Origin of the sequence: Paenibacillus sp. Dod16 (assembly GCF_049893405.1) — a bacterium.
GTDB lineage: Bacteria > Bacillota > Bacilli > Paenibacillales > Paenibacillaceae > Paenibacillus_AQ.
This window is the reverse complement of the sequence record NZ_JBNDYG010000007.1, coordinates 1-57,671: the sequence shown is the minus strand read 5'-3', so window position 1 is coordinate 57,671 and position 57,671 is coordinate 1. Positions and strand designations below refer to the sequence as shown.

At 50.2% G+C, this 57,671-nt stretch carries 37 protein-coding genes (1 of these 37 running past the window's edge); 31 read left to right on the top strand and 6 right to left on the bottom strand.

Annotated features, from left to right (window positions below):
• From ACPV3A_RS07980 to ACPV3A_RS07960, 5 genes are all read left to right on the top strand, one after another.
• Positions 1-111 carry the 3' end of an ABC transporter permease gene (locus ACPV3A_RS07980; RefSeq protein ID WP_426198772.1) on the top strand. Its footprint begins 840 nt before the window's first position, so 111 of the gene's 951 nt are visible here — the last part of the coding sequence; its start codon lies off the left edge, out of view; the stop codon is at positions 109-111.
• A gap of 15 nt (positions 112-126) precedes the next feature.
• Complete coding sequence (locus tag ACPV3A_RS07975) at positions 127-999, top strand: carbohydrate ABC transporter permease (protein WP_339222107.1); 873 nt, start codon at positions 127-129, stop codon at positions 997-999.
• A gap of 140 nt (positions 1,000-1,139) precedes the next feature.
• Positions 1,140-2,720: an extracellular solute-binding protein gene (locus ACPV3A_RS07970; protein ID WP_426198769.1), complete on the top strand. Its 1,581-nt coding sequence runs from the start codon at positions 1,140-1,142 to the stop codon at positions 2,718-2,720.
• A gap of 211 nt (positions 2,721-2,931) precedes the next feature.
• Complete coding sequence (locus tag ACPV3A_RS07965) at positions 2,932-3,957, top strand: response regulator transcription factor (RefSeq protein WP_426198767.1); 1,026 nt, start codon at positions 2,932-2,934, stop codon at positions 3,955-3,957.
• Positions 3,954-5,795, top strand: coding sequence for a cache domain-containing sensor histidine kinase (locus ACPV3A_RS07960; protein WP_426198765.1), 1,842 nt, complete (start codon positions 3,954-3,956; stop codon positions 5,793-5,795). The genes ACPV3A_RS07965 and ACPV3A_RS07960 overlap by 4 nt, the downstream gene beginning before the upstream one ends.
• Positions 5,796-5,900: 105 nt before the next feature.
• On the opposite strand, the gene ACPV3A_RS07955 is transcribed toward ACPV3A_RS07960, so the two are convergent.
• Positions 5,901-7,730 carry a glycoside hydrolase family 97 catalytic domain-containing protein gene (locus tag ACPV3A_RS07955; RefSeq protein WP_426198763.1) on the bottom strand — a complete coding sequence of 610 codons (1,830 nt, stop codon included), beginning with the start codon at positions 7,728-7,730 and terminating at the stop codon, positions 5,901-5,903.
• Between the two features lie 286 nt (positions 7,731-8,016).
• Between ACPV3A_RS07955 and ACPV3A_RS07950 the strand changes: the two genes are divergently transcribed.
• From ACPV3A_RS07950 to msrA, 3 genes are all read left to right on the top strand, one after another.
• Positions 8,017-10,797, top strand: a complete 2,781-nt coding sequence (locus tag ACPV3A_RS07950; protein ID WP_426199077.1) for a discoidin domain-containing protein — start codon at positions 8,017-8,019, stop codon at positions 10,795-10,797.
• A 72-nt stretch (positions 10,798-10,869) separates the two neighbouring features.
• Positions 10,870-13,488: a glycoside hydrolase family 95 protein gene (locus ACPV3A_RS07945; RefSeq protein ID WP_426198761.1), complete on the top strand. Its 2,619-nt coding sequence runs from the start codon at positions 10,870-10,872 to the stop codon at positions 13,486-13,488.
• A 471-nt stretch (positions 13,489-13,959) separates the two neighbouring features.
• Positions 13,960-14,964: a peptide-methionine (S)-S-oxide reductase MsrA gene (msrA, locus tag ACPV3A_RS07940; RefSeq protein WP_339295733.1), complete on the top strand. Its 1,005-nt coding sequence runs from the start codon at positions 13,960-13,962 to the stop codon at positions 14,962-14,964.
• 142 nt (positions 14,965-15,106) lie between these two features.
• On the opposite strand, the gene ACPV3A_RS07935 is transcribed toward msrA, so the two are convergent.
• Both ACPV3A_RS07935 and ACPV3A_RS07930 read right to left on the bottom strand, forming a co-directional pair.
• Positions 15,107-16,045 (bottom strand): SGNH/GDSL hydrolase family protein, encoded by a 939-nt coding sequence (locus tag ACPV3A_RS07935; protein WP_426198759.1) that lies wholly within the window; start codon positions 16,043-16,045, stop codon positions 15,107-15,109.
• A 489-nt stretch (positions 16,046-16,534) separates the two neighbouring features.
• Entirely contained in the window at positions 16,535-17,329 is a 795-nt protein-coding gene (locus ACPV3A_RS07930) for a helix-turn-helix domain-containing protein (RefSeq protein ID WP_426198757.1), read from the bottom strand.
• Positions 17,330-17,478: 149 nt separating this feature from the next.
• Between ACPV3A_RS07930 and ACPV3A_RS07925 the strand changes: the two genes are divergently transcribed.
• From ACPV3A_RS07925 to ACPV3A_RS07915, 3 genes are all read left to right on the top strand, one after another.
• Positions 17,479-18,933, top strand: a complete 1,455-nt coding sequence (locus tag ACPV3A_RS07925) for an L-arabinose isomerase family protein (RefSeq protein ID WP_426198755.1) — start codon at positions 17,479-17,481, stop codon at positions 18,931-18,933.
• A gap of 3 nt (positions 18,934-18,936) precedes the next feature.
• Complete coding sequence (locus ACPV3A_RS07920) at positions 18,937-21,411, top strand: hypothetical protein (RefSeq protein ID WP_426198753.1); 2,475 nt, start codon at positions 18,937-18,939, stop codon at positions 21,409-21,411.
• A gap of 124 nt (positions 21,412-21,535) precedes the next feature.
• Positions 21,536-22,228, top strand: a complete 693-nt coding sequence (locus tag ACPV3A_RS07915) for an AraC family transcriptional regulator (protein ID WP_426198751.1) — start codon at positions 21,536-21,538, stop codon at positions 22,226-22,228.
• Positions 22,229-22,394: 166 nt separating this feature from the next.
• On the opposite strand, the gene ACPV3A_RS07910 is transcribed toward ACPV3A_RS07915, so the two are convergent.
• Entirely contained in the window at positions 22,395-23,765 is a 1,371-nt protein-coding gene (locus ACPV3A_RS07910; protein WP_426198749.1) for a (Fe-S)-binding protein, read from the bottom strand.
• Complete coding sequence (locus ACPV3A_RS07905) at positions 23,758-25,173, bottom strand: FAD-binding oxidoreductase (RefSeq protein WP_339222126.1); 1,416 nt, start codon at positions 25,171-25,173, stop codon at positions 23,758-23,760. The genes ACPV3A_RS07910 and ACPV3A_RS07905 overlap by 8 nt, the downstream gene beginning before the upstream one ends.
• A 108-nt stretch (positions 25,174-25,281) precedes the next feature.
• On the opposite strand from ACPV3A_RS07905, the gene ACPV3A_RS07900 reads away from it, so the two are divergent.
• Positions 25,282-26,019, top strand: coding sequence for a FadR/GntR family transcriptional regulator (locus ACPV3A_RS07900; protein WP_426198747.1), 738 nt, complete (start codon positions 25,282-25,284; stop codon positions 26,017-26,019).
• A 126-nt stretch (positions 26,020-26,145) separates the two neighbouring features.
• Here ACPV3A_RS07900 and ACPV3A_RS07895 read toward each other — a convergent pair whose 3' ends face one another.
• Positions 26,146-29,049 carry a family 78 glycoside hydrolase catalytic domain gene (locus ACPV3A_RS07895; protein ID WP_426198745.1) on the bottom strand — a complete coding sequence of 968 codons (2,904 nt, stop codon included), beginning with the start codon at positions 29,047-29,049 and terminating at the stop codon, positions 26,146-26,148.
• A 302-nt stretch (positions 29,050-29,351) separates the two neighbouring features.
• Between ACPV3A_RS07895 and ACPV3A_RS07890 the strand changes: the two genes are divergently transcribed.
• The 19 genes from ACPV3A_RS07890 (at position 29,352) to ACPV3A_RS07800 (ending at position 57,585) form a co-directional block, all read left to right on the top strand.
• On the top strand, positions 29,352-30,980 hold the full coding sequence (locus ACPV3A_RS07890; protein WP_426198743.1) for a response regulator: 1,629 nt from the start codon (positions 29,352-29,354) through the stop codon (positions 30,978-30,980).
• A complete protein-coding gene (locus tag ACPV3A_RS07885) occupies positions 30,977-32,785 on the top strand; it encodes a sensor histidine kinase (RefSeq protein WP_194541195.1) in 1,809 nt (602 codons plus the stop codon). The genes ACPV3A_RS07890 and ACPV3A_RS07885 overlap by 4 nt, the downstream gene beginning before the upstream one ends.
• 163 nt (positions 32,786-32,948) lie before the next feature.
• Entirely contained in the window at positions 32,949-34,712 is a 1,764-nt protein-coding gene (locus ACPV3A_RS07880; protein WP_426198741.1) for an extracellular solute-binding protein, read from the top strand.
• A 232-nt stretch (positions 34,713-34,944) separates the two neighbouring features.
• The gene (locus ACPV3A_RS07875) at positions 34,945-35,886 is read left to right on the top strand and encodes an ABC transporter permease (protein ID WP_259445443.1); all 942 of its coding nucleotides are present in this window, start codon (positions 34,945-34,947) and stop codon (positions 35,884-35,886) included.
• A 30-nt stretch (positions 35,887-35,916) separates the two neighbouring features.
• Positions 35,917-36,807 carry a carbohydrate ABC transporter permease gene (locus ACPV3A_RS07870; RefSeq protein ID WP_194541198.1) on the top strand — a complete coding sequence of 297 codons (891 nt, stop codon included), beginning with the start codon at positions 35,917-35,919 and terminating at the stop codon, positions 36,805-36,807.
• Between the two features lie 433 nt (positions 36,808-37,240).
• Positions 37,241-38,623 (top strand): ABC transporter substrate-binding protein, encoded by a 1,383-nt coding sequence (locus ACPV3A_RS07865; protein ID WP_339295739.1) that lies wholly within the window; start codon positions 37,241-37,243, stop codon positions 38,621-38,623.
• A 403-nt stretch (positions 38,624-39,026) separates the two neighbouring features.
• On the top strand, positions 39,027-41,696 hold the full coding sequence (locus tag ACPV3A_RS07860; protein WP_426198738.1) for an extracellular solute-binding protein: 2,670 nt from the start codon (positions 39,027-39,029) through the stop codon (positions 41,694-41,696).
• Between the two features lie 28 nt (positions 41,697-41,724).
• Positions 41,725-42,597, top strand: coding sequence for a carbohydrate ABC transporter permease (locus ACPV3A_RS07855; RefSeq protein ID WP_233355162.1), 873 nt, complete (start codon positions 41,725-41,727; stop codon positions 42,595-42,597).
• A 7-nt stretch (positions 42,598-42,604) separates the two neighbouring features.
• The gene (locus tag ACPV3A_RS07850; protein ID WP_220686360.1) at positions 42,605-43,471 is read left to right on the top strand and encodes a carbohydrate ABC transporter permease; all 867 of its coding nucleotides are present in this window, start codon (positions 42,605-42,607) and stop codon (positions 43,469-43,471) included.
• Positions 43,472-43,475: 4 nt separating this feature from the next.
• On the top strand, positions 43,476-44,939 hold the full coding sequence (locus tag ACPV3A_RS07845; protein WP_220686359.1) for an NHL repeat-containing protein: 1,464 nt from the start codon (positions 43,476-43,478) through the stop codon (positions 44,937-44,939).
• Positions 44,932-45,552, top strand: coding sequence for a YIP1 family protein (locus tag ACPV3A_RS07840; RefSeq protein ID WP_194541204.1), 621 nt, complete (start codon positions 44,932-44,934; stop codon positions 45,550-45,552). Before ACPV3A_RS07845 ends, ACPV3A_RS07840 begins: the two co-directional genes overlap by 8 nt.
• Before the next feature lie 13 nt (positions 45,553-45,565).
• Positions 45,566-48,100 carry a DUF5696 domain-containing protein gene (locus ACPV3A_RS07835; RefSeq protein WP_426198735.1) on the top strand — a complete coding sequence of 845 codons (2,535 nt, stop codon included), beginning with the start codon at positions 45,566-45,568 and terminating at the stop codon, positions 48,098-48,100.
• A complete protein-coding gene (locus ACPV3A_RS07830) occupies positions 48,097-48,993 on the top strand; it encodes a carbohydrate ABC transporter permease (RefSeq protein ID WP_426198733.1) in 897 nt (298 codons plus the stop codon). The genes ACPV3A_RS07835 and ACPV3A_RS07830 overlap by 4 nt, the downstream gene beginning before the upstream one ends.
• Positions 48,994-49,008: 15 nt before the next feature.
• Positions 49,009-49,971, top strand: coding sequence for a carbohydrate ABC transporter permease (locus ACPV3A_RS07825; protein WP_194541206.1), 963 nt, complete (start codon positions 49,009-49,011; stop codon positions 49,969-49,971).
• A 34-nt stretch (positions 49,972-50,005) separates the two neighbouring features.
• Positions 50,006-51,301 (top strand): glycoside hydrolase family 140 protein, encoded by a 1,296-nt coding sequence (locus ACPV3A_RS07820; RefSeq protein WP_426198731.1) that lies wholly within the window; start codon positions 50,006-50,008, stop codon positions 51,299-51,301.
• 253 nt (positions 51,302-51,554) lie between these two features.
• Complete coding sequence (locus ACPV3A_RS07815; RefSeq protein WP_426198729.1) at positions 51,555-54,182, top strand: carbohydrate-binding protein; 2,628 nt, start codon at positions 51,555-51,557, stop codon at positions 54,180-54,182.
• A 290-nt stretch (positions 54,183-54,472) separates the two neighbouring features.
• Positions 54,473-55,756: an FAD-dependent oxidoreductase gene (locus tag ACPV3A_RS07810; protein WP_426198727.1), complete on the top strand. Its 1,284-nt coding sequence runs from the start codon at positions 54,473-54,475 to the stop codon at positions 55,754-55,756.
• A 34-nt stretch (positions 55,757-55,790) separates the two neighbouring features.
• Positions 55,791-57,374 (top strand): glycoside hydrolase family 3 protein, encoded by a 1,584-nt coding sequence (locus tag ACPV3A_RS07805; RefSeq protein WP_426198726.1) that lies wholly within the window; start codon positions 55,791-55,793, stop codon positions 57,372-57,374.
• Between the two features lie 31 nt (positions 57,375-57,405).
• Positions 57,406-57,585, top strand: coding sequence for a hypothetical protein (locus ACPV3A_RS07800; protein ID WP_426198724.1), 180 nt, complete (start codon positions 57,406-57,408; stop codon positions 57,583-57,585).
• Positions 57,586-57,671: the final 86 nt, after the last annotated feature.

Genomic DNA, 57,671 nt, shown 5'->3' with positions numbered 1-57,671 from the left:
CAGTACAGCTACACCACGGCCATCGGGCTGTTCAAATCCCTCATCGGGCTGCTGCTCATCGTGGGCGGAAACGCCATAAGCCGCAAAACGACCGGAAATTCCTTATACTAGGCAGGTGACCAAAACATGATAAAACGATCAAAAGGCGAATCCGTATTCGAAGTTTTCAACCATATCTTTCTGGCGGTTGTGTCGGCTGCCATGATATTCCCAATTCTGCACGTTGCGGCGCAATCGCTTAGCAGCGATGTGGCCATTTCGCGGGGAGACGTCGGCCTGTGGCCGGTTGAGTTCACACTCTCCAACTATGCAATCGTCTTGAACGATACTTCCGTATGGCGCTCCTTTATGATCAGCGTATTCGTGACCGTCGTGGGGACCGGGATCAACCTGATCGCAACGGCCTCGCTGGCCTATCCGCTATCGCGCAGTGAATATCGGGGACGAAAAGTCATCCTTATGCTCGTGCTGGTTACTTTTATTTTCAGTGCGCCCCTGATTCCGAATTATCTGCTCATTAAAACGCTGAACATGCTGGATACGGTATGGGCCCTGATCATTCCGGGCGCGATCAGCGCGTACAACCTGTTCATCATGCGCTCGTTCTTCATGAATCTGCCGAACGAAATTATTGATTCGGCCCGGATCGACGGGTGCGGGGAGCTGCGGATCATATCGAGCATCGTGCTGCCTTTGTCCAAGCCGGTCATGGCGACGATGGGGTTGTTTTACGCTGTTGCGCATTGGAATTCGTACTCGTCGGCTCTATACTATATCAATAGCCGTCAGCTGTTTCCGCTCCAGGTTCGTCTGAGGGAGATCGTCATAACCGATCAGATGGGAGAGATGGACACCACGTTTGAAAATCTGGCGAATATGTCCCCGGAGGGCATCAAGATGGCCACGATTGTGATCGCTACGCTGCCGATCATCCTGGTTTACCCGTTCCTGCAGAAATATTTTATTAAGGGCATGCTCATCGGTTCGATCAAATCTTGATCGTAAAAGAACACAATCCCATAATAAGAACGCCAATACTGCATATGAGGGTTATGAGCTACGATGAAATGGATTTAACGAAAGCGCTTACCTCATGAATGAGCCACTTGTCTATTTTTCGTGAAAAAGGGGAGAGGTTGATGAAAAAAAGTTGGACGGTCTTACTGATCAGCGTCATGGTGATGTCACTGCTCGCGGGGTGCGGGGGAAAAGCGGAAGAGGGAGCTGTCAGTCCCAAGCCGGAAGAAACGAAGCAAGGCACAGACTCCAGCAAGCTGGCCTTCTCGATTTCTTTTTCCACGGGCGGCAACACCTACATCGAATCGTCACCCGATATCAATAAGGACAAATGGGTGCTGAAGCTGGAGGAGATGACGAACACGGATCTCGATATTCGCTTGATGTCCCACAAGGAATTTGATCAGAAGATGAGTCTGATGTTTGCAGGCAACGAAATCCCGGACGTTGTGGGCAATATGCGGGGAGGTCCAACGACAGGGTCCATGTCAGGCTCGGTGGAAGCCGGGGTGTTCATGCCGCTGGATGACCTCCTTAAGGAGCATGCTCCGAACTTGATGAAAATGGTCACTCCGGCAGCGTGGGAGGAAGTATCCTATAACGGCAAAATCTACGGCATCCCGGCCTGGCTGGAAAATCCGTCCCGCCGTGCCACTTTCATTCGCACGGATCTGATGGAGAAGGCCGGCATCAAGGAAGCGCCTAAAACCGTGGAAGAGTACCTGGATATGCTGCGTGCCTTTAAGAAGCTGGGTGTAGAGCACCCATACCAGTACCGTGAGGGCTTTAAATATGCGGATACTTTCCTTGGGGCATACGATGTGCTGCCGTTCCAGTTCATGGAGCTGAATGGGGAGGTCGTACCGAAGTTCTTCGATGTCGAGAACATGACTAAGGCGCTTCAGACGTATAAGACGATGTACGATGAGGGTCTAATCCCGAAGGATTTTGCTTCGCTCTCTCAGGAGGATTACGGACGCAATATCAATGCCGGCAAATCCGGGATGTGGGCCTCCAACGGCGAGGGACTGATCGGGTTCCGCACCAAGCTGAAGGAAGTGGATCCTTCGATGAAGGTGGATATTTACCCGTCCCCGACCGAACCGGACGGCAAGGGCGGACTCGGCTTATACAGCTCGGTATCGACCACGTATTATATCAATAACAAGGTTGGAAAAGAGAAGGCCATCGAAATCATTAAATTCCTGGATTGGATGCTGACGGAGGAAGCCGATATGTTCTTCTCCTTCGGGATTGAGGGCGAGAATTACACGATGGAGAACGGGAATGTCAACTATAAGTGGCCTGTGACCAAACAAGAGGTCGATGAGGCGGGCTTCCGGGCCAACCAGCTGTGGTTCGTTCATGAGCTGACTTACAACAAGAAGCAGACGGCCCTTACCGAGGATGGTCAGGACGTGATCAAGGCATTCAGCGATGTGCTGGGCAATGAAGGCCGCGGCGGCATTACGTTCATGGCCAATCTGAACAGCTTCTCCAAGTTCCCGGATTTGGCTTCGACCGGTGATACGGGACCTAAATTCATCCTGGACAGCATGGTGAAGATGATTTACGGCAAACAGCCGATCTCCGATTGGCCGAAGGTGCTGGAGGAATACCGGGCCAAGGGCGGGGATGAGATCATCAAGGAAGCGACGGAGCGCTGGAAGAACAAAGAGAATGTGGTAGACCGTACGAGATAACATCCAAGATAGGAAGCAGGGCATCTCCTGTTTGTCCCTTAAATCGTGTACAATAGATCCAATATGTAAGCGTTTAAACAAAAATGAGCGAAGGATGAAAAATCAAGGTATCCGCCGGTCTTACCATCACAGGTATCCGCCGCGGATACCTTATTGTTCCATTGATGTTTGCCTCATACTTATTCTTTTACATACAGGAGGCTAAAATGATATGCGGTTGCTTATTGCTGACGACGAACCTGTAATCCGAAGAGGGCTGGTCAAGATGGCGGAGACCTACCGTCTGCAGTTTGATGCCATCGACACGGCCGTGAACGGTGAGCATGCGCTCTCCCTCATCAAGGAATTCGAGCCGGATGTAATGCTTACCGATATCCGCATGCCACGTATGGGCGGGTTGGAGCTGTGTCAGGAGCTTCATGAGCAGTACGGGCACATTCAAATAATCGTTATATCGGGTTATGGCGAATTCCAATATGCGCAGCAATGCCTGGCTTATGGGGTTAAGCATTATCTGCTAAAGCCGGTCACTGGCGTAGTGCTGCACCAAACGTTTGACGCGATTGTCAAACACCGCAATAAAGGTATTGTATCGCTGGCTTCCTATGTCGATTGGATTGAAAATATCGGGCAGGAGATCTGGATGCTGCAGACTGAACAGCTCGATCGGCTGTTGCTCGATTGGAGGGCGCATCTGCAGGCGGCGGGACTCAGTGTTCCACAGCTTCAGCAGCTGCTGGATGATGCGGTGGGCATGATTTTCCGTCGTCTCGTCTCGAAGGGGTACATGGAGGTTTCGGTAATTGAACCCATCGGTCACCACACGGTGCAGGAGCAGCTGTTGAACGAGTTTGAGCTGAGGGTCAAGCAGATGACCGCCGATCTGGTAACGCAGCGGTGGGGGAATTTCAAGAACCCGCTGGATGAAGTGAAATCGTATATCGACACGCATCTGTCCGAGGAGATCACCCTTGAGGAAGTGGCGGAAATGGCCGGTTATACGCCGACGTATTTTAGCGCGATGTTTAAGAAGATGACGGGCGATACCTTTGTAAGGTACCGGATTCACCGGCGAATGGAGCGGGCGAAGGAGTTGCTGGCCCTGCCGCATATGCGGATCATCGACGTGGCGGCAAATGTCGGTTACGAGGATTACCCCCATTTTACGAAAATGTTCAAGAAGGTAACGGGACATACGCCGACGGAATATCGGACGATGCTGGGCTTTAACGGATGAAAAATAAACTGTATCGCAAGTTGTTTCTGTACTTTGTATCCATCATTGTGCTGACTACCTTGTTGATCGGCATCGTTACCTACACGCGCTCATCAGCTGAGCTGGACCGCCAGCTGGACCGGCATATGTCGCAAATCGTACAGAATGCCTTGAACCATACCGATCTGTACATTAAATCCTACGACCGCACGATGATCTCCTTATTGACCAACCGGGAATTGAAGAAATTCGTGGATTTGCCTAACCCGGCGGACCATTACGAGTACTATCAAATCAGCTCGACGATCAAAGATACGGTATTCCGTCCCCTCATGGATCGGGGGCCCGAGCTTCTGACCATGTATCTCCTGTCTTACAACGGAAATGCCACGTACAGCTTCGGCTCTGATTTTACGGCCCCGGTATTCAGTGCAGAGGAGAAGGCGAAGCAGCTGACGGACCTCCGCAATACGACGAAGGATGAAAGCGGTCTCATGATTCATACGGAGAGCATTATACCAGGACGCAGCGGCAGCGTTGTACGCATGACGAGACTGATCAAGGGTCTATCCTCCACAGCGGAAAAAGGCGTGCTCGCCATGGAAGTGCGTTCCCAGGAGTTATCCTCCCTCTGGAAGGGAATTGATCTTGGCGAACGCGGATACTTCTATATCGCGGATGCCAGCGGCCAAGTAGTCTACCAGCCTGAGGGGCTGGTGCATAACGCCTCGTCTCCGGCCGAGGATCCGAAGCTGACTGCCGCCATTATGGGCGCAGACGAGGAATCCTTCAGATATACGACGGCTGATGGAGAGCAGAGGGTGTTTATGACGCGGATGTCTCCCTATTCCGGATGGCGTCTGGTGGCTTCGATGCCGCTGGAGGAGTGGCGCAAGCCGATTGCCAGCATTCGTTCTACGGTCTGGACGATCGGCTTGATCAGCCTCATTGCCGCTTGCCTGCTTGCTTACCGCTTTACTCGGTCCATTACGCAGCCCATCCAGACGATTATCCGCGGGATGCGCCAGACGGAGCAGGGGCGGTGGATTCCCTTGGAGCTTCCTAAACGCGAGGACGAGCTGACGGAAATGATGCAGCGGTACAATCTGATGGTGACCCGGCTGTCGGAATTAATCGAGCGGGTATACGAGACCGAGCTGCAGCAGCAGAAAACGATTATCGAACGGCAGAAGGCCGAATTCCAGGCGCTTCAGCTCCAGATCAATCCGCATTTTATGTACAACACGCTAGAGACCATCGTATGTTATGCCGAGGTCGAAGGTTCATCGGAGATTACTGAAATGGTGTCCTCGCTTGGCTTTATGATGCGGTATTCCTTGCTGACGTCGCTGGAGGAAATCACGATCGCGAATGAGCTCAAGCATGTGTTGAACTACATGACGATCATGAAGCATCGGCACGACCTGGAGTTCGATCTTCGGGTGGAGGTACCCCATGAGCTGCTTCTATATAAAATGGTGCGATTGACGCTCCAGCCCTTAATCGAAAATGCATTCCAGCATGCCTTTCCGGACGGAATCGAAGCATCGCAGTACATCATGATCTCTGCCGGATGCGATGATGATTCCTTCTGGGTCAGCGTGACGGATAACGGCATCGGCATGACGGATGAACAGCTGCGCGAGGTTGCGGCACGGCTGTCCTATGAGTACAACCACGTGAATCATGTGCCTGAATCCTCCCTGAACCTCAGTGGTACCGGAGGCATCGGCCTGCTGAATGTGCATCGGCGGATTCAGTTGGTATTCGGCGAGACCTACGGACTCCGTGTAACCTCGGCAGGCGAGGGAACGGGAACCACTATCCGCATGGTCATGCCACGTCCGCCGCGGGCATAATGCAAGGCCTGCTTCCGGATTGGAGGACAGGCCTTGCATTTGTGTAGAGATGTGAAAGGTTAACCTTCGGAGACTTATCCTCCTTATCTCCAAGAATGATTGGCTTTACTTGTTCTCCGCTTGCGGCATGAGATGGATGGAAACGCCGCCGTACACCTTGAGACGTATCTTGATGGTATCCTTGGCGCAGCACGTTTCCGTATGGACCTCAATGGGAGGAAGAATGGAACGATATCGATATTCGTCCGCTTCCGCCTGTTCCTGATAGATCACGGCTTGGTAGGCTTGGTTATCTTCAAGGAAATCCAGCGGGATCTGGACGTCTCGACCTCCTGCGGCGCAGATCGATGCGACAAACCATTCCACGCCAGAGCGTCTTGCTATCGTAACGAACCGGCCTGGATAACCTTCCAGCAGCCGAATCTCATCCCAGGCGGCTGGAACGGCGGCCAGAAGCGGTTTGCCGGGATGATCCGCGAAGACCGAGATCGCATCCGCATAATGCTGGATGCCGGATTCGAAGAGGATGGCCAGGGCCAGCTGCTGCCCTTGGGTCGTCGTGGTCCGCCTGCTGAACGTGACCGGCGTAAAATCCATGGACCCGATCACATTCCTCGTGAACGGCAGCGTACAGAGATGAGCCGCGTTAGGCCCTTCACTCTGCGCTCGGTAATATTCCGCACCGTAAACGCCTTCTCTTGTCATCACGTGAGGCCAAGTCCGATGCTCGCCGCTTGGTTTGGTCGATCCATGGAAATTGACCATCAGCCGATGCCTGCCAGCGGATTCGGCAATGGCATCATAGACCTGGAGCGTCTCCTGGTTGTCGCTGTCGAAGAAATCGACCTTGATGCCAACGGCGCCCCAGGATGCCCACAGGCGCAATTTCTCTTCACGGAGCTCCTTCGTATTCAGCCCTTTATAATGCGTCCACAGCCAGATGCCGACGCCACGCTGTTTCGCGTAAGCGATGAGCTGCGGCACGTCCAGTTTGCCTTCCCATCCGCCGTCCACGACGCTGTATTCCCATCCCATCTCGGCGGCAAAATCCACATGCTGTCGTTGAATATTCATATCGCCGCAGGAATCGCCTTCCGCGTACCAGGACCAGGCTGCTCGGCCCGGGGAGATCCAAGAGATATCTTGCAGCACGGACGGGGGGCATAGGTGAGTCGTTACCGAAGACGAGACCAGCTCCCCGAGCGATCCGATGATCATAACACGCCAGGGAGTCGAGAGTGGAAGCTGCGCAGCAATCGGCGTTTCCTGATCCGGGGCGTACGAGATGCGGAGCTTCCGGCCATCTTGCTCATCCGCTGCGAGATGACTGGCGCCATAACCGCCATCCACGGCAGCTTCTGTCAGCAGCAGCCATTGATCCTCTGCCGATTGGACCAGCAGCGGGAAACCAAAGTGTCCTCCCCGAAGATGCCCCGGCATGGCATGGTCATAGGTTCGTTCATAACACCGCATGAACGGCTGCGCCCAAACGTTGAGCATCCGGTCTTCCGGAAGATGGAATCCGGAGAGCTCGTTCTCGATGCGAATATCTCCTTCTCCGTGCAGCTCATACCGGTATGCAACGCCGTCTTGAAAAGCACGGAAACGAATCTTCACCTGATGATTCTCCACCGAAGTCAGCAGCAACATCTCGCTTGCTTCGTAAGACTGCGATTTTTGCTTGCCGGTCACAAGCTCGTAATGCTCCGTGATCGTGTTGTACTCAACCCCTTGAATGATGCCTTGCTGAAATTGGTATTTGTCGGTTATCAGTCCGAGCGGTGACTTCTCGAGAACCCGGAATTGCTTGTTCATAACCGTATAAAAGAGAGGGCTGTTATGTTCTTGTTCCAGTGTGATCTGCAGATTCCCGTCAGGCGAATGAAGCTGTGCGTGAAAGGGGGCTGACGGAGGCCGGGATAACTCATGATCCATAAACGAAACTCCTTCCATGTCGCTGCAAGAATGTCGTATCCACTGCAGTTTCATTGTAACGGACACAGCGAAGCCTTAGCATACGGTTCCGTTCGCTCCGGGTTGTGTTTTCTTACGTTGTGTTACTCCATAAAAAAACACGGCCATTCCGCAAGTTACGGCATGGTCTGGCGGGCAGTCGCTGTTTTATCATGGAAGCATCATCAAAAGGTGTTTGATAGGAGGGAATCATGTAATCGCGGGTGGATCGTAATCACTACATATGACAAAGGATGGGTGATAATTGATGAGACAGGTACGCAGGCGTAACAGGCAGGCAAGAAGAGGAAGTTTCATACTGCTGCTGGGTATTCTTCTGTTTTCGTTCGGCAATCCGCCAATACAGGGGGAAACGGCTGTTCCGGATGCCATGGAGCGGGTCAACCTGGCTTTGAATAAGCAGGCGACGGCCAGTTCCGAGATCAGCGGGCGTGAAGCTGTGAAGGCCATTGACGGTAGTCGTGATACCTACTGGCAGCCGGCGAGCACAGACCGTGAGGACATGAGCGTACACATACAGGTGGACCTGGGAAGCGAGCAGTCCTTAAACCTGGTCGTCCTGGATTTGAACCGGGGAGATAATTTGGGAAGTATCGAGGTGGATTACTCCCGTGACGGTGAGTCCTGGACCAGAGCCTACACGAAGAACGGGGGTATTCGAGCGGACGGTCAGGAATCGATCACGTTTGATTCCGTAAGCGCTTCCCAAATTCGGTTATCGCTGCAGCTAAGCCGAAATCTTAATGTTCAGCTTAAGGAGTTGGAGCTTTATATGCAGGATGGAGATCAAGGAATCCCGTCCGATGTAACGGAGCTGGCCTTCGTGAAGCCGGATGGAACCCCTTATAACAACAATGATGAACTTACCTTGGACATAGGGGGTACATCTGTCGTGGAGGCGCGCGGCAAACAGGTGAACGGCGAGTGGATGACACTGCCTCAAGGCCAGGTACAATACCATGTAGTGGGAACCAGCGCTGCGGTTACTTCCGAAGGCTCGGTAACCGGTGTCAAGGTAGGCGCCACCCGGATGTATGCGGAAACCAGCATCAACGGCCAAGCGATGCGTACGCCGGATTTCTGGATTGTCGTGAAGGACGACCAGGAATTCCAGGATGCGAAATACATTGCTTTCAGTTCGTTCACGCATCCGTCATTGGTCCAAAAGATTGGCGAGGCGGCGATCTTGGGGGAGGGCAAGGAGCTGCCAGTTGTAACGATCGCTCCGAACTTGGATGGAACCGTATCCGCCAGATGGTTCAAGGACGGTCAATCCAGAGGCTCGCTGGGCACGAAGGCGCTGCAGGCAGGGGTAACGCAATCGTTAACGCTTCCGGGTGGGATGAAGGTACCGGGCACGTACGAGGTGCGGATGACTTTCCAAGCCGCTGACGGGGAAACGTACTATGACAGCTTGTTTTATACCGTCATGCCCAAGAAGGGAATTCCTGATGGCCAGAGCCGAATCGCCTATACCGGAAAAGACGGAAGGATGGTGTACGTTCCCGATTATAAGGGGAACCGGATCATCGATTTCTCAAACGTCGGTTATTTGGGTGGCGGTATGAAACTGCCCGACGTTCAGGCGAGAATTGCCGTACAGCCAACCGGCGGAGACGATACGGCGATGCTGCAGGCGGCGATTGATGAGGTGTCCCGGATGCCGCGTGACGCGGATGGTTTCCGGGGGGCGGTGCTGCTGAAGAAGGGCACATATTTGGTCGGCGGTTCCCTGAACATTCAGGCCAGCGGGGTCGTGCTCCGGGGTGAAGGCAAGAGCGAGGACGGCACCATCATCCGCGGCATGGGAACAACGGCGAGAAACTTGATTGTCGTGGGCGGAACGAATGGTGCGGCAATTGTTGACGGGACGGAGACGGACATCCAGGATCTGTACGTTCCGGCAGGATCGCGATCATTCCATGTGCAGAATGCCTCCGGTTATCAGGTTGGCGATTCTGTCATTGTACGAAGAATCGGCAATGATCGCTGGATTCATGAGATCGGCATGGACCATATCTACATGCGGCCAGGGACTGGGGGAACGCAGCAGTGGTCCCCGTTCAATCTGGATTTTGACCGCGTCATTACGGACATTGACGGCAACCGGATTACGGTGGATGCTCCATTAGCGAATGCCATTGAACGTCAATGGGGCGGAGGCAAGCTGTTCAAGGCGACGGATGAGTCACGAATCGAACAGGTTGGGATTGAGAACATGCGAGCCATATCCGATTTTGATCCGAGCAAGACCGATACCAAGATGGATAACGATGTTCTGGATACCCCGTATTATTCCGATGAGGCGCATGCGGAACGATTCATTATGATGAACAGCGTGAAGAATGCCTGGGTGCGCGAGGTGGACGGCTACCATTTCTCCTACGCCTTGGTGCAGGTAGGACGGCAGGCCAAGTGGGTCACCGTGCAGGACAGCGAAATGTACGATATGGTCAGCGTGATTACCGGCGGTCGTCGTTACAGCTTTTTCATCCAGGGGCAACTAAATCTGGTGCAGCGCAATTATACGGAAACTTCACGTCATGCTTATGTTATTGAGAGCCGCGTACAAGGACCGAATGTCATGTACGACAATAAGGCCACTCGCGAATACAATACAAGTGAGCCGCATCATCGCTGGTCCACGGGCGGCCTGTACGACAACGTCAGTGCGCGTATCAGCGTCCGCGACCGCGGCTGGCTGGGCAGCGGACATGGCTGGGCGGGAGCGAATTACGTCATGTGGAATACCGAAGGCGGGCTGGTTGCCCAGAAGCCCCCAACGGCACAAAACTATGTCATCGGCCATATCCCGACCGAAGACGGTCTGAATGTGAAACCGCTCGTTCCGAATGATTATGATTCAAGACCGCGCGAGGACGGCTATTGGGAATACGCTGACCGGCATGTAGCGCTTCAGAGCTTATTCGTCCAGCAGTTGAAGGATCGCCTGGGGCAGCAAGCAGTGGATAATTTGGCACGTACGCCTGTGGGCGGCGGTTCGTTAGATATACCAGAGCAGCCATAATTATATGGAGCGAACAGGGGATTATCAGGGGAAACGTTGATCATCCCCTTCTTCGCGAAGAAGGGGACGTGTATGAAGGTGGAGAAGGTGGAGAGGGAGACAATTGGAAGAGATACGGAACGTTCTCTTGGGGGACATCATGCCGAGCCAGATCGTGCAAGACAGCACGGCAAGATTGAAGCGGCAGGTCATGAAACCGCATGGCGGCAGCCTGATACATCCGCAAATCGGCGCTTGCGGTTATGGTACGCTTCTCCGGCGGCCGAGTGGAACGAAGCATTGCCCTTGGGGAATGGACGCTTGGGCGGCATGGTTTTTGGCAAGACCTCGCTTGAGCGGGTGCAGCTTAACGAGGATTCCCTCTGGTATGGTGGTCCGGGAAGGGGAGCCAACCCTGACGCCACCGAATATTTGAGCGAGATCAGGCAGATGCTGCGGGATGGACGTCAGGCCGAGGCTGAGCATTTGGCCCGGATGGCGATGACTTCATCCCCGAAATACGAGCAGCCTTACCAGCCGCTGGGCGATCTGCTGCTCAAGTTCCTGGATGCCGAGGAAGCGGTGGAGCATTACGAGCGAGAGCTGGATTTGGAGCGGTCCATGGTGACCGTATCCTATTCTTCGGGCGGCATAGGCTATCGCAGGCAGTATTTTGTCACTGCGCCGGATGACGTGATGGTGATTCGCCTAACTGCCGATCGGCCGGGGGCGCTGACCTTTGCGGCAAACCTGATGCGTCGCCCTTATGACAGTGGAACGGATTCGTTAGGGCATGATACCTTGCTGATGAAAGGCGAATGCGGTACGGACGGCATTTCCTTTTGCACGGCACTACGGGCTGTCGCTGAGGGAGGAAGGGTCCGAGCCATCGGTGATTTTCTCTCGGTAGAAGGGGCGAATTCGGTTACGCTGCTGCTGTCAGCCCAGACAACCTTTCGGTGTCAGCAGCCGGACAAGGTATGTTTGGATCGGCTGGATCATGCAGCAGGCATGTCGTTCGAACAGCTGGAAAGCCGCCATCTGGAGGAATATCGGGAGAAGTTTGAACGGTTCTCGATTTTTCTCGGTTCCAGCAAGAAGGGTGTGAATAGAGCAGGGTTAACTGAAAGGGAAAATGGCATTCCGAATGGGACAGACCGTATTTCCGGGTCAGACCCAGTTGGAAATTCGGATTGTGCAGAGGATGATTGTTCATTCCTGCCCACCGATCAGCGGTTGAATTTGTTGAAGGAAAGAGTCAAGGCAGAAGGGGCTTCTGCAGAGAATAGCGATCTCGAATTGATCGCGTTGTATGTCCAATACGGGCGTTATTTGCTTATCTCCTGCTCAAGACCCGGATCTCTCGCGGCAAATTTGCAAGGGATATGGAATGACAGCTTCACCCCGCCCTGGGAATCGAAGTATACGATCAATGTGAACATTCAGATGAACTATTGGCCGGCAGAGCTGCTGGGTCTGGCGGAGTGTCACGAGCCGCTGTTCGACCTGATTCACCGCATGCTCCCGAATGGCCGGGACACGGCTCGCGAGATGTATGGCTGCCGGGGTTTCGCAGCGCATCATAACACAAATCTATGGGGAGAGACCCGGCCTGAAGGAATATTGATGACCTGTACCGTATGGCCGATGGGAGCCGCGTGGCTGTGCCTGCATCTATGGGAGCATTACCGGTTTGGCGGGGAAACGGATTTCCTGCGGGAGCGAGCGTATCCGGTCATGAAGGAAGCGGCGGTATTCCTGCTGGATTACATGACGGTGGATGAGGAAGGAAGACGGATAACCGGGCCTTCCGTATCGCCGGAGAACCGATTTGTGCTTCCGAACGGAGCCATCGGCAGCTTGTGCATGGGGCCCGCCATGGATGCGCAGATTGCGACGGCCTTGTTCCGGGCTTGTCTAGAGGCAGGCCATCTCGTTGGTGATGAAGCTGCCTTCCTTGAAGAGCTTCAAACCGCACTGCAAGAAATTCCGGCACCGCGGATTGGAAGGCATGGGGGGATCATGGAATGGCTGGATAATTACGAGGAGGCTGATCCCGGACATCGGCATATCTCGCAGCTGTTCGCCCTGTATCCGGGCGAGCAGATTGATCCTGAGAAGTCCCAGGAGCTTGCCGATGCGGCTTACAAGACCTTGGAACGGCGGCTTGCGCATGGCGGTGGTCACACGGGCTGGAGCCGGGCCTGGATTATCAATTATTACGCCAGGCTGCAGCGCGGCGCGGAAGCGCACGAGCATCTGGTGCATTTGCTGGCTTCCTCGACTTATCCGAATCTGCTGGACTGCCACCCGCCTTTTCAAATCGACGGTAATTTCGGCGGGATTGCGGGTGTCGCCGAAATGCTGCTGCAATCGCATACGGGAGAGTTACGGCTGCTCCCTGCGCTGCCCCACCAGTGGAACAGAGGTGAGGTGAAGGGGCTTCGTGCCCGCGGCGGCTTTGTTGTCGACATGCGCTGGGAGGAAGGCGAACTGACCGAGGTGAAGATTGGCGCCGACAAGGCGGGGGAATGCAGGATATGGTCCCGTTCACCGCTGGTCCTGATGGAGAAGATACAGCTTGAGGAAATTACGCTGACAAGTACCACGATATCCGGAGGAGCGTATTGCTACTCGTTCTCGATGCAGCAGGGTGCAAGCTGTAGCTGGGGAAAGTCTGTGAGGGAGACATATAAAGCGGTTGAAGAATAAATTTAATTTAAAAGAATAGAGATATCTATCTGTGAGGGAACAAATAGAATGTTATAATTTGGATTGTACATACACACCTTGAGTGGGCGCACTCCTCTTAAAGGAGGTGGTGCGATGAACGTTTCGTTCGGTGAAGTGATAACCTTCGGGATTTTCCTGCTGGCATTGCTGACTTACATCGATAAACGACGAAAGTAACCCACTCCTAAGGTTGGCGCCTAAGTGGGTTACTTTCTCATTCCTGACTTGATCTTGGAGGAGAAATCCTGCTCAAGATGTTTGTACAAAGGAGTAGCCATAGGCCGGCTGCTCCTTATTGCTATTCTTATCTTATCATACCCCTTTCTAGACCTCAATAACGGATCGATTGCACAAAATACTAGTGAAGAGTAAGGATACTTGCTGCGATTGAGTCCTCAAGACTACACTAGTATCATAATGAAACAGACAAACATCAAAGGAGGGACTGCCTTGTATCATGCAATTGGAAAGACGCAATTGGCGACATTTGCTGGCGGTTGTTTCTGGTGCATGGTGAAGCCGTTTGACGAGCTTCCTGGTATTCTATCCCTGGTTTCGGGTTACACGGGCGGCCATACGGAGAATCCAACCTATGAAGAAGTGGGAACGGAAACGACAGGTCATTACGAAGCTGTGCAAATCCGGTTTGAACCCGATGTGTTCCCGTATACAAGGCTCCTGGACATTTACTGGCGCTTGATTGATCCAACGGATGCGGAAGGCCAGTTCATGGACCGTGGGGCGTCGTACCGGTCAGCGATTTTCGTGCATGACGGGGCGCAGCGCGAGCAGGCGGAAGCCTCCAAGCGCAGCCTGCAGCTTAGCGGCCGGTTCAAGGGGAAGATTGTGACACCGATTCTGCCTGCGGGGCCCTTTTATCCTGCGGAGGATCTTCACCAGAATTACTATAATACCCACCGTTATGACTATAACCGGTATTATGAGGGCTCCGGCAGAGCTTCTTTTGTCGAGCGGCATTGGGATCGGAAACAGGACAAGGAAGAGCTGCAGAGGCGTCTTACCGCGCTCCAGTATGCAGTGACGCAAGAAGGCTTGGATGAGCCCGCTTATGATAATCCGTATTGGAATAACACAAGCCGGGGGATTTACGTGGATGTGGTGAACGGAGACCCTTTATTCAGCTCAACCGACCAATATGATGCCCGAACGGGATTGCCGGCTTTTATGAAACCCCTGCATGAGGGATATATCAGAAAAAAAGGAGATCTTCGCGGCGGCAAGGTACGCACCGCGCTCTATGGCAGATTGTCCGGCTCTTACCTCGGTCACCTATACCATGACGGACCTCCGCCTGGCGGCTTGCATTACCAGATAAACTCGGCGGCGCTGCGCTTTGTGCCGGAGGGGGAGATGGTTCGGGAAGGGTACGGTGAAAAGCCCGATCTCCAGATAGAGAGCTGCCGAGAAATTAATGCTTCGAGGATAAGAATGTAAGGTTACGTCAGTGACTCCATAGAACACAGTCCGTTTAAGAGCGTACATTCACTTCCTTTGGAGCAGTGGGAAGGAACATAGATTCTCCAGAAGGATGTCGCAAGGTTATGGCGTGATGACGCTGGGATCATCTAGGGATGAATTAGCCGTTCCTAAGAAGCTTTACGATTTCATTGTAAAACAGATTGGCGATCAGGCCTTGTCCATCTCCATTCGGATGCACCGTTCCTTCAGGTGTATTGATGTACGTATTGCCGGTTGTAGCCGCATATAGGTTAGCGCATGAAATCCCTTTGTTCAGGCAAGCTGTTTTTACCTCGTTTACCTTTACCATATTTTGTTCATTCGTATAGTAAGTGTTGTATTGGATAGTCGAACCTATGATATTGGCATCCGGCAACAGTTCACGTATTTTATCAAATCCCCGTTCCAAATCGGCGCGGGGATTTGTATTATTCATCCCCGCAAGCCATAGGATCAGATCCGGCTTACTCGGAGCGACGACCGCATCTAGGATTTGGGTGATAGTATGGATCGGTGCCCCGGACAGACCGTGAATGCTTACCGGAATGGAGAGCATCTGCTGAAGTCTTCGTCCATAGAGCGAGTCGGGCCGGGAGGCGACATTGGCGCCGAAGGTGATGGAGTCTCCGATGCAGACGATGTTTCTTATACGCTCCGTTTTCGGATGAACGAAATCGGGCAGAAGATAATCGATATCAACATAACAGGCTGTGGATGCGGCGTTTTTGATCCCCTTTTTCCGAATGGATATGGTGTGGTAGCCCTCCGTTAGACCGGTTATGGAATAGACGAGCACGCCGTGCTGTGCAGTGGCGCTGTAGAAGTCGATTTTCCCGTGGAACACGTCGTCGACATATACATCGGCTAGGCCGAAGCTGTTCCCCTTCGTGGCATATATGTCTATCCCTCTGATGTATCCGCTCCAGGAGGCCGACGCGTTGGCAGCAGGCGTTCCATCCGAATCATGCCTGCTGTGCAGACTGGCGTTGGCCGTATGCTGGACGGTCCAATTGCCCGTATAGGCAAGTGCCCCATCCTCTACCTTTAATTTAGTCATTGGCAGATCCTCCTTGTTCAAGTATGGATGGGCAAGACCATACGGTCCAACTGCCCGTAAAATTCGAGACCTTATAAGGTGGATAGAAGAGAACATAGCTTAGTCTTTATTTTAGGATAGGGAGGCAAGGAGGGGATACGGGACGTTTTTGACTTTGTTGCCTGATATTAACGACTTTGAACGCCGGGCTTCGGATCGTAGAATCCTTCCAGAAATCATAGCTGCGTTCATGGCTCGGAGGATAGATGCGCATTAAACTTAAAGCATGAACCGGTTCAGCACACAGACATTTCAACAGGAGAGTTGTTATGGGTTGTACGGGAGGGGTGCAGAAGCTTCGAATAAGCGATAACGGACGAATTGTTGATCCGTGCGGACGGATTGCCGTTTTTTGGCTGGGTGTTACGACCTGGAATTTATTCCATAAATTTAGCGTTGATAATTTTAAAGGCTCGAATGATATGGCGGCCAAGGGACATAGATGCCGTTTTACTTTGTTTTCACCCAAATACGCGGCTTCTCCTTGACATAGACAGACGGCAGAATGCCGGTGATTTTTTTGAACACTTTATTGAAATAGGAGGGCTCACAAAAGCCGAGATAGTCCGAAATCTCGCTGACGTTCATCTGGGAGCCTGTCAGCAGGTCGCAGGCGGCTGAGATGCGGATCTGCTGGATGTATTCGGTTAATGTAACCCCCGTTGCTTGCCGGAACAGGCCGCTTATGTAATTGGGTGTCAATTCGACATGGGCGGCAAGATCCTGAACGGATATGGTCTCCCGGTAGTGCTCCAGAATGTACTGCTGCAGCTGCATGACAATGCCGTAGGACTTGGCCGGGATGGAGCGGTTGCCGACGTCCTCGTTAAGGATAGCCAGCATCTCCAGCATCATGCCGTGGCAGAGGGTCCGTGTATAGGGTGACTTGCGGAGCCAATGCTGGGTAAGCAGGGAAAAGCGGTGCCTCATATAGTCCGCATTGACCAACTTGGCCTTGATGCTCTGCGGTTCCGACAGCAGGGGCAGGCCTTCGCCGTTTCCTTTATAACGGAAATGGGCGGCATACATGTCATGTGGGTGTCCGCTGTCGTTGACGGCCGACCGGTGTGCGCCTTCGGGAATAAACAGCATATCGCCTTTTTCCAACGATAACTTGGCTCCACTTACGTTGTAAACGATTTCACCGGAAGTCAGGAGCAGCAAAATATAATGGTCTGCCGGAGCGGGCGGAACATGCCACCCCGGCTCGCAGTGCTCGAAATAAATGGCTACGGGTTCAATCATGGGACCAGCTCCTTTTCCTGGGATAAGTGATTAAGGGTCATTATATGCGAAACGCGTATTTTTTCCAACGGGTTGTTTTATACATGCTTTGCCTGACTTGAAGTTTTAAATCGGCAAGTCTAAATCAAATGAATCAGGTGGTGTTCGATATGAGTGGATTCATCCATCGTGCCAAGGCCCGAGTGGGCGTAATAACGGTGGGGCATGAGCCTTACTGGGGGCAATTCTCCGGACTTAAGGAAGAGCTGCAAGGGAACGGAAACAAATTTGAGAATATGCTTCGGAATCTGGATGTTGAGGTGGTATCGGCAGGTTTTGTGGATAATGTGGATCAATCCTTTGCAGCGGCGGCTCGCTTAAAAGCTGCTGACGTGGACTTTTTGTTTTGCAATTTAAGCACTTATGTGACCTCATCGTCGGCCGTAACTGCGATTCTTAACCTTTCGGTGCCTACCGTATTGGTAGCTTTGCAGCCGTTAAAAAAGCTGGACTATCGCCATACAACGACTTATATGCAGCTGGCCAACGACAATATATGCTCCCTTCCCGAAATCAGCGGCGTTCTTGTGCGGGCCGGTAAGCCGGCTGCCGGCATGATTGTCGGCACGCTCGACAATGATGAAAGAGCAGCGCGGGAACTTGCGGCGTGGTGCCAGGTTGCGAATGCCCGCAGAGCCTTCAAATATGCCCGGATCGGGTATCTGGGCCACACGTACGAGGGCATGTATGACATGAACTCTGACCCTACCGCTTTTACGGCCGCTTTCGGTTCGCATATTCAAATGCTGGAGATGTGCGATCTCGCCAAATTGGTCAATGGGGTAACTTCGACCGAAATGGCCGACAAGCTGGATGAAATCCACAGCGTGTTTACCATGGCCGATCCGTTTATCGATCCGATTACGAGGCCGATCCGTCAAGAGGATCTCGATTGGTCCGCCAAGGTAGCGGTCGGGCTCGATAAGCTGGTAGCCGAATACGGGCTGACCGGATTGGCCTATTATTATCGCGGATTGGACAACAACGAATATGAGCGGATCGGCTCGAATATGGTGCTCGGCAATTCGCTGCTTACCGCCAAGGGCATTCCTCTGGCAGGGGAGGCGGACTTGAAAACGTGCGCGGCCATGCTGATCATGGACCGACTCGGCGGCGGCGGGTCCTTTGCCGAGCTGCATCCGTGCGACTTCGAGGACGATATCGTGCTGGTCGGACACGATGGACCGCACAATATTCGGATCAGCGACGGAAAGCCGGTTATCCGCGGATTGGATGTGTTCCACGGCAAGAGCGGATCGGGCATCGGGGTGGAGTTCAGCATAAAGACCGGCCCCGTGACACTGCTGGGCATTTCACAGACGGAGGACGGGCGATTCAAAATGATTGCGGCCCAGGGCGAATCCGTACAGGGGGAGATTCCCCAAACCGGCAATACCAACACGCGCTGCAGCTTCGGATGCCGTGTTGCCGAGTTCGTGGAGAATTGGTGTGCGGCAGGACCGACCCACCATTTTGCCCTCGGGGTCGGCCACCTGAATGCCAAGATTAGGAATGTGGCCAATGTGCTGGGCATTGAGCTTGAAGTGGTACAGGGGGGCATATAAAGGATGAGTCAATCCAGAGAACGTCAACGAAGGCTGAACCGGGTCACGCTCGAAATGAGTCTCAAGCCGTTTACGAACTTGGAACAGACGGCGATTGACGTGATATGCGCCGAGGCCATCCGTCAATGGCTCCCGCTGATCGGCATGGCCGACAAGGCTTCGATGCTGTTGTGGGTAGCCGACGGCAGCGAAATTTTAACCTGGGACGGGAACGAGGAGACGGAATTCGAATGGGCCAAGTATATCGGTTTCGCCAATGAGCACTGTTTTAGCCACATTCAGGGAGAGGACGACCCAAGAATCGCTCGCCTCTACAGGGATAACCCTGTCCGTATGACTTACGGCGATCTCGGAAGGATTGTGAGCAGCTTCAAACGGGTGGCTGCCGAGCAATTTGGGGTGAGCATGGAGGTGGGGGCTACGTTTGATGCTGGTCCAGAATTTGCTTATTCCGATTTTAAATATCGGGATCATCCGGAGATTAATCGGGCAGAGCTTGGAGGACAGTATATATCGCTCAAAGCCGATTATACGGTCGTTTGTACTTGGTCCAAACTTCACGCAGACGGTGCCGGGTATGCGGCTTATCTGAACGGGATTCCCGAAGGTACTCCTTTCGGCGAATTTCTCGGGCGTCAATGCGCGAGCTTTCTGCCTGCCATGGGTTTTGATTATATTTGGTTTTCCAACGGTTTTGCGGTTTCCTATTTTCCCTGGACGTATTTGGGTGCCAATTATAACGGCTCGCAAATGCCTTTGACCGATTACAACGAGCTGTCCACTAAGGTGATGTCCTTCTGGGACGATTTCAAACGCGAGTGCCCGAATTATCGTACCGAAATCCGGGGCACGAACTTCGGGACGGGCATGGATCTGGCAAAAGATTACATCCCGATGCTTTCCTTGTATGAAAAAGGATACATTGAGCTCCCTCCGCCCAATTCTCCGTGGGGAGCCCTCAATTATGACTTTGGACTGGAAATGACGGGGTACCTGTCCAGAATCGCCGAAATCCCCGGCGTTACCTATCCTTTCCGTTTCTATCCGAATGATCCATGGTTCTGGCAAAATCCGTGGCGGGATTTATATGACCGCGAACCACACGACATCTACTGTCCGCTGGCCGCAGCCAGGGTGAACCATGCGGGGGAGCTTGAGGGACCCGGGATTGTGGAGATTCTGACGATTGATACCGAGAAGGGCGAGCTGAACGAAGAGGATGCGCAGGAAATCATCCCGCATCTGCGAAGAGCAATAACGCAGGCGCCGGACCAGCCGGGCCTCTTGACCTGGGTTTATCCATTCCGTGAGCTGCATGATAGGATAGCGGCATCGAGCAGTCATTCCGGGAGCATCTTCTTTCATGACTGGTTCATCCGCAACGCCATCAATCAGGGATTGCCGCTGAATACGGTGATCGGAACAGACAGCTTGTTTAGGATGAACCAAGACGCGGCTGGGAAGCTGAAGGATACGATCCTTCTCGTGTCGGCTTCTTGGCTGACCGGCGCGAATGCTGATTACTTTACGAATTATGTCCGCTCGGGCGGCCGGCTACTGCTTTACGGTGCTGTTAACGACTCCACGTTGCTGGACCTCCTAAATTTAAAGTTAGGCGAGGCCCTGGAAGGCGATTTTGAAGTGGGCGGCTTTGATTTTCTGGAAGATGGACTGTCCGTTTCCCAACCGTTGTTCCGGTCCCGGAGGCTTCGCCATCAGGCTCGTATTGGCGATGGGGGATTCCGGGAACAACTCAACAATGCGAACGATGCATTCACGACCTCGGCGGTGAATCTTCATCAAGATGGCGAGGTGCGGGTGTATGCGATAAGCAGACAGCATCCGACCTGGGGTGGCGGCCGTGTCGGCTGGGTGAGAGGTTCCCTGCCGTTTGAAGATTCGGGTATTACCCATCTGCCCGTAAGACAGGATGCTTCGCTGCTTGACGGTTCCGTTGTCCTGCGATACATGCTTCAGCACTTCGGATACACGATTGTGCAGGATAAGTACGAGGAATCATCCACTCCTGCGCTCATGTTCGTAAAGCGGCATGATAATGCCTTTATATACACCGGTTGCAAGAAGGATTCCTCGGTGACCTTCCGCCTCCGGATGCCTGAGGGCATTCCGGTCATCATCGGCCAAGCGACCATGGGAGGCGTTGCGGAAGCTGCTTATGCACTGGACCGGACCTTCCATGACGAATGTCGGGTATTTGTCGACCAGAAGGAGCCTGGACAAATATGGTGCCGCGAGAACAGCCCAGTGTCCACCAGAAAGGTGAATCCGGTCCGGACGATTACCGTCGGCGGCCTCAAGGAGGCCGCTGTGACCGTATACCCGCCTTTATGGGCGATTGAAGGAGAACGTTTGGATATAAGGTGCAGCTATGCCGCGCATGAGGAAGTCCCCTGGACCCGGCAGGGGAACAAGGTTTTGCTGGAAGAGATCAGCGGTACGATCAACATTTCCTGGTAGGAGAGGAGCGTGTCACGATCATGATATACCGGATACAAGCTGAAGCGGACATTTCGAATGGGCATTGGTGATGAAATTGCTCAATACCGAACCGAAAAGGGAAGAGAGGAGACGATCAAGCCGTTTGTTTATAGAAATGGAACAGCTTCGATCGAGGCTTAACAAATTCGATTTGCTCGAGAATTATTTGGATAACGGAGAGAAGGGAGAATTTGTAGCATTCTTTCGTGAGCTGTTCACTGTAGAGGTTCCTCTCTTCTCTGAAGAGGAAGGCAGGTGGTGCGAGCTTGAGTTGTTTTCCCGTCTGTCCGCGTTCTTCCTGTCATACATAAATAGGCGAAGATTGTTGGAAGAGCTTGATTCCTCTACGATTCAGGCCGAGAAAATGCTAAGTCCCGATGAACATGCCGGATGGAATGAAATGATCGATTATTTTTGCGAGCTGGGGGCCGTACTGGCCGATTACAATGGGCAGCAGCAGATTGAGAGAACCCATGAGATGATTGCTAAGGTTCATGATTACATTCATCAGTTTTTGCATGAAGAGCTGTCCCTTACCAAGCTGGCTGAGCTTGTTTATTTGAGTCCGCCTTACTTCTCCAGGCTATATAAGCAGATGACCGGACAGGGGCTGCTGAGTTATATCAACAAAACCCGGATTAACAAGGCTAAGCTGCTTCTGAAGACGACAGACCGGAAGATTCATGAGATCGCCTCAGAAATAGGTCTGGAATCTGCCCCTTATTTTACAAGACTATTTAGGAAAAGAACCGGTTTCACCCCGCAGGAGTATCGTGACAGCAGTAAATCGTGGTGAGAATGAGCTTCACTGGGGGTGGGGCACGCTTCGAGGGGGCTGCAAAATAATAGGTCATGAATAAACCGACACCGCAAAATCCGGGTGTCGGTTCTTTTAGCTGGTGAGGCTTGCCGTTATATGCTGTCAGAAGAGCGTTCTTCCAAGAGACTGTCGTACATAAGAATCAAGCATCTTGTTTGGACAATCGTTCATACAGAAAATCAACCACATGCTTTACTTCTATCGGTTCGCCGCGGCCATGCTGTTCCACCCCAAGCTTCATCTGCAGAAGACAACCGGGATTGCTGGTTAGAATATACCTGGCACCGGTCACATTGACGTTATCCATCTTGTGCTCCAGGATCTGGCCCGCCATCTCGGGCTGCGTCACATTGTAAATGCCTGCGGAGCCGCAGCAGCGGTCCGCTTCCTTCATTTCCTGAAAGGTGACATTAGCTACTTGGTTTATGAGCTGCCTAGGCGCCGATCCGCTGCGCATGACATTGCGCAAATGGCACGAATCCTGATACGTGACGATCACCGGTTCGGCTGTTGTCGCTGCAGATTCGGAAAATGCAGGGATCCGCCCATGCTCCACGAGCAGCCTGCTGATATCCACGACCCTGCTCGCGAACCAGGCGGCTTGTTCATTCCAATCCTCATCCCCGTGGAGCAGATGGTCATACTCCACGAGCAGGGCCCCGCAGCCACCAGCATTGGATACGATATAGTCCACGTTCAATTCCTTGAACACCTTGACGTTGATCCTTGCCAGATTTCTTGCGAGCTCAAGTTCCCCGCTGTGGGCATGCAAAGCCCCGCAGCAAGTTTGTTCCGGGGGAATCACAACTTCAAACCCGGCTTCCGAGAGCAGTTTGACCGTGTTGACATTGGTGCCGGCAAACATCACGTCCATAATGCAGCCCCTGAACAAAGCCACGCGCGCAATTGGAGCACCTTTGGCTGGATGGACGGTTCCGAGCTGCTCGATGACTCCCTGTGCGGTGGCATCCGGCAGAATCCGCTCCATATCGCGCAGAGGCTTGGGAAAGAGCCGCATAATTCCGGTTCCTCTTGCCACGCGTCGCAAACCGGATGTTTGGTAAAAGTTTAGCGTTCTGCCCAACGATTTCAATCGGTTGCGGTGAGGGAATACCCCCTTGAAAAAGAGCTTGCGGATCCCCCTAACGGGTGGCGAATGCACAGAGTGATCCTCGATTGCGTCCCTGGCCTGTTCGATCAGTTGGCCGTATTTGACGTCGGCCGGACATACCGGCTCGCAGGCTCGGCATCCCAGGCAATGGTTCATCTGATCGCGAAACATGTCATCGGGTTCCATTAGTCCGTCAGCAACGGCTTTCATCAATGCGATGCGCCCCCGGGGAGATTCCGGCTCGACCCCGGTTTCCCTGAACGTGGGGCAGGCCGGGAGGCAAAACCCGCAGCGCATGCAGTTGGTTAATTGATCGTAATCAAGTTTCTCCAGCAAGGTCCGAGCCAAGGGATTCGCGTGGTTAATCTGGGGTTTCTTGCTTATGTTGGTTTGTTTATCCACGGCCTATAACCACCCTTCTCCTTGTTTCTTTGGCAAAAACCTTGCCCGGATTTAACAAATTGTCGGGATCGAACACCTTCTTGATCCCCTTCATGAGCTCCATGCCGGAGGCGCCGATCTTCCATTCAAGGAACGGAGCCTTCACCATGCCTACCCCGTGCTCGCCGGTAATCGTTCCGCCAAGCTCAAGGGCGGCGGCGAAAATTTCCTCGAAGGCCTGCTCTACCCTGTGTATTTCCTCGGTATCTCTGGCATCGGTCGTCGCCGTAGGATGGAGATTGCCGTCGCCGGCATGGCCGAAGGTAGCAATCGTGACGTTGTATTTGATTGAAATTTCATTGATCCGGCGTACCATGTCGGCGATCTTGGACCGGGGAACGGTCGCATCCTCCAGAATGGTGGTTGGGCGAAGACGTGCCAGCGCCGTAAAGGCGCTTCTTCTCGCCGTCAGCAGCCGCTCTGCTTCCTCCCGGGTGGCAGCCACCTGAATTGTGTCCGCCTGCTCGCGTGTACATATCTGACGAATCTGTTCAATATCTCTGGTCACGGTTTCAGGATCACCGTCCTGCTCAATCAGCAGAATGGCTTCCATATCCAAAGGAAGGCCCAGCTTGGCAAAATCATCAACGACACGTATGGTCGGGTTATCCATGAATTCCAGCGTCGCCGGAATGATTTTGGATTCGATAATGGCGGATACGGTGCGTGCCGCCCCGTACAGATCGCGGAACATGGCGAGCATCGTCATTTTGCTCTTCGGTGGAGGGATCAGCTTCAAGGTTGCCTCCGTTATGATCGCAAGCGTACCCTCAGAACCGACCAGCAGCTTGGTCAAATCATATCCCGCCACATCCTTCATCAGCTTTCCGCCGGTACGGATGATTTCGCCGCTGGCGAGGACGGCTTCCAAACCGATCACGTAGTCCTTCGTCGTGCCGTATTTCAAACCACGAAGCCCGCCGGAGCATTCGGCGATATTTCCACCGATCGTCGAGATTCGCATGCTGCTCGGATCGGGAGGATAGAACAGGCCTAAGGACTCGATATGATGGATAAAATCCGCGGTAATCATGCCGGGCTGAACCGTAGCCGTTAGATTTTCTAAATCCAGCTCAAGCAAGCGATTCATCCTATGCATCACCATAACCACCCCACCTTGGACCGGAACCGTTCCGCCGCATAGATTGGAGCCGGAGCCTCTGGAAACGAGAGGTATTTTATAGAATGACAACGCCTTCATTATGGCGGAAACTTGTTCCGTGCTTTCAGGATAGACTACCCCGTCCGGCAGCGCCTGCAGCATCGGGGTCCCGTCATAGGAGTGGGTAATCAATGCTTCTTTATCGTCCCGAAAGTGGGCATCACCAACGATGGCACGAAGCTGTGCGGTGAGAGCCGGATCTAACATATCGAAATTCCCTCCTCTATTGATCAGGTCATCTGATGACTTTTGTTTTATTATATGACATGATTATAGTAATGAATAGTTAAAAATTTAAAAGGGGGCGAAATTGCCGTGCGAACGATCAGAGTGGAAAACCAGAAGGGGCACGAAATCGTAGGAGAGCATCTCCTTCAGCAAATTCGGGAAGGGCATCTCCTCCCGGGCCAAAAATTGCCTTCCGTCGTTGAATTGGCCGCCGCTTACGGCGTCGGGCGGTCCACGATCCGTGAGGCGGTCAGCGCGCTCAAGGCTATGGGATGGCTCGATGTGCGCCAAGGAGGTGGAACGTATGTGAAGCCGGTCCTTCCCAGCGAGCCCAAAAGCGGCGCCGATGTGCTGTTTCAAGGCGCCGAATCCCTGGTGGAGCTGCTGGAGGTCCGCAAGGTGCTGGAGACCGGCGCCGCCTCCTTGGCTGCAAAACGGCGTACGGACCAGGATCTGGAGCGAATGCGTGCCGCCCTTTTGCAGATGGGGCATGGGCTTAGCGCCAAGGATACCCGTGAAGGCGAACGGGCTGACATTGCTTTTCATATGGCCATAGCGGCTGCGTCGGGCAACACGTTGCTGATTCAGCTGATGGAGTCGTTATCCGACCGTTTAACGGAAACCATCCGGAAGACCAGAGAACTATGGTTTTATAAAGAGCAATCAACCGCTTCCCGGCTGTTGATCGAGCACCAGACCATATTTGACGCGATTGAGCGGCAGGACCAAGAGCAGGCAGCCGCACGGATCGAAGCCCACCTGATCAAGGTAGAACAGGTGCTTCGGGGAGCATTGGAGGCTGGTGGCGACAACATATCAGATTGACAATCGCGATGGGAGTTCGGAGAATGCCCCGTATTTCACCCCAAGAAAAACCCCTCCAAGTAGACTTTAATGCGCTTACTGCACGTTGTCTACTTAAAGGGGATCATCACGGTTGCTTCGTGTCGATTATGGGAGCCTAATCATTTCGACCTTCATGTCATAGCCGGCGGGCGCCTCTGTCAACACCTCTACATGTGCCGGAACTTCCAGGCGCATGTGAAGCAGACCCTCGTCTTCGAATCGCCACGAGACATCAATTCGCCCATTGTCGGGAAGCGGAACCGTGCCTCGCGCCCAGGCCAATCCACTGGGCTGAGGTGCTACACGGACCTTATCCCAACCCGGAGTAAGTCCCTGCACACCCAACACCTGATGGCCGAGGAAATAAGCAGGTGCGGCTGACCAGGCATGACAATGGCTACGGGTTAGCACCCTTGGGTTATTATGGTAACCACTCCATGGGAACATCTCCCAGCAGGACGTGGCGCCATGTTCGATCATATAGCCATAGTTTTTACGCATATCTGCAACCAGTAGATCCGGGCGACCGAGCTTCGTTAAAGCTTCATAGTAAAAGAACAACATAAAGGGGCTGCCTGCCTGCACAAACCGTTCCGGAGGATCTGTAATATACCGCTCGAGTGTAGATTTGCGATCTCCATTCGCAATATCGCATAGATACGCAACGATCTGTGTTTGCATGCTGGTCGTGGCGGAATATCTCCCGTCCGCATGAATACAGTCCACATAGGCTGCCCGTTCCTCATCCCACAGATGCAGATCAATGGCATCGCGCAGCTTGTCGGCAGCTTTCCTCAACTGATCCGCGACAGCCGATTCACCGGCGGTATCCCCGATCTCGGCAGCATCGCGCAGTGCTTTGACCATAAACATATTTTGCGGGGTCACCACACCTTCTCTTGGCTGCTCCATCGGTGCCCAATCCAGCAGGTTCCAGCCCGAGCGTTCCAGTAGTCCCTTGTCATTCTGAAGCTTGAGATATTGCTCCAGCGTTCGGTTGACATGCGGCCAGATGTCCACGATGAATGGTTCTTCCCCGTGATAATGGTAGTATTCGAGACAAGCCGTTACCCAGAAAAAAGTCCAGTTCGGAATCACACTGTTCCAACCGCTCGGCACTTGATCCACATATAGAGGCGTCTGGCAGGAGGAACCGGGCACCAATTTCAGGCAGCGACTGACGATCTCTTTGGTCCCGAAGGTGTAGTAGCTAACTAAAGCCTCGTTACGTGCATCGCCTACCCAGTATACTTGCTCGAAGGCGGGGCAATCGACAAAAGTGTCCTCCATGCACAGCCGGGTCGTGTCCCGACTAATAGCCCAAATATCGTTCAGCAGCGGGTCGCTGCTGCGGAAGCTGCCTACATTCGCAACCGGATAGTTGCTTTGTATCAATTTTATTTCGTGCAGCTTTACAGGACGGGACGCTCCACGCAAAGTAAGAGCCAGGTAGCGCAGCCCTCGCCGGACTACGGAAACATAAGATTGACGGCCGTCCTTGCAAACATAGCGGAATGTATTATCCACAAGGTAGGTATGTTGACGCCAGCCGTCGCTCATGTACTCAAATCCGTAACCATCCACGATAGTGCCTGAGGAGGCATCCAGCTCAATGGCGATATAACCTGACAGTTCCCGGCCGAAATCGATGACGATCTCCGTGTCCAAACCGGCGTATACAGGGATAGACGCTGAGTGCGGAGTAGCCAGCACTGCCTGCTGCATGGCCGACGGAACCGGATAAACCTGCTCGTTGACCTTCCAGACGCAAGAGGTAAACACATCATTGAGATTTACAAGCTGATTCTTAATCGGGTGAATCCAGCTTGTGAACGTTTTCAAATCCGCCAATGAAGCCACGCTGCAAATCTTTGCATAGTCAGGGTGAGTTCTTTCCAGGAGACGGCGCGGTTGATGATCAATGTCCTCAATAACATCAAAGGGCCCGATGGAGACAAAGGGGGCGGATGATACATACTCAGGCCCCAATGCGGGTGCGTGCACAGTAAAGGAGGCACTGCTGTCAAAGCCGATATGGAAGCCGTGACCATGACAGCTGCCTGTTACATCTATAAGCAAGAGATGCTCGCCCGATTCCAGCTCAAAAGTGGTATAACGTTCCGGAACTTCACCGACATAGCGGTCTTCGGACAACCAATGTCCATCTACGCTTAGACGGGCATGCGTTCTACCGCTGTCTACCATGCCAACGGTCAATGGGGCTGCCTGTTCCATTCGGATCAGGGTAGCGATGAGACCGCAAAACTCGATAACATTCGCATGATCCGAGCTCTCAGGGAATAAAATACTCCGCAGATCAAGTACAGCGCTCCAAGCCGCCGGTCGTACTGCACGGAGACTCTCCACGTGGGAGGGATAGAGAGGTTCCTCAGTTAAGTATGGGATATCGCGTTCCACCAGACTCGTCCAGGGAGCCATACCTGCGGGGCCAATTGCGGTTGCCGACTCCCATCCACTATCATCATATCCAGTCTGGATCCAATCCTCTTCCCATCCTCTTGCGTCCAAGATCTCAGTAAAGCCCAGCTGACAAGATATTCGTGATGAAGATGAATCGTAACCCGAATGAACAGCGGTTTTCCAAGACTCATCCGAAATGGTAATCGATTCGGACGGTGATGTCAGTCGCTGTCTATCCAGCTGTACCAGCAATCCCGCCCTTCCTCGAAGATACTGAAAGGTGGAAATTCCGTAATGGATGACAAGTACAGCAATGACATTTTCCTGACCCGCCCGCAGCAAGTGACCGATCTCATATTCATCATAGGCGAGTTCAAAGGGCCAAGACCGTACGGGGCCACGTCCAACCTGCTCCCCGTTAACATACAAGACATAACGCGAATCAGCGGTAAGCTTTAGCAGCGCTTGATCCAATGTACCTTCCGGGACAAAGGAATGTCGAAAGCAGCGCCACTCATTACGGGGACTCTCACAGCCGGCACCCCAGATCCAGGACGCTCGCCAATTTGATACTGAAGGTTGATTCATTAGAAACCTCCCAGAAATAATAATGGCCGTATTTTTATATAGTGAATGAATTAAAAAGAAGGAAGGGAATTGGACTAAATAGAAGGGGAGTCGCCGATCGGCAAACCCATTGTATACCGAAATTGGAAGGTTGTATAGTGAAACGTAGCCTAAACATAGGTATACACATACCGATTGGGATTGAAGTGCAAACTGTCAGCATCTTCGGAAGCGGCTCAACGAAAACTGTGGAAGGATCAACAAGCCCTTGCTATACTTGGGCTATGTTAAACACGGCGTCATTATAATAAGGGGGGTCGGTTATGTATAAGGTGATTATCGTTGAAGATGAAATGCTCGTTCGAATTGGCCTTAGAAACTCCGTGGAATGGAGTAAATTCAATATGCAGGTCGCAGCAGATCTTTCAGACGGACAGATGGCTTGGGATTACTGCCTGAATGAGGGGTTCCCTGATCTGGTTATCACCGATATTAGAATGCCTAAGATGGATGGTATGGAGTTAATATCGAATATACGTAAAGAAAATAGGGCCACCCGGATTGTGGTGTTGTCTTGCCTGGAGGAGTTCGAGCTTGTACGCCGGGCGATGTCACTTGGTGTATCCAACTATATTCTCAAATTAACCATGACGGAAGAGGAAATCGAAAATGTATTGAACGGGACACGCATGGAGCTGGATGCCCAAGGATCTACGGCTTATTCCCAAGGTAAGGAACAACAACTCCTGCCGGCTAACATGGATCTGATCATGGAAAAATATATCAAGGATTTTTTGCTCTACGGCATATACTCCGTCGAAGAATTCGAGCAGTTTGCAGCACAAAGCGGGATCCGTCTTTCGCCCGTACGAATGGTGGTATGCACGATGGAGCTGGACCGTTATTTCGAGTTAAAGCATAAATTCCGGGACGAGCATGGACATTTAGTGAAAATGACTTTATTGAATATACTGTATGAAATTACCAACTCCTTCGATAGGGATCCTGCGACGTATCTGGATGAAACCCACTACCTTCTCCTATTCAGCTTTGATGATCTTTTCTCTGAACAATCGATCATGCAAGAAATTCATATGATTCTCAGCACAATTCAGGATGCGATTTATACGTACTTCAAGGGCTCGGTTTCATTTGGGGTGAGCGGTGTGCAGAGCGGGTTTGGGTCTTTGCGCAAGTTGTATTTCGAGTCCAGGCGTGCTCTTGAAAAGAAGTTTATTACAGGTCCTGGACAGAAGCATACCAACAACGATCCCCTTGATCTTAGCAAGGTCCTTGCGCAAGTGGAGAAAATACGCGATTATCCGCCGCTGCGTAATATGCTTAGCCCGATGAAGGAGAAGGAATACAGTGACTACATCACCAATTTTGTAAACGCTTTATTAGAGGGGAAAAAGTCGGTACGAATTATTTTGTATCAATTCATCCAATGGATCAACACGAATTTATATGACGATCATCAGAATGAAAAGATGCTGTTATTCAATATAACGGAAACGTTGGACCAGTGTGATACCTTGCCGGAAATGCTAGAGGAGATCAGTGAGTATTTATCTAACGTAGTGGAGCAGTCGAGGACAAATCTGAATATGAGCGGAGAAATCTCGAAGGCCATACAGTTCATCAAACAGAATTATGATCAAAACATCAGTCTGCAGCAGGTGGCTGACCATGTAAACTTAAGCTTTGGCTATCTAAGCAATCTCTTTAAAAAGGAACTTCAAATTACGTTCGTTGAGTACTTAAACTGTTACCGAATTGAACGAGCAAAGGAATTGTTGACACGGACCCATTTGAAATCATACGACATCGCCGTTAAGGTGGGGTTCTCTCCGGAATACACTTACTTCAGCAAGGTCTTCAAAAAAATCACAGGATTAAATCCAAATGAGTATCGTAGGCAGTTTTTATCCGGAAAAAGAGGCGTGACATGAAACTTAGAGGACGATTTCAGAAGCTGGGCACGCAGCTGATTTTATTCTATATGATTATTAGCCTGATTGTGCTGTCCTTCGCATCTTACTTTATCTACACCTTTGTGCTGAAAATCATCAAGGAGAATAACGAGACTTTATTGCTCCAACAGTTTCAGCAGTTGGATCATAACATTGCCGGGCTGATCGATGATGTGGATTCTTTGTCCAAGTTCTTTCTCCTGGATCCCGCTGTTCAAAGGTTTCTTAATTACACGCCGGATAAGGGGGAATTCGAGTTCATGGAGATGAAAAATGATCTTCATGAGAGCATTGCTCCCTATATCAGCAATTATGATTTTATTGATTCGATTTATATCGTAGGCGGGGTCCAGGGATTGATTGGCGGCACCAACAATACAACCCTTGTCCATTCAAGCGACCCGTGGCTGAAAGAGTTCATGCAAACCGATATTTTCGAGCGCTCCCATCAGGTTTTTCCCGAGATGATTATCCAGGGCGGAATTGACAAGAGCCATTACAATCCCTACAAACTGAAGCCTAATGACGGAATGGTCGTCAGCATGGCGCGCGGGGTCAGGCCGCTATATCAGTCTGTGACCAACGCCGTGCTGATTCTAAATGTGGATGAGGAATACTTGTCTTCCATTTATTCAACCGCCCTCCAAGCTGAAGAGGGAAAGATGTATATCGTGAACGAGAAGGGGATCGTGATCTCCAGCAGCAATCCTGATGATGTTGGTTCCATCAGCCCTTACAATCCGTTCATTAACCACGCCGGAGATTACGGAAGCTACGATAACGGCAGTACGAATTCACCGGTTCAGGTTATGTACTATCGTCTGAATGAAGCAAATTGGTACATGATGAAGGAAATACCGCTCAATTCCTTATCGGTGGATATTTATTCAGCACAGACACTGCTGGTGTTCGTGATCTTGGCCAGTCTGCTTGTGATGTTCATCATTTCCTATTTCTGGCTCAAAAAGATGACGCGGCCGCTGCGTATTCTTTCGCACAAGATGAAAGATATGAGTCGTGGGGAAATTGGAATCACGTTTGCCAAAATTCCAAACAATGAGTTTGGTATGGTGATTCGGCGATTCAACGAGATGTCGCTGAGCATTGTGGATCTGATTCATAAAACAAATGAGATGCAGGAGAAAAGACGGGAACTCGAAATGGAGGCGCTTCAAAATCAAATTAACCCGCATTTTTTATACAATACGCTTAATATGATCCGTTGGATGGCTTCTTCGATTAAAGCGGACAACATCGTGAACAGTGTCGTAGCGCTGGGGAATATTCTACGTCCAGCCTTCACGAGTAAAGAGCCGCTGTGTACTCTTAGGGACGAGCTTAGCTATCTGGAGAACTACATTAAGATTATCAATTGGCGGTTTAACAGCAGTGTCATCTTCTCTATCGATGTAGATGAAGCTTACCTGGATCATAGGGTTCCGCGGTTTATTTTACAGCCGTTAATCGAGAACTCCATTACGTTCGGAAGACAAGAAGACGGACAACCCATCCATATTCAAGTCAAGGTCCATGAAGAGGCGCATGATCTGATAATAACTGTTACGGATTCAGGTGTGGGCATCCCTCCTGCCAGATTGGAACAGTTGAACCAGAAAATGCGTAGCGGCGAAGATCATACTGAGGTAATCGTGTCCGGCAACGGAATCGGCCTGTACAATGTGAACAAGCGGATCCAGTTGAATGATGGGCCGGCATACGGGGTTTGGTTGGTACCTCAGCTTACAGGGACAGAAATACAGATCCGGCTTCCAAAACATAGTTAGGTTTGATGGCATTGTTCAAGTTCATCTCAAAATTGTTCAGTTTAAGAAACGGTCATCTGTAGATTATTCAAAAGAATCCTAATATTATGCGTGTTTCGGCACAATCACAACCATTAAGATCAAGGAGGAAGGGAATTATTTCATAGGACCAGGAGGGAATACAATGAGTAAAAGGGGGATCGTCAGACCGGCGATGGCGGTGCTGATCATCTTATCGATGCTGCTTGCCGCTTGTACGAGTAATACCAAAACAAGCAATACACCAGATTCTCCGGAAAAGGTGGGGACGGATAGCAATGAGGAAGTCGTGACGCTCCGGCTGCTTATTATTGAAACCGGATCGAAGTGGAACACCTATCCGGACAGTGCTATAGCGGAGGAGATCGCGAAGAAGGTTGGAGTGAAGATTGAATATGTAGAAGCGGACGACAGCAAATTCAACGTTTTACTTGCTGGGGGAGACCTGCCTGATATCGTAAGGACAGAGCCGGCAAAGTATGGTAAGCAGCTGATTGACGGTAATCTGATTATCCCAATGGATGATATGCTGAAGGAACATGGAAAAGACATTACGGCGAATATTCCAACCGTTGTAGAATACAGCAAAGAGAACTGGAGCGAAGGGAAAAACCAGCTTTTCTTCCTGCCGCCGCAAGTTCAGTCAGAGCCTAGTCCGATCTATCCGCCGCTGACGATCGGACCAACGATTCGTTGGGATTACTATAAGGAGATCGGCGCGCCTGCGTTCAATACGCCGGATGAGCTGCTTGATGTATTGGAGCAGATCGTCCAGAAGCACCCGCAGACGGAAGACGGGAAGAAGATATACGGTATTTCCATGTGGCAGGATTGGGGACTTTGGCCGTATATTGTCCCATTCGCGTGGTATACCATGCAAACAACCAACAATAGTGATATCATGGCAAGAAAACTTGATGAAACGCAGTACAGAAACATATTGATGGAGGAAGATTCCACGTTCTGGGTTGCAGTTGATTTTTACAACAAAGCGAATCGCAGAGGATTGCTGGATCCCGATGCCCTGACGATGAAGAACAATGATTATTCCGCCAAGGCTACGGCCGGACAAATTGTAATTGGACCAGCTACATGGGCCATGGGTGACTTTAACTCCAAATATGCTAAGGATGGTAAAGGGTACGTCGTATTGCCAACAGGTAAGCGGGCATGGAGCGGCGGAGTGAATCCATTAGGCTGGACAGGAAAAAGCTACGCGATCTCCAAGAGCTCAAAGCACCCGGAAAAAGCTATGCAGTTTTTAAACTATTTATATTCCTATGAAGGAGTACGAACGCTATACAGCGGAGTTGAGGGCGTTCACTGGGAGATGATCGACGGTAAACCGCAAATAAAAGACGAAACCTTTGAGTTAAGGAATGCAGGCGGTACAGCATGGGAGAATACAGGAATTGCCTTGGACACGAATCTGATGGGGATTGGTGGGGCCGTGTTGGATCCTGTCACAAATTCACCTCTGGATCTATTCCAAACACAAGAGGCTTTAGCGCAAGGAATAACCGAGCTGGAAAAGGATTTCAGTGACCATTACGGTGCTATGCATCCGGGTGAGGTCCTGGGTAAGTTAATTGCGGAAGGCAAGCTGCAGGACGCGAACACGATAAGCAAGGATTTAACAACAGAGCAACGGATCAAAGAGGGTAAGGTGGGGCTCCCGGCTATTCCCGAAGATATGCTAAAGATTGAGGCCCAGGTGAAAGAGCTGGCAGCCCGTTATGCAGCAAAATTGATTTTGGCCAAGACCGACGATGAATTCAATCGGATTAAAGAAGAAGCGTTGAAGGCATTCAAAGATGCTGGCGTGGATAAATTCACAGAATTCTATACCAAGGATATTGCAGACAGACGGGAAGCGGTCGGAGCATTACCGGCAAAGCTTAATAACTAGCTAATCGTTGAGAAAAGGAACAAGGAAACCTGGAAACAGGGCCCCTTGTTCCTTTTTATAAATCTGATTTCAAGAGAATCTGTAAATTGTTCAAGAAACCAGACGTAAACGTTAGAATATTCAATTCAATCATTAGATCGTTCATTCAGAATACAGAAGCTTCCATGTAATGTTGAGATATGGTTGCAGAGGCTATATAGAAAAACATTTGATCAAAGGGAGAGAAATGAAAGTGGACACTGCTTATCAATCAGAACAACAACCGCTTCTTAAGAAGGAGCGACCGCGGATCCGAAAAGAAGGTATCATTTTGTTGTGTATGGCGATTCCTTTTATCATCGTAGCATTCGCCTTCCATTATGTTCCCCTATTTGGCTGGTTGTACGCGTTTTTTGATTATCGCCCTGGGATCCCTTTGAGCCAAACTGCATTTGTAGGGTTTGAGCATTTTCGGGAAATGTTAACCGATCCCAACATGGTCAGAGTGTTGACCAATACACTGGCCTTGAGTTTGCTGGGGCTTCTGACCGCACCAATCCCCGTGCTGCTTGCCGTGATGATCTCCGAGGTTAAGAGCGAACGGTTTAAGCGGATTTTTCAGACTACGTCTACACTGCCACACTATATTAGCTGGATCATTATTTATTCGCTCGCGTTCAGCATGTTTAGCTCCGAGGGAGCGATTCAAACCATTTTTTTACGTTTGGGTATGGACACGCAGATAAATGTATTAGGTAATTCCGAGCATGTATGGCTTGTCCAAACCTTGATCCTTCTTTGGAAGTCCTTAGGCTGGAGCGCGATTATTTATTTGGCCGCCATCGTAAGCATTGACGGCGAAATGTATGATGCCGCGAAGGTGGATGGCGCAGGTAGATTCAGGATTATCTTCCACATAACGATACCCAGCATCATGCCCACCTTTATCGTTCTGCAGCTGCTGGCGGTGAGCAATTTACTATCCGCAGGATTTGAACAATACCTCGTGTTTAACAATGTGATGGTGGCGGATAAAATCGAAGTCTTAGATTTATATGTGTACAGGGTTGGCCTGGTGATGAATGACTTTCCGTATTCTACAGCGGTGGGGATGTTTAAGTCTGTTATCAGTATCATCCTACTGTTTCTGGTCAACGGATTGTCTAAGAGAATCAGAGGTGAGAGCATTGTCTAAGAAGTGCTGCATTCTAGGGAGGGACTATATATGCGTATAAGAAAGCAAAGTACATCGGATCTGATTTTTAATACGGTTAACTATTTATTCCTCATGTTGCTGTTAATTTTGACCGTCTATCCGTTTTATTATATTTTCATCTACTCGATTAGCGATTCCTTCGAAGCACAAAAAGGGGTGTATCTTTGGCCGGCAGGATTCTCATTGGAAAGCTACAGAGCCGCCTTTCAATTAAAGGGGATTACCGATGCAGCGATCATCTCCGTGCTTCGGACCATACTGGGAACGATGATCACGGTGTTGTGCAGCGCCTTCTTCGCTTATTTGATTACCAAGCGGGAGATGCCATTCCGCAAGCTGATTTATCGGTTCATATTAATTACCATGTACTTTAATGCCGGTTTTATCCCCTGGTATTTAACAATGAAAACATATGGACTGCAAAATAGCTTTCTCCTCTATATTATACCAAGCGCATTGGTCGGTTTTTATATTATTCTTATCAAGACGTTTATGGAGCAATTACCTCCTTCGTTGGAGGAGTCGGCGAAAATGGATGGCGCGAGTTATTTCAAAATTTTCACGCACATTGTATTTCCCTTGTCCATGCCGATTATCGCCACAATTACTGTATTTGCAGCCGTCGGACAGTGGAATACGTGGTTTGATAACTTCTTTTTGGTATCAGATCCAAAGCTCCAAACGCTGCAACTCTTGCTTTATAACTTCCTCAGCCAGACGAACAGTATAGCGGGAATGACAAGTGAGGAACTGACGCGTAACGGACAAGCAAGAGTGATGACGCCCCAATCGGTTCAGATGACGATTACGATGCTCGTTACCATGCCGATTGTGATTGTCTATCCTTTTCTGCAGCGATTTTTTGTTAAAGGGATTATGCTCGGCGCGGTAAAGGGTTGATGTAGCTGTAAGGTCCCGGGCGGGCCGATACAAATGTGATTGAAGGGGTGTCCTAAAAGATCTTAGATCTGCGGGATGCCTTTTTTCTGTTAGGGGATGCCTCCGTATTTGGATCGTTTCACTGAAACCCTCAGCGGACCTGTGATCCTGTCCACGAATTTCAACTCCATCACAATAAAATTCAACCCGTAAATCACTCTAAACCTAAATAGTTCAACTATACCGTAAATTTCACCATTCTGCCTTATCGGCTTTGTTTTTAACATGGAATGAGCAGGAGACCTAGTCAACCTTCTAGCGAAAGGACTTACTACCGGTTTATTGTGAGCGCTTTCCTGGTAAAGGGAAAGAAGAAGCGAGGCAGGGAGGGATAGGGAGTTCATGCAAATGCAGTTCTAAGTAACGAACAATTCAATTATGGGGGGAAGCGCTTATGAAGATTGCAAAGCAAGGGATCTTACTGCTGATGATCGCGATGTTTGTATTTACCTTGGCTGCCTGCAGTGGAGGAAGTACGAAGACGGTGGAAAAGGATGCTCCGATTGTTGAGGAAAACAAACCGGGCACCGATGTAGCAGTAGAACCTAAAGAGGAGCCTGTCCAAGAAGAAGCGGTTGCCGAAAATCCAGACGAGTGGACGATGGATTTCGATCTGGGCGGACGTGAGATTGTAGTTACCGCTTGGTGGGACATTGCATTCGGAGATTCACCGCCGCATCAGGAGATCAAGGCAAATATCGAAGAGCTTCAGAAGAAACACAATTTTACAATCAAGTTCGTGACCACGCCGTATGCGTCAATGAAAGAGCAGGCCACAAGTTCGGCCTTATCGGGCGAACCCTTTGCTGATGTCGTTCGTTTGGAACGAAGAGCACTGTTTCCGGGGATGGTGAGTTCAGGACTTATCACTCCGCTTGATGAGGTCATTGATTTTAGCGGACCGGCCGCAAATTACATCGATCCGATGATTAAGGATCATGTAGGTACGTTTGGGGGACATCTGTATGGTTTTGAAAAAACGTACACGGACTTTTCCGGAATTTATTACAACAAACAAATGCTGAAAGACGCCGGCATTAAGGATTTGCATGAATATGTGGCGGAAGACGATTGGAATTGGGAGGCCTTGCAAGAAATTGTAGGCAAAGTGACGAAGGGCGACACTTACGGACTCGCGGGAACAGAGCTTGCTGTGACGACACACGCGGTGGTATCCAACGGCTCAAACTTATTGGATGTGGATAAGGGGAAAGAAATGTTGTCCGATCCGCGCACGGTTGAGGCATTGACATTCGCCCAGGAGCTCGCCGGCAAATCCATGATCACAAACGATCAAGCCGCAATAAAAACCTTGTTTACACAAGGCAAAATCCTAATGTATGTAGGTTTTCAATGGGAAGGGGAGGGCTTCATCAATGATTTGGGCGAAGACCTGGGGTTTGTTCAATTTCCGGTAGGCCCTAAGGGGGACGGATACAAATCAGTCTCGAATCCGCCGAACTACTGGACCATTCTGAAGGGCACCCAAAATCCGGAGGAGATTTTTTATATTATGTCTAAGATTTGGGATATCACCCCAACGGAGGAGTACAAAGGCCAGGATCGGCTGGAAAAATATTTCGCCGACGAGAAGGACATTGAGGCTGCAAAAATGATGATGGAATCGCCTCAGTATACGGTGATGAATCATGATCTGTTCCCGGACTGGAATGTGTACCAAATGCTTACCGAGCTTTACACCGAAAAATTAGCGCCCGCGACCATTGTAGAAACACATCGCCAAGTGCTGCAGGCGGTTCTGGATGATGCTCTGTAACTTGTTTTGGTGGTATTGAGGAATGGAATAGCCGGCAACAACCGCTTCCTTTCGTTGCCGGCTAACCTTGCGTGAACGACATGACGAAATGGTGAAGAGGGTGGATGCACTTATGCTCGGTTACTTATCTAGATTTCGAGGTCTTCTTATATTCCTCGTAATCCTCCTCGGGGTGGGTTGGTGGTTTCTCAGGGATAGTACAGCCGATAGCCACCCAGGTCAGCGGATCGAGTTAGAAGGATTGCAGACCTTTGCAGAAAACAGCTATCAAAACTATATGAATTTACATCGCCGTAACGCGCGGCCTAATACGAGCATACAAATTGAGGGCGAACATTACAGCCATGCACCAGACGGATCTTCAATCGTTTCAAATCTTATGGATATGAACGGGAAGGCGTTAATGTCAGAAGAGACCGGGGAGGTAACATGGACATTTCATGTGGAAGAGGAAGGCTTGTATAACATAGGGATTCGTTATTATACCGTGGAGGGGAAGAGCTCTGCAATTGAACGGGAACTACGGATCAACGGCCAGCTGCCTTTTCAGGGAGCGGAATCTTTCATTTTTGATCGTGTTTGGATGAACGAACAAATGGAGTTTGAGCGGGATAACCGGGATAACGAATTACGTCCAAGCCAGATCGAATTTCCAACCTGGCAAGAATCATCCTTCAAAGATCCGAATGGCTTATACGAGAAGCCGTTTTTGTTTTATTTTCCAAAAGGAGAAAACACGCTAACCTTGGTATCGCTGCGCGAACCGATGGTGATTGATTATATCAAGATTTACCAAGAGGAAGAAGCACCGACTTATGCTGAAGTCCAGAGCACCTATGAGGATATGAAGAGCAATTCCCCCGCAGATGAGGTGCTGATTAAAGTGCAGGGGGAACATGCTCTGTATAAATCTTCCCCGACGCTGTATCCGTTTCCTGATCGTACCTCACCATCCTCGGAACCCTACAGCGTCTCCAAGACCCGTATGAATGTAATTGGGGGTCAAAACTGGCGAATGCCAGGTCAATGGATGGAATGGCAGGTAGACATCCCGAAAGACGGTTTATACCAGATCGCTTTCAAGGTTAAGCAAAACTTGGTGAGAGGGATGTATTCAAACCGGAAGCTTTATATAGATGGAGAAGTGCCGTTTCAGGAAGTGAACAGCATCCCTTTTTATTATGATGCGGACTATCAAACCATTACCCTGGGTGACGAAAAGGAGCCCTACCTGTTTCATCTGACCAAAGGGCTGCATACCATCAAGCTGGAAGTGAACCTGGGAGACGTAGCCTCTTTAATTCGTACCACGGAATCCAGTGTCCTTGAACTCAATGCCATCTACCGGAAAATCCTCATGATTACTTCGGAGAATCCCGACCCTTACCGAGATTATCAGCTCGAGCGAAGAATCCCCGGCATGATCGAGGATTTTAAGAAGCAGCGCGATATTTTATATACCGTTGCAGAGACGTTACGCGATATAACAGGGGAAAAAAGTGATAAGACCGCAATCCTCTACACACTGTCCAGGCAATTGGATGAGATGGCACAAAACCCTCATACGGTTGCGCAGCGGTTAGATCAATTCAAGATTAATATCGGCTCTCTGGGAACCTGGCTGCTGACGATCCGTGAAATGCCGCTGCAGATGGATTATATGATCGTTGCATCCAAGGATGCGAAGCTGCCCGCTGCGAATCGCCCGCTACACGCCAAGATCGGCCATGAGTTGGGTTCGTTCTGGTACTCCTTTATTGAAGATTACAACACAATCGGTAACGCGGGTGAAGAAGGCCAGCAAAGCATTACAGTCTGGATTGGAACTGGACGTGATCAGGCCCAGGTAATGAAGGAAATGATCGATGATCGATTTACTTCAAAGACGGGCATCCATGTGGATTTAAAGCTGGTTGATATCAAATCGCTTCTATCGGCTACTCTGGCCGGACAGGGACCGGATGTCGCTATGGAAATCGGCATTGCAGATCCGGTGAATTATGCGATGCGCAATGCAGCTTACGATATCAGCCGATTCCCGGACTTTAAGGAAGTTAGCGAGCGGTTCCGACCAAGTGCGCTCGAGCCATTTCAGTTTAATCGGGGTGTCTATGCGCTGCCCGAACAGCAGTTGTTCAGTATGTTATTTTACCGCAAGGATATTCTGGCCGAACTTAATTTGAACATACCGGATACATGGGATGATGTATACGCCATGATTCCCGAGCTGCAGAAGCGGAATATGAATTTTGGCCTGCCTATTCAGGAACAGATGGCCACGATGACGCCAAATGAGACGTTCTCCATGCTTTTGTTCCAAACAGACGGAAACTACTACGAGGGGGAAGGCGAAAGAAGCGCCTTGGATCATGAAAACTCCATGCAAGCCTTTAGTCGATGGACCGATTTTTACACCAGCTATAAGTTTCCGCTTCAGTATGATTTCATGAATCGTTTTCGTCTTGGCGAAATGCCGATCGGCATTGCCCCCTATAATATGTATAACTTACTGACGGTGGCTGGTCCTGAAATCCGCGGACTATGGGACTTTACCGTAGTTCCTGGCACTCCGGGAGAGCATGGAGAAATCCGCCGGGAGGTCGCTAGCAGCGGAACATCGGTTATGATGCTGGAACAGGCCAAGAATAAGGAAGCTTCCTGGGCGTTTATGAAATGGTGGACGGAGAAAGATACGCAAATCAGGTTCGGCCGCGAAATGGAGAGCCTTATGGGGGCCGCTGCCAGGTATCCGACTGCGAATATCGAGGCGCTCGAGGAGCTGCCGTGGCCGGTTAAGGATTACAGGAATCTGGAGAAACAATGGCAATGGGTCCGGGCCATTCCTGAAGTGCCTGGAGGATACTTTACCGGACGGCATCTGGATAATGCCTTCCGTAAAGTGGTCAATCTTGGGGAGAACCCACGCGAAGCGCTTTATGATCACGTGTCAGTTATTAATAATGAAATCGCAATCAAACGTTTGGAATTCGGATTGAGTGAAGGAACAGGAGGGCCTACCAATGCAACCAACGACGAATCAGGAAGTCGAACCAAAAGGACGGATCAGCCGTAGGCCGGATGCTCCATCCTTGCTGAATCGTATGTGGGCGATGCGGCACTCCTATATATTAATGGGACCTTATATGCTGCTATTCTTTCTGTTTACGGTTCTGCCTGTAACGCTCTCGCTGGCGGTAAGTTTCACCAGTTTTAACCTGCTTGAATTCCCCAAGTGGGTCGGCTGGAGCAACTATACGCGTTTATTTCTCGATGATGAGGTCTTTCTGATTGCGATCAAGAATACCTTTTTGTTCGCGTTTATTACGGGCCCCGTAAGTTATATCGCCTGTTTCCTGTTTGCGTGGTTAATTAATGAATTGCCAACCAAGCTTCGTGCCCTAATGACCTTAATTTTTTATGCTCCGTCTATTTCAGGGAACGTTTTCTTTATTTGGCTGATTATGTTCTCAGGAGACGGCTACGGCTACGTGAACGGGTTTTTAATGAAGCTGGGTGTTATTCTCGAGCCTATTCAATGGCTGCAGGATGAGCGTTATGTACTGTGGATTGTCATGCTCGTTCAGCTGTGGCTCAGCTTGGGGGTAAGTTTCCTCGCTTTCATCGCCGGCCTGCAGTCGATCGACCGGACATTATTCGAAGCGGGCTCGGTGGACGGTATCCGCAATCGTTGGCAGGAACTGTGGTATATTACCCTGCCATCCATGCGTCCACAACTTCTGTTCGGCGCGGTGATCCAGATTTCATCCTCTTTTGCCATTGCTGAGGTGTCTATTGCATTAGCTGGTTTCCCTAGTGTTAACTATGCAGCTCATACCGTTGTGACCCATTTAATGGACTATGGCTCCATTCGGTTTGAAATGGGCTATGCATCAGCGATTGCAACAGTTTTGTTTGTCATCATGGTAGGCACCAATGTAATCGTTCAGAAACTTCTTAGGAAAGTGGGGGAGTAGGTCCTAAATGAGCGCAATGGCAGCTAGTTCCAAAAAAAGGTTGAGCCGCTCGCTGGTCGGTGACGTTACCATTTTTATTTTTCTCGGCATATTCGGGGCTTTTATGGCACTGCCCCTTGTATACACGATTAACAATGCCTTCAAACCTTTGGATGAGTTGTTCTTGTTCCCGCCGAAATTTTTGGTGCGCAACCCCACGCTGGATAATTTTTTCGATTTATTTCATCTGATGGCCGATTCCTGGGTGCCGTTCACACGTTATGTGTTTAATACGGTGCTTATCACAGCAGCAGGAACAGTGGGGCACGTCGTACTGGCTTCCGCAGCGGCTTATCCGCTGGCTAAACACAGATTTCCAGGGTCCAAGGTGCTGTTCACCATTGTAGTCCTATCTCTAATGTTCTCACAGCATGTTACCGCGGTTCCTAACTATGTCATTATGTCCTGGTTAGGCTGGATAGACAGCTACATTGCTATTATCGCGCCGGCGCTCGCAGCTTCCCTCGGACTGTATCTGATGAAACAATTCATGGAACAAATTCCTGATGCCCTGCTTGAAGCAGCGAAGATCGACGGTGCCAGCGAGTACCGTATTTTTTGGCAGATCGTGATGCCCTTAGTAAAGCCGGCATGGCTGACGCTTGTCATATTGCTGTTTCAGGTATTATGGGGAACCGACGGCGGTAATTTTATTTACAGCGAAGAGTTAAAAACGATGAATTATGCCTTAAGTCAAATACTGGCTGGCGGTATTGTGCGGGCGGGTCCGGGTGCTTTTGTCGCTTTGCTGATGATGTCTGTGCCCATCACCATCTTTGTGATTTCCCAGAGCAACATTATTGAGACGATGGCCAGCTCAGGAATGAAGGAGTGAGAGCGTGAAAGGATATTTCCCCAAGGTCAGGTTATCCGCCGCGCTGTTATTGATCCTATCTATGGTGACATCGACAGGGACGGTCTCATATGCCCAAGCCCCGTACGTGGGGTACAATTATTCCTCCAAGGGAGAAACGATCCCTGCCCCTGTCGCCTATAAACCGGATCGTGTCATAAGCGGCACCGCGGCTGGAACCGGAAGTTTCAATCAGCCTAAAGATATATTCGTGTCTCAGGACAGGCAAATCTATATTGCGGATACTGGAAATTCGCGGATTGTGGTGTTGAATGAACGATTTGAATACATTCGGGAGGTATCCGAATTCGACCATTCCGGGAGAACGGATACGTTTCAAGCGCCGAGCGGGATCTATGTAACGGAGAACAAGGACATGTATGTTGCGGATACGGAGAACCATCGGGTTGTTCATTTGGACGACGCAGGAAAGCTGGTTCAGATCATAGAATCGCCTGAATCGGAAATTTTGATCGATAACTTTGTGTTTCTTCCCCTAAAGGTGGCTGTAGATAAGGCAAAGCGCGTATATGTCGTGGCGCAGGGGACATTTGACGGAATCATGGAATTTGATGGGGATGGCAAATTTACCGGGTTTACCGGCACGAACCGGGTCCGCTTCAATATGGCAGACTACTTCTGGAAGATGATTGCGACCCAGGCGCAGCGTGACCGGATGCGGCTGTTCATCCCGACAGAATATACGAATCTGGATCTGGATGAGAACGGGTTTATCTATACAACAAACTCCGACGCAAATACGGCGGTACCGATCAAGAGATTGAATCCCACCGGGATCGACGTGCTGCGCAGAGAAGGGTATTGGGTCCCATCGGGCGATCTAAAATTCCTTCCTGTCGGTGAACACAGCGGGCCCTCCCTGTTTACGGATATCGCGGTCGGAAACAGCGGGATGTACAGCGCTTTGGATGTGAAGCGCGGGAAAATTTTCACATACGACTGGGACGGGAATTTGCTGTATATCTTCGGCAAAATGGGGGAGCAGGTCGGTACATTTCAAACGCCTTCGGCCATCGATTATTTAGGGGATTCGATTCTTGTGCTTGACCGTGCGTTAAACCATATAACGGTATTTCATGAGACACCGATCGGTAGGTTGATTAATCAAGCTGTGAAGGGACATTTCAAGGGAGACGATGAGTTGTCAGCAGAGCTGTGGAACCGGGTTGTGGAATACGATGCGAATTATGAAATTGCATATATCGGGATCAGCAAGGCGCTGCTCAGAAAAGGATTGAATAAAGAAGCAACGGAGTATGCCAAGCTTGGCATGGACAAAGGCAATTATTCCAAGGTATTCAAGCGGCACCGGAAGGATGTTCTAAGAGAGCATCTCGGCAGCATCTTGTCCCTGTCCATCGCCGTTATCGCCGGAATCATCATCCAAAGAACCATCAAAAGAAAGAGGAGGAAGACCTATCATGCGTAAAGAACTGCTGCTGTTCCCATTCCATGTTATGGTCAGACCCTTCTCCGGCTTTTGGGATCTCAAATATGATGATATGGGGAACTTGAGGATCGCGGGCGCTATTGTGTTCTTAGTTTTTATGAGCGTCGTCATTCAACATCAGTATGGGGGCTACATCTTCAATAATCTGAATGCTGATGAATTTAACAGTCTAGTGCAAATGCGTAATGTGCTGCTTCCTTATTTTCTGTGGTGTATCGCGAACTGGTCCTTAACCACATTGATGGACGGCGAAGGGAACTTTTCGGAAATTTGCATGGTCACTGCCTATGCCTTGCTGCCCATTGCAGTGATACTCATACCTAATACAATCTTAAGCAATGTAATTACCCAGGAAGAAAGTGTGTTTTACTATTTCTTCAACGGGGTTGCGGCTGTATGGTTTCTCTTCTTGCTCTTCGTCGGTACCATGACGGTTCATCAATACACCGTTACCAAAACGCTGGTTACCATCTTTCTTACATTGGTGGGAATGGCTTTTCTCTTATTCCTTGGGTTACTTTTTTTTAGCCTGATCCAGCAAATGTACTCATTCGTGTTTACCATCTATCAAGAGATACAATTTCGGAACTGAGGGAGTGCAGCAGATGAAGAAAATATTAATGTTTAGCTTAACTGTGTTACTCCTCGGTAGTGCTGCCATATTCGTTTGGGGTCTTCAACCGGAGATTGCGGATGTCCCGGCATATACAGAAGTAAATATAGAAGGAGCAACTGCGCAGGTTTTTTCTAAACCTCAGGTTGAACTTAAGGGGATGGAGGGCGTGACTTCCAACGGCTTGTTGTCGCTGTACTATGATGCATCCGATACGGGAATTGCCGTACGGAACAATCTGACGGGAACAGTGTGGTATTCAAATCCGCCAGGCCGCGCAGAAGATTCGGGAGCTACATACGCTATGTATTCGCCCCTATCCCTGACCTACGATAATCTGTCGAGACAGCAAGTACGGATGACTTCGTTTGAAGACAGCGTGGCACATGGTCAAGCCAAGGCTGAACCGATCAATGGCGGACTGAAGGTAACCTACCTATTTGGAGAACCCGTATCGAATCTGGATAGGCTGCCGCAGAAAATCAGTAAAGAACGTTATGAGAAGATTATGGAACAAGCAGGCGATTCCTTCAGGCGCCACTTGACCCATGCCTATGTTATCAGGGACAACTCCGAGGTCTATGAGCGCTATGACGATGCGCTTAAAGGAACGATATTGCGGAGAACGATTGAAGCGTTTGAGCTGGCCCAATATACGGAAGAGGATCTGGCTCGTGACCATGAGGAGCATCAAATTGCGCTTGCTGCGGACGATAGTGAAAAATTCAAAGTTTCAATTGAATATGTGCTTGATGGGGCGGATTTTCTAGTAAGAGTCCCGGTGAATGAAGTGGAATATTCAGCAGCCACGCCGATTCGGCATATCTCGGTTCTGGAGTACTTCGGTGCCGGCGGGCCCAAAGACCAAGGCTACTTGTTCGTGCCTGATGGTTCGGGAAGCCTGATTCATATGAACAAAGAGCCAGTTCCTTTTCCATATGAGCAAAGAATCTATGGAGAAGATCCCGCTGTGTATGATCAAAACCAGCAATCCGTAACAGAGACGATCCGTTTGCCCGTATTCGGAATCCAAAAGAATCATAAGGCGCTTCTAGCGATTATCGAACATGGTGCTTCGGTGGCTTCCGTGAAGGCAATGACGAACGGACAGCTGAATTCCTATAATCATGTATTCGCGGAATTTGAAGTGCTTGCCCGAGAGGTGATTCGCATAGAGGCGGGAGAGACGTCTCGCGAAATTCCAACCTACCAAGAGCGCTCTACGGCTGCGGATTATGTGATCCGTTATGTGTTCCTTGAAGATGAGGCTGCAAATTATACGGGAATGGCCCTGGCGTATCAGGAATATCTAGTGGAACGGAATATGCTGATCAAGCGTGAACCGGAGGCTGATTTGCCCTTCTATTTGCAACTGATCGGAGCGATACCCAAACGGAATCATTTTCTTGGCATACCGTATGAGTCGATGCAAGCCCTAACGACATTTGAGCAGGCTCAATCCGTGATCAAACAATTGCAGGAGCGATCATTGGACAATATCAAAGTGCAGTATACCGGATGGTTTAATGGCGGGGTGAATCATACCGTCCCTACACAAGTGTCTCCCGAGAAGGTGCTTGGAGGCAAACGTGGATTAAAAGAATTAAATGACTTCAGCCAGGAAAACGGAGTGGCCTTATACCCGCATGTTTCAATGACAGCGCTTTATCCGTTTCATTCGCTAACCTATACTCCGACCAAGGCTGCCGTCCGACATTTAAACCGGAATGTTGCCGGGTTATATCCTTATGATCCTGCCACAGGGGATTACGATCGGGAAGGGGACCCGCAATATATGCTTGCCCCCCAGCTCTTACCCGGCATGATGAACCGATTGCTGCAAAGCTACAGCCCATATGAATTGAAGGGTATAAGTCTGGGGGGACTGGGCGACAAGCTGTATTCGAACTTTCGCAGAGGGCAATTTATCGATCGTACGCAAACGGAGACGATCTTTGCGGAACAGACAAGCGAGATTCGTACTCGGCTGCCGGAAGCCGAGCTCATGGTGAGTGGAGGGAATGCCTACTTGTTCCCCTATGCGCGACACATTGTCCAAGCACCGATGTCAGACAGCGGGTTTCATATCACGGATGAATCGGTCCCCTTTTATCAGATTGTACTCCATGGATACGTAGATTACGCAGGAATGCCTTACAACTTGGCTCAAGAGGCGGAACTTCGCGAATATGTACTGCAATGTCTGGAGTACGGCTCGAATGTATATTTTACTTGGATCTATCAAAAAAACTCGCTCGTGAAAGATACTTCATATAACCACCTCAATTCTGTTCATTATAAGACATGGATTGAGGAGGCTGCCGCAGCTTACCTGGAAGTCAATGAGGTGTTAAGAGATGTATCGGACAGCAGAATTGTATCGCATGAGATCCTTGCGCATGATGTACGCAGAACCGAATATGACGGCGGCAAAGTAGTCATGGTGAACTACAACCCGTATGACGTGACCATAGAGGGGATTACGATTAAAGCCCGGGATTATTATGTTGGAGGTGAGGGGGCTTGAAACGTACAGGACCGCTTAGCTTTGAGAAGAAGAAGAGGATTATGGCGATGTTATTTATCACGCCATGGTTTCTGGGGTTCTTATTCTTCTTTGTGACCCCGCTGTTCACCTCATTGCGGTTTAGCTTTAGCGAATTGAACATGACGAGCAGCGGCTATGAATTAAACGGCATAGGGTTTAAAAACTATACCTTTGCCCTCGGCGTGCATCAAGACTTTAATCGATTGCTCACAGAGGCTTCAATTGACATGATCATCAATGTGCCGTTAATCATCGTTTTCAGTTTATTTCTTGCCACCATCTTGAATCAGAAGTTCCGCGGCAGAGCAGCCGCCCGTGCCGTCTTTTTCCTGCCCGTTATCCTTGCTTCCGGGGTCATGACAAGCATTGAGGATGCTAGCTTCATGTCTGAGCTAATGGCGGGGAGCAAAAATGCAGGCAGTATGCAGCTCCTTCAGAGTTTGAATTTGGAGAACATGATGCTCGAAAGCGGATTTCCCCCCACTTTCGTGGAATATCTGACTGGCGCGGTAGATCGCATCTATTCCATCATCAGCAAATCAGGCGTGCAGATCCTTATATTCCTGGCAGGCCTTCAATCCATTCCGTCATCATTGTATGAAGCTTCGAAGATGGAAGGCGCTACGGGTTATGAGACATTCTGGAAGATTACGTTTCCCATGGTCAGCTCGTTGATACCCATCATTGTTGTCTATTCCATTATCGACTCCTTTATTGATAACAAAGTGACAACCTTAATTCATAATATCGCATTCAGCAATATTGATTTTGGGATCAGCTCGGCGATGTCCTGGATATACTTCTTGATGGTCGCTGTCATTCTTGCCGTCAGCATGGCGCTCGTCTCTAAAAGAGTATTTTATAATAACTAAAGGGGGCAAAAAGATATGACACCGGCGACATGGACGAAGCTGAAAACCGCAGTTTGGGTAGTGATCAGGGCGATACTTCTCATTGGATTGGTCTTTGTAGTGCTTTACCCGATTCTGGTTAAAATTGTGACCATGATCAAGGATAAAGCCGATATTTATAATCCTGTGGTCGTGTGGATTCCTGAAAACTTCACCTTTAGCAATATCAAAATCGTATATGAGATTATGAATTACTGGCCGACGTTGTTAAATACATTCACCTTATCGACGGTGATGATGATTCTCCAGTTAGTATCCTGCGCACTAGCCGGATATGGATTTGCCAAATGGCAGTCCAAGTGGGCGAAGCTGTTATTTGCAGGAGTTATAGCTACCATTCTGGTTCCGCCGCAAACGATTATGGTGCCGCTATATTTAACTTTTCAAAATTTTGATTTCTTCGGATCATACCAGTGGATAACGGGGAGAGATGGACTGAATCTACTGAATACTTACTGGCCGTTCATCCTGACGGCACTGACTGGGAATGCGTTAAAGTCCGGCCTATATATCTATATATTCAGGCAATTTTTCCTGAATATGCCCAAGGACCTGGAAGAAGCGGCATTCGTGGATGGGGCGGGCATGTTGAAGACATTCACCCACATTATCATACCGAGTGCGATACCTTCGATTATAACCGTTTCCCTGTTTTCCTTCGTATGGCAGTGGAATGACACCTTCTTTACGGGGAATTTCTTGAGCGGCGTGAAGGTATTATCCAATGAGCTTGTTGCTCTGCCGGCCAACGTGAATAACTATCTATTGTTCAGCGTACCCGGAGCAAGCTTGGAGACCGCCACCAGCATTGATCCATTCTATGCTTCGATGCTGGTGGATACCGGGCTGATGCTCTCTATTATGCCGTTGATCATTCTGTATTTATTTGTGCAGCGCTATTTTGTAGAAAGTGTGGAGCGTACAGGAATTGTTGGGTAACTTTATTAGAACGTTTAGGGGGCAATCCACGACAATGAAAACACTAAGGATTAGCGAGAATCAACGATTTTTGTCTTATGAAGACGGGGCGTCCTTCTTCTGGCTGGGAGATACCGCTTGGGAACTGATTCACAAGCTGAATCGCGAAGAAGTGGATGAGTATTTATTGCATCGCGCCGACTTGAAATTTAATGTTATCCAAACTGTCATATTGGCCGAGTCGAATGGCTTGTGTACAGGCAATGCTTACGGAAAGTTGCCGCTTAAACAGAACGCGGGTGGTTTTTATGACCCGGGGTTACCAGATACAGACGGAACGAACCATTATTGGCATCACGTGGATTATGTGATTGATCGCGCTGCGTCACTGGGTTTATATGTTGCTTTACTGCCGACTTGGGGGGATAAGTTTCATCTTAAGCATGGAACGGGACCGGAGATCTTCAATGAACAGAACGCAGCAATTTATGGGCGTTGGGTCGGGGAACGGTATAAGGATCGGCCGAACGTTATATGGGTGCTGGGTGGGGATCGCCCCTTGGTAACGTTTGATCATTTTGCGATCATACGTGCCATGGCGCAAGGCCTGAGGGAGGGAGATCAAGGTCGACACTTAATGACATATCACCCGGCAGGATGTCAGTCGTCCTCACACCAGCTGCATCATGAAACCTGGCTTGATTTTAACATGATTCAGTCGGGACACGGCGAGCGTCTTACCAGTAGCCATAGAATGGTGACGGAGGATTATCATAAGACACCTACAAAACCGACGCTAGATGCAGAGCCTTGTTATGAGGATATACCCATCGGCTTTCGACCGGAAAACGGTTATTTTGATGCTTCCGATGTTCGAACAGCTGCCTACTATGCGGTATTTTCAGGCGCTTTCGGACACACGTACGGACATCACAGTATTTGGTCCATGACATTAAAGCCTGGTGATCATTACCTTATGCATTGGCGTGATGCGTTATCGCGACCGGGTGCAGCACAAATGCAGCATCTGCGGTCATTGATGGAAGCTTACCCCGACCTCGATCGAGTGCCAGATCAAAGCCTTCTCGAAAGCAACCATTCCGGCGCCAACTACATGGCGGCAACCAGAGGAAGGGATTTCGTGATGATATACAGTCCCAATGGGGTGGCGGCAAGCGTTGTAATGGGAAAAATTGCGGGTGATCAGGTGAGAGCTGCATGGTATGATCCGCGAAATGGCCAGTTTATAGAAGCTGGAAGGTTCCCCAACTCCCGAATACAGGTCTTCCAGCCACCTACCAGCGGAAGAGGCAACGATTGGGTTTTGCTATTGGAAACGGTGTTGGACTAAATCTCTTTAGGATCGTTTTCCCCACAGGCATCGGAGGGGAAAATGATCTTTTTTTCAACTTCACCTGAAGATATTTCAATATGTGCCGAAGTCCCTAAGATTCTTCAATAAAAACAACGAATAGATCATGTTGACCTGAATTTTAAAGATGTAACATGAAAAAGTCATTTTATGATTCTCAACATGTCCAAACCATTTTTGATGGAGGTGAAATCCGTATTTCTATTAAGCATTCATTAGGAGGGATATGGTGGTGTTAAAGCGAACTGGAATCAAATTTCTCGCTGCATGGTTGTGTGTAATGTGCATGGTCTATGGAGGAGGCTTGCCGCTGATGGAGCATACGTCCAAGGCATACGCTGCTGATGCTACGCTGATGGTTGATGCCGATACGGTAGTGGCGCCGATGAAAGATGAGATCCGAGGAACGAATATTGGTCTGTGGACAAGAAATGAGTTCCATCCGGTGAGCACTCGATCGGAACAGTATGTAAATTTGATTAAAGAAGCAGGCATTAAAATGATACGATTCCCTGCTGGCGTCGAGGCTGATATGGCCTATTGGGATCGCACGAACTCATACGAATGGCATACGGGTCCCAATCCGTACACGAGAACGATCACGGCGGATGTCTTGGACAGCTTTATGAGTTTGGTGCAGGAAGTTGGAGCCGAGCCACTTATCACGGTTAATGCCAAAGTGAATGACAAAGATATGGCCGCCGATATGGTGAGGTACGCGAATATTGAGAAGGGCTATAATATCAAATATTGGGAAATCGGAAATGAGCCAGAGTTTTTCCGCGATGCCTATGCAGTTACACCACTTGAGTATGCAGCCAGAATCCGGGAATATTCGGATGCTATGAAGGCTGTGGATCCCACCATTACGATCATGGGTCCCGCAAATGCGCAGCCTATGCAGATGACCAGCTGGACAAAGCCGGTTCTCTCTACTTTGGCTGACCTTAACAAGCCGCTGGATGCTATATCGATCCATTGGTATCCGCTGTGGGGCGGTCAGACCAATCCCAATTCGTCCTCTTTTCCTACGATCGACAATTTATTGACCTACGAAGGGACGGATTATCCAAATTCCTACATCAATTGGGCGAATCAATTTACCGACACGACACCGACGGATAATCTCGTCAGTTATCGTGACCAGTACGCACCAGGAGCTTTACTGGGCATCACTGAACTTGGTCAAGTGACTGGAGGTGAGGAAGGTGCAGGGATTGGTGACACGATGGCCGGAGCGCTATGGCTGGGCGATGTTCTGGGCAGGCTGGCCTACCACCAAATGGATTTTGTTACCCAGTTTCTCCTGCAGGGCAATCAAGCATACGGCTTGATGGACATCAATAAGAACGTGCGGCCAGCCTATTACCTGTACCCGATGCTAAATCGTTACTTTGGTGATCAGATGGTAGCGACAAGCTCCAGCGACAACCAGAATTTAACCATATGGGGCAGTAAACACACAGGCGTCAATAACAAGCTCTATCTCATGGTAATCAATAAAAATCAGACCCAAGACCTGAGCGCAACCATTAATCTGTCCAATTTCATACCCGAGTCAACGGCTTCCTCTTGGGTGTTAAACGCACCGGCCATCAACTCTCAATCCGGAGCCAACATTAACGGTATCCAGGTTGCCTCGAACGGTACGCTGCCAACAATACCCGGCAATACGATCACGGGTGTATCCAATAGCTTTACAAGAACATTCCCAGCCCATTCGATTACGATGGTGGAACTAACGGGAACAGAAGAAACACCAGAGGCCCAATCCCGTTATCTTGGCCAGTATGCAGTCGGCATGAATGAGAGAAAGACCGCATCCGACTACCCCGGCACCCAAGCAGCAACTCCGCAAGGCTGGGGCAAAATCTGGCGGACGGGGTCTGCGCAATGGTCCGTGCATTTTCCGACCACAGGAAATTATGATTTCACGATTAAAGCTTATGGCGAAGGAGGCGGGCCTGCCTTCCAGGTGAAGCTGGATGGACAGAACGTTCCGAATGCGGCATTCAGCCCTGGCAGCAGCTGGGCCGATTACCAAGGAAGTCTCGGAACGGTCACAGCCGGTACACATACCATTCAGATATACAACAACAGCCCGGTTGCGCAGAGCAACATCGATGTAGCGCATATGGATATCGAGGGTGCAGCACCGGGTCCGTTTACGCTTAAATCACCGGCGAACAACGCATCCGTGGAAGGCACCAGCGTTACTCTGGATTGGACGCAGGTTATCGATGGCAAATCTTATGCACCTTTCGGTTCGGATCATTACACGGTCATTGTTTCGAGCCATGCAACGTTAACGAATCCGATCGTCAATACAACGGTTACGGGAACTACGCATCAAGTCAACAATCTGCAAAGTAACACGACGTATTATTGGAAGGTTATTGCGAATAATGCCAGCGGTTCCACACCGTCCGCAGATGTGTTTAGTTTCATTACACCGGCTGGGCCGGCTGCTCCCTCTCGTTACCTGGGAGTCGAGGCTAATGGCATGAACGAAATCAAGGGAGCAGGCGATTGGCCGGGAAGCGCTGCCCAAACTCCTGATGGATGGGGGAAAATCTGGCGGACGGGTACCGCAGGATGGACGGTGAATATCCCCGCCGCAGGCAAATATGACTTTACGATTAAAGCTTACGGTGAAGGGGAAGCTCCGTCCTTCCAGGTGAAATTGAATGGGCAGAATGTATCGAATGGCGCGTTCACACCGGGCAGCAGCTGGTCAAACTATCAAGGAAGCCTGGGAACGCTGTCGGCAGGCACACATACGATTCAAATTCATAACAACAGTGCCGTAGCTTTCAATAACATCGACGTGGCGCACATCGATATCGTTCCATCTCCCTGATGACGCAATATAAGTTTCTCTAAAGTCTTACATCAGAGGCTGTCCCTTTCATAGATATGATCTATGGAGGCGACAGTCTCTTCTTTTGTTCTTTGGTGAAATGCGGACGCGAAGCCCACCATCATTACTTTTTCAACAAAATCTAAAAATAGTTCAATATTCACGTTGCGAGGTCATGAATATTTTCAATAAAAACAACGATTTCATCATGTCGAATTCAAATTGGAGTCGGTAACATGAAATCATCATGCGGTCTGCTGGAATAACAGGATGAAAGAGGTGTAGTAAGGATGTGGATGAAAGAGTATCCGTTAGCGGATTCCTATGATGTTGTTGTTGTCGGTGGAGGGTCAGCAGGTTTTACGGCTGCGATTCAAGCAGCACGTGCAGGGGCAAAGACCACCCTTATTGAGAAGAATAGTATCCTTGGCGGCACAACGGTGGTGGCAGCGGTCGATTTCCCCGGTCTATTTCACGCATGTGGGAAGCAGGTCATTGGAGGCATAGGTTGGGAAGCCATTGAGCGTACAGTGGCCAAAGGAGGAGCGACCCTGCCGGATTTCACCAAATCGGTGGGGAATAGGCATTGGGAACACCAAATAAGGGTCAATCGATTTGTATATAGTACCATCCTTGAAGAAATGTGCCTGGAAGCCGGTGTCGTGCTTCGTTACCATGAAATGCCGGCAGCTGTCTATGTGCAGGGTCAGGAGCGCCGGCTGATGACAGCAGGAAAATCAGGACTTTCAGCTATTGGATTCAAGAAGTTGGTGGATGGAACCGGCGATGCCAATATGGCAGGACTGATGGGATATGAGCGGGTAAAGGGGGAAGTGCTGCAGCCGGGAACACTGGTCTATAAGCTTGGCGGATATCAGATGGAACAGGTCGATGTCACCGCATTGAAAGAGGCTTACTCCACCGCCTTGCAAGCTGGAAATATCAGGAGGACCGATCATCTGCCAGGAGAAATCCCGTTGTACAGGGAGCTCCAAAGCAGGGGAAGCAGTTCGCTGCATATTACCGATATTGATGGTTCAACTTCGTTGACGAAGTCCCATGCTGAAATTGAAGCAAGAAAGGCGCTAATGCGCGTTTACAGTTTGCTCAGGGGCATTCCCGGCTGCGAACAGCTGTATGTTGAGTATTTTGCCAATGAATGCGGGATTCGGGAAACGTGGCGTATTGCCGGAGAAGAATGGGTAGACGCGGACCGTTATATCAGTGGCTATCGATGGCCGGATGCGGTTTGCTACAGCTACTATCCGATCGATATCCATCAGCACGATTCCAATACGACGGATGTTCGGCCTCTGGCCGAAGGTGTGGTACCAACCATTCCTTATGGGGCATTGGTACCTCGCGGAAGCGATCATTTGCTTGCAGCTGGGCGATGTGCTTCCGGTGACCGGGTTGCTCATTCGGCCTACCGGGTTCAAGCCAGCTGCATGGCTATGGGGCAGGCAGCTGGCGCCGCCGCTGCAATTGCTGCTCGGGATGATATATCGGTCCGGCAGGTGAACCTGGAGGAAGTAAGAGATGTGCTGCTGGCGCACGCTGCGATTGTGCCTTAGTAATGATGCAGATTAAGGAGGGAATAGAAGCGATATGAAATTTACAATTAAACTCTCACAAGCAGCAGCGGAAGTCGTGGATTCTTTAACAAACCGGGAGTTGCTGGACCAAGTATGCTGCCCGACGTATACGAGAGTGGGCCCGGACCGGACGGAAACCTTTGGAGCGATGTTTTTCCATCCTACGGAGCGGGAGGAGCTTGAGCAGCAAATCGAACGATTCCAATCCAGATGCAAGATCCCCCCGTTTATTGTCAGTGATCTTGAATGCGGTGCAGGTAATATGGTGCTTGGTGCAACGAAATTTCCGTCGATGATGTCGATCAGCCAAACCAATTCAGTAGAACTGGCTTATGAGGTTGGAGCCATTGCTGCCAAGGAAGCCGGTGAGCTCGGATATAACTGGACGTTCTCGCCGGTCGCGGATCTGGCATACGACCCGGACAGCCCTGTCGTCGGCATACGAAGCGCGGGTAAGGATCCGGAACATACGATAAAAATGGTGTCGGCTTATATGCGGGGTCTTCAGGACCATGGCATGATGGCAACGATCAAGCATTTTCCAGGGGATGGATTTGGAACATATGATCAACATTTGACGACCCCAGTGAATCCATTATCGAGGGAAGAATGGAGAGCTGGACCTGGCAAAGTGTTCAAGGATCTCATTGACGATGGCGCGATGGCGATCATGCCAGGTCATATATCTTTGCCGGCTTTTGATGAGATCGATGAGGCGACGGGAACCTATCCGCCTGCCACGATATCCAGGAAGCTTCTGGTTGACCTGCTCCGCGGCGAGCTTGGGTTTGATGGGCTGATCGTTACCGATGCGGTGGAGATGGGGGGACTTGTAGGGTACATAAATTATTTTGACGCCTGTGCTCTGGCATTAGAGAATGGCTGCGACATCCTGCTCTTCACAAGAATGGATGACATATTCTACAGGGAGATGGAACAGCGTCTTGAGACCGGTATGCTGTCGATCGACACGTTGAAAAAGCGGGCTCTTCGAATTGTGTCACTCAAGTTTCAGTTGGGACTGATGGATGGAACGCACCGAGTCGTCGAAGCATCCAATCCGATTCGTAATCTTGAAGCAGCTAAGGAAGTCGTAGCTAAGAGTATCACTGTCGTAAGAGACCGAAAGCAGTTGATACCGTATCCGATCACCAGACAGACCCGAGTTCTTCATGTAGTGATCATGAACCATGCTGATCGATTTGCGGAGCTCTACGACAAAATAAAAGATGAACTCGGAAAACATACAGACCAGCTGACTCAGTGGGTTGACCCGGGACCCGACAATCTATACCGTGCGATGTGCGAACAGGCCTATGATCTTGTTATATGTTCGATTGGAAGCAAGCTTAGTTACGGACTGAACGTCGTTCGTCTGCACGATGAGGTTGCCAGAAATATGATGGCCGGGTGGAGCAAGTTGGGTACGCCGATCATCTTTGTGTCTCATTTTCATTCCTATGTGCATAAAGAATACGAGACTTCCATCGATACGATCGTGAACACATACGGTGACATTGACTGCACAATTGAATATCTAATTGAGGGCATATTCGGGAAGAGGGGGCTGAATCGCAGCCTGTATGCACATGATTAACTCCAAATCCTGGAGTAGAGGTGGGTGCAGCATGAAGAAGATCACGGCGTTGAACTGGGAGGTGGGCTGGAGTGATCATGCGGGGCAATTTCCGGATCGCTGGGTCCCTGCCACCGTACCCGGCGCAGTCCAATTGGATTGGGCCCGGGCTGAAGGATGGGGGGATCACACCTATGGTGAGAATTGTCCAATTGGATTGGGCCCGGGCTGAAGGATGGGGGGATCACACCTATGGTGAGAATTGGCGTCAATATGAATGGATGGAGGATAAAACCTGGACGTATCGGGCTTGGCTGC

Excerpts from the sequence above, each read along its gene's own strand:
- ACPV3A_RS07975 (WP_339222107.1), top strand. The coding sequence starts at position 127 with ATGATAAAACGATCAAAAGGCGAATCCGTATTCGAAGTTTTCAACCAT.
- ACPV3A_RS07970 (WP_426198769.1), top strand. The coding sequence starts at position 1,140 with ATGAAAAAAAGTTGGACGGTCTTACTGATCAGCGTCATGGTGATGTCA.
- ACPV3A_RS07965 (WP_426198767.1), top strand. The coding sequence starts at position 2,932 with ATGCGGTTGCTTATTGCTGACGACGAACCTGTAATCCGAAGAGGGCTG.
- ACPV3A_RS07960 (WP_426198765.1), top strand. The coding sequence starts at position 3,954 with ATGAAAAATAAACTGTATCGCAAGTTGTTTCTGTACTTTGTATCCATC.
- ACPV3A_RS07955 (WP_426198763.1), bottom strand. The coding sequence starts at position 7,730 with ATGGATCATGAGTTATCCCGGCCTCCGTCAGCCCCCTTTCACGCACAG.
- ACPV3A_RS07950 (WP_426199077.1), top strand. The coding sequence starts at position 8,017 with ATGAGACAGGTACGCAGGCGTAACAGGCAGGCAAGAAGAGGAAGTTTC.
- ACPV3A_RS07945 (WP_426198761.1), top strand. The coding sequence starts at position 10,870 with ATGAAGGTGGAGAAGGTGGAGAGGGAGACAATTGGAAGAGATACGGAA.
- ACPV3A_RS07935 (WP_426198759.1), bottom strand. The coding sequence starts at position 16,045 with ATGACTAAATTAAAGGTAGAGGATGGGGCACTTGCCTATACGGGCAAT.
- ACPV3A_RS07930 (WP_426198757.1), bottom strand. The coding sequence starts at position 17,329 with ATGATTGAACCCGTAGCCATTTATTTCGAGCACTGCGAGCCGGGGTGG.
- ACPV3A_RS07925 (WP_426198755.1), top strand. The coding sequence starts at position 17,479 with ATGAGTGGATTCATCCATCGTGCCAAGGCCCGAGTGGGCGTAATAACG.
- ACPV3A_RS07920 (WP_426198753.1), top strand. The coding sequence starts at position 18,937 with ATGAGTCAATCCAGAGAACGTCAACGAAGGCTGAACCGGGTCACGCTC.
- ACPV3A_RS07905 (WP_339222126.1), bottom strand. The coding sequence starts at position 25,173 with ATGTTAGATCCGGCTCTCACCGCACAGCTTCGTGCCATCGTTGGTGAT.
- ACPV3A_RS07895 (WP_426198745.1), bottom strand. The coding sequence starts at position 29,049 with ATGAATCAACCTTCAGTATCAAATTGGCGAGCGTCCTGGATCTGGGGT.
- ACPV3A_RS07890 (WP_426198743.1), top strand. The coding sequence starts at position 29,352 with ATGTATAAGGTGATTATCGTTGAAGATGAAATGCTCGTTCGAATTGGC.
- ACPV3A_RS07885 (WP_194541195.1), top strand. The coding sequence starts at position 30,977 with ATGAAACTTAGAGGACGATTTCAGAAGCTGGGCACGCAGCTGATTTTA.
- ACPV3A_RS07880 (WP_426198741.1), top strand. The coding sequence starts at position 32,949 with ATGAGTAAAAGGGGGATCGTCAGACCGGCGATGGCGGTGCTGATCATC.
- ACPV3A_RS07870 (WP_194541198.1), top strand. The coding sequence starts at position 35,917 with ATGCGTATAAGAAAGCAAAGTACATCGGATCTGATTTTTAATACGGTT.
- ACPV3A_RS07865 (WP_339295739.1), top strand. The coding sequence starts at position 37,241 with ATGAAGATTGCAAAGCAAGGGATCTTACTGCTGATGATCGCGATGTTT.
- ACPV3A_RS07860 (WP_426198738.1), top strand. The coding sequence starts at position 39,027 with ATGTCAGAAGAGACCGGGGAGGTAACATGGACATTTCATGTGGAAGAG.
- ACPV3A_RS07855 (WP_233355162.1), top strand. The coding sequence starts at position 41,725 with ATGTGGGCGATGCGGCACTCCTATATATTAATGGGACCTTATATGCTG.
- ACPV3A_RS07850 (WP_220686360.1), top strand. The coding sequence starts at position 42,605 with ATGAGCGCAATGGCAGCTAGTTCCAAAAAAAGGTTGAGCCGCTCGCTG.
- ACPV3A_RS07840 (WP_194541204.1), top strand. The coding sequence starts at position 44,932 with ATGCGTAAAGAACTGCTGCTGTTCCCATTCCATGTTATGGTCAGACCC.
- ACPV3A_RS07835 (WP_426198735.1), top strand. The coding sequence starts at position 45,566 with ATGAAGAAAATATTAATGTTTAGCTTAACTGTGTTACTCCTCGGTAGT.
- ACPV3A_RS07825 (WP_194541206.1), top strand. The coding sequence starts at position 49,009 with ATGACACCGGCGACATGGACGAAGCTGAAAACCGCAGTTTGGGTAGTG.
- ACPV3A_RS07820 (WP_426198731.1), top strand. The coding sequence starts at position 50,006 with ATGAAAACACTAAGGATTAGCGAGAATCAACGATTTTTGTCTTATGAA.
- ACPV3A_RS07810 (WP_426198727.1), top strand. The coding sequence starts at position 54,473 with ATGTGGATGAAAGAGTATCCGTTAGCGGATTCCTATGATGTTGTTGTT.
- ACPV3A_RS07805 (WP_426198726.1), top strand. The coding sequence starts at position 55,791 with ATGAAATTTACAATTAAACTCTCACAAGCAGCAGCGGAAGTCGTGGAT.
- ACPV3A_RS07800 (WP_426198724.1), top strand. The coding sequence starts at position 57,406 with ATGAAGAAGATCACGGCGTTGAACTGGGAGGTGGGCTGGAGTGATCAT.